Consider the following 56,822-nt stretch of genomic DNA (forward strand, 5'->3'; position numbering starts at 1 on the left):
AACCTCTAAATTCAAAATCGCAAGGCTTGAAATATTTTTGAACCAAATTTTGTGCCTTGACATTACCCAAGCGACTCACAACCCTTGAGTATTGATTATAAATTTCGGCTTTTTGGGCGTTTTTTTGTAAATTTAAGCTTAGTTATTAACTTTTAAAATTTATATTGTTATAAAAAAGGAAAATTATGTTAAAAGAGCTAGATTTATTATACCTTTGGCATCCTTGCACACAAATGAAAGACCACGAAAAAATCCCCCTAATCCCTATAAAAAAAGCACAAGGAGTATGGCTTTACGATTTTGATGATAAAGCTTATATAGACTGCATTAGCTCTTGGTGGGTGAATCTTTTTGGTCATTGTAATCCTGAAATTTCAAACGCCATAAAAACTCAACTTGAGTGCTTAGAACATGTGCTTTTAGCGGGTTTTAGCCACGAGGGTATTATTAGGCTTTCTCAAAGGCTTTGTGCTTTAAGTGGCTTTGATAAGTGCTTTTATGCAGATAATGGCTCCTCTATCATCGAAGCCGCTCTTAAAATGAGCTTTCATTATCATCTTAATAAGGGCAAGAAAAAGAATAAGTTTTTATCCCTTACAAATTCCTACCACGGCGAAACTTTAGGAGCTTTAAGCGTAGGTAATGTCAAGCTTTATAAGCAAACTTATAATCCATTATTTTTAGAAAATTTAAGCACAAAAGCCCCAAGCGGAGAAGATTATGAGGAGGCTTTAAAAGAGCTTAAAAGCACCCTAGAAAAACACGCAAATTCTCTTTGTGCTTTTATCGTAGAGCCTTTAGTGCAGTGTGCTGGAAATATGAATATGTATCATTTTGGCTTTTTAGACGAAGCGATTAAGCTTTGTCATCATTTTGATGTGCAGGTGATTTTCGATGAAATTGCCGTTGGTTTTGGTCGCACAGGAAAGCTTTTTGCTATGGATTATTGTAAGGAAAAGCCCGATTATCTCTGTCTTTCTAAGGGCATTACGGGGGGCTTTTTGCCTTTGGCTGTGGTTTTGGTAAAAGATGAAATTTATAATGCCTTTTACGCACCTTATGAGGATAATAAAGCCTTTTTACACTCGCACTCTTACACGGGTAATGCCCTTGCCACAGCAGCAGCTAATGAGGTTTTAAATATTTTTGAAACGCAAAATGTTTTAGAAAAAAACGCTAAATTAAGCCTTTTCATTAAGCAAGAATTTGAAAAACTTAAGGAATTTGATTTTTTAAAAAATTTTAGACAACAAGGTATGATTTACGCTTTTGACATCATTTCTCAAATTCCTAGAGCTGGACTTTTAGTCTATGAAAAAGCCTTACAAAAAAAGCTTTTGCTAAGACCGCTAGGAAATACCATTTATTTTATGCCACCTTATATCATTACAAAAGATGAAATTTCTTATGTTGTAGATAGTTTGATAGAAATTTTTAAGGAATTTAAAGCTTAAGAAAAGTTTCAACTTGACTTTTAAATTCCTTATTTTCTATATTTTTTGCATTAAAAAAAGAAAGATTAATGATAGGAATTTTTGCATAGCTTTTAATAAATTCATCTTGCAAAGGCTCTTTTTCCCCCATCATCGCCAAAAAAAGTATGGGAATTTGCCTCATTTTAAGCGCTTCTATACTTAGTAAAATGTGATTAATACTCCCAAGATAATAACGCCCCACTAAAATAGTCGGTTTTTGAAATTTTTGCATAAAATCTATCATCGCAAAATTTTCATCAAGAGGCGTGAAAAGCCCACCGGCTAATTCTATTAACAAATTTTCATTATTGGGAATTTGTAAAGAAAAAGCCTGATAATTTGCTTTTTCTTTTATCTTAGCTAAATGTGGTGAAGTGGGTGTTTGAAGTGTAAAGCCCTCTTTTAAAATGCGTGTTTTAGGGCTTAACTTAGCAATTAAATCACTATCTTTTGGAGTGCCAGCTTGTATGAGTTTAAAATAATCATAGTTTAAATTTGCACAAAAAGCCGCACTAAAATGCGTTTTCCCAGCGTCTGTATGAATCCCACTAATATAAATTTGCATTATGAAATCCACTTCAAGCCTACGCTTGAGGCTAAGATAAGTCCTAAGAAAAAAAGCTTCATTAAGCTTTTGCTTTCTTTAAAAAACACCACGCCCACTATCACGCCTCCAGCCGCTCCTATGCCTGTCCATATCGCATAAGCAGTTGCCATAGAAATTTCACGCATAGCCAAAGAAAGAAAGCCAAAGCTTAAAGAAAACTGCATTAAAATGGCAAGGAGGTAGATTTTCCGTTTTGTAAGGACAAGTTTTTTCATCGCTATCACGCCCAAAATTTCCATACACCCAGCTAAAAAAAGAAAAAACCAGCTCATTTTTTCTCCTCAAAATCTAGTCCCAAATCCTGCGAAAGTTCCTCCACTAAAGCTTCATCATTTTCTCTACTGACAAATTTAAGTCCCACCACGCCCAAAAGCAAGATGAAAATTAAAGAAATTTTAAGCAAAGAAAAAGGCTCATTGAAAAAGAGCATTTCAGCCAAAACCACTCCCGCTGTGCCTATACCTACAAACACCGCATAAGCCACGCTTACCTCAATCTTTTGCATAGCCACCACGGCACAGCAAAAGGAGATCAAAATCCCACAACCCGTTAAAACATACCAAATAAGCTCATTGGCATATTTTAAGCCACTCACCCAAAAGCACTCCACAAAACCGCCCAAAAGCACCAAACACCAAGCTAAATTAACACTGACTTCTTTTTTCAAATTCAAGCCTTTTGTAAAAATAAGGAGCGAATTTTAGCATAAAAAATTGATTTACTATACATTTATAATTTTAAATGAAAATTTTATGACTTTTAATTTTATCAAAAGGAGAAGTGATGAATTTGGTAAAAGGTGGCAAAAAAGCCTTGTTGGTAATGGCTAGCCTTGCGTTTTTAGCAAGTGCAAATCTTTATGCGAAAGATTTTAAGCCTGTCATTGTAATCCACGGAGGAACAAGCGGTTTAGGTCTTACAAAAGAGGAATTTGCTAAAAGAGAAGTGGTAATGAAAGAATCGCTTAAAGCTGGTCAAAAAATTCTTGAAGCTGGTGGAAGCTCAACCGATGCTGTAATTGCTGCAATTAAAGTAATGGAGGATAGCCCTGAATTTAATGCAGGTAAAGGAGCTGTATTTACCGCTGATGGCTATAACGAACTTGACGCTTCATTAATGGATGGGAAAACCTTAAATGCAGGTGCTATCGCTATGGCAAGAACGATTAAAAATCCTATCGAGGCGGCAAAAGTGGTTATGGAAAAAACGCCACATACCCTAATTGCCGGTGAAGGTGCGGATAAATTAGCCAAAGCAAATGGCTTAGAAATCGTCAAGCAAAAATATTTCTACACAGAACACCGCTATAAACAATTAAAAGAAGCACAAAAAAGCAAAGAAGTTTTACTCGATAGTGATAAGGCTAAGGCGCATTTAGGACTTAGCACAGAGCCTTATTTAGGAACAGTAGGAGCAATCGCCTTAGATAAAAATGGAAATTTAGCCGCTGGAACAAGCACAGGCGGAACGACAAATAAAATGACCGGACGCATAGGAGACTCCCCTATCATAGGAGCTGGAAATTATGCAAATAATGATTCTGTTGCTGTTTCTTGCACAGGGACGGGCGATATTTACATAAGAGTGGCAGCAGCACACGAAGTCGCAGCCCTTTACAAGCATAAAAAATTATCTATCCAAAAAGCAGCAGAAGAAACCATTAAAGAGGTAGCAGAACTTGGCGGAATTGGTGGCATTATCTCAATCGATAAAAATGGTAAAGTAGGATATGCTTGGACCAAAGATAAACTTGGAATGTATCACGGCGAAGCTAGAGTTGGTGAAGAGCCTAAAATCTTTTGGCCTGTGGCTAAATAATCAAAGTGCCTAAGCTTAGGCACTTCCTTCTTAAATACTTCTTTAAATAAAATTTGATAAAATGATAATTTAAACTTTCTATAAGAAAACTTAAGGGAAATACTAATGCTTAGCAAAGATGTCAATTTTTATTATAGACAAATTTTAGAAAAATATCCTAATTCTTATTTTACACAGGATTTAAATAAGGTTATTATTGGGATTGATTGTGAATATTTAGATGCTAATTCTATAACATTTAGCGAATTAAAAGCTAAATTTTATGAGTGTGCGGCAAGAGAAAAATTATGCGAATATGCGGGTTTTTTTGGGGTTTTGAGTGCAGATTTTATTCATTTGTTTGAAAATTTGCCCTCTTTAGAGCGTAAAAATTACGATTTCCCGCCCTTTTTATTTGCTAATGCTAAGGCTTATTTGCTCTATGAAAAAAACAGCAAAATGTTTTTTAAATTTGGAGAAAAAACTTATTTTGATTTCTTAGATGATCATTTTAAAATTCCTCCTAAAAACAAAGCTGAATTTAGCATTTTAAACGACTTAAAAGAAGAGAAAGAAAGCTATGAAGCTATGGTCGAAAAGGCTAAAGAATATCTTTTGAGTGGAGATATTTTTCAAGTCGTTTTAAGCAAACAACTTTGCATTAAACATAATCTTAAGCCTTTTGATTATTATGAGGCTTTAAGCCTTGAAAATCCTAGTGCTTATATGTTTTATTTCCCTACTCAATATGGCGTAGTTTTAGGCTCATCGCCTGAGCTTTTACTTAGCATTAAGCAAAAAGAAATTTTTACAGCACCCATAGCTGGAACAAGAAATTTAGACGCAAATAGCAATTTAGAGGCGTTAGAAAAAGATCTTTTAAGTGATGAAAAAGAATTGAGTGAGCATAGAATGCTTGTAGATTTAGCTAGAAATGACATCTCTAAATTTGGTAAAAATACTAGAGTTGAAAAACTTTATAATGTCCTAAAAAGCAAATATGTGATGCACATCGTTAGCGAGGTTTATGCTAATTTAAGAGAAGAAGCCAGCATTTTTGACGCTATTGGCGCACTTTTTCCAGCAGGGACTCTAAGCGGTGCACCTAAAATTCGTGCCTTAGAAATCATCAGTGAACTTGAAAATCTTAATCGTGGCGTTTATGGCGGTGCGGTAGGCTTTTTAAATTTTAATGAAAATGTCGTTTTAGCTCTTATCATACGCTCTGCCTTTTTCAAAGATGACAAAGCCTACATTTCAAGCGGTGCAGGTATAGTGCTAAAAAGCGAAGCAAAAAAAGAATATGATGAAATTTGTGCCAAAAGAAAAGCTTTACTAACGACATTTGAAAGGCTTGCAAAATGATACTTTTAATCGACAATTACGACTCTTTTGTTTATAATATTAAATTAATGCTTGAAAGGTTAAGTAATGATGAAATTAAGGTCGTTAGAAACGATAAAATAAGCCTTAGCGAAATCAAGACTTTAAATCCTTCTCATATCATTTTAAGTCCGGGTCCAAAACACCCAAAAGATAGCGGAATTTGCCTTGAAATTTTTAAAGCAAAACTAGAAATTCCTGTGCTTGGAATTTGTTTAGGGCATCAGGCTTTAGGACTTAGCTTTAATGCTAAAATTAAAAGACTTCAAAACATAGCTCACGCAAAAAGCTCCACACTTACTATACAAAAAGAAAGCATTTTGTTTAAAAATTTGCCAAAAAGCTTTAACATTATGCGTTATCACTCTTTAGAAGTTGTGGAACTTAGCGAGGATTTAGAAGCTCTGTCTTATAGTGAAGATGGAGTTTTGATGGCGATGAGGCATAAAAATTTGCCTTATTTTGGGATACAATTTCACCCAGAAAGCTATTTTAGTGAGTATGGTTTGCAAATTTTCTCTAATTTTCTCAATGAAAATAAAAAAGAAATAAAGCAAGATAAAAATTTAAATCAATACCTGCATAAACTCAGTGAAAATATCGCCTTAGAAAGTGAAGATTTTAAAAATATTTGCGAATTTATAATGAGTAAAGAATATGAGCCTTTGCAAATCGCCGCCCTACTCATACTCATCACAGAAAAATCACTCAATCAAAAGTCTTTAAGTGCTTTCGTGCAAAATATCTTGCGTTATTCTAAAACCTTTAGTGATGAAAGTGAGATGATAGATATTTGTGGCACTGGGGGCGATGGCTTTAAGAGCATTAATGTCTCGACGGCGGTAGCTTTTATCCTTGCGTCTTTGGGGGTAAAAGTCGCTAAACACGGCAACCGCGCAGTATCTAGCTCAAGTGGAAGTAGCGATGTTTTAGAAGCTTTACAAATTCCAATCCCCTCATCTTTAGAGGAGGGTTTAAAACTTTTAGAGGAAAAAAATCTTAACTTCTTTCACGCGCCATTTTTTCACCCCTTAGTAGGCGAACTAAGAGAAATTCGCTCTAAGCTAGGAGTAAGAACGGTGTTTAATGTCTTAGGTCCCTTGCTGCATCCAAATTTAAAGCTTAAATATCAGCTTATGGGAAATTATCACGCTCCAGTTCATAGGCTTTTGGCTGAAGTCTTAAAGTCTCTTGGAAGAAAACACGCCTTAGTGGTAAGGGGAAATGATGGAATGGATGAGCTTAGCATTTGCGATGAAAGTAAAATTATAGAATTAAAAGATAATGAAATTTATGAATATAATATTGCCCCCGAGCAATTTGGCTTTAAAAGGGCTTTTCATAGTGAAATTTTAGGCTCAAGCCCTGAAAATAATGCTAAAGATTTAGAGCTTATTTTAAGTGCAAAACTTAAAGGTGCAAAATTTGATATAGTCGTTTTAAATGCGATGTTTGCACTTTATACCGCTAATAAAGCAGCAAGTCCTTTGGAGGCTAAAGATATAATTTTAGAGGCTTTAAATTCGGGGCTTGTATATGAATTTTTTAAAGCTTATCAAAATGACAAAGCTTAAAATTTGCGGCATAAAAGACATTTTAAACGCTGAGCAAATCAGTGGCTTAGAACAGATTAATTATCTAGGTTTAATTTTTGCTCAAAGTGTGCGAAAGGTCGATGAGAAAACGGCGATAAAACTCTCTCAAATCATCCATAAAAATCATAAAAAAGTCGTGGGGGTTTTTGTCGATGAAAGCTTAGAATTTATCCTTAAAATAGCTCAAAATGCAGAGCTTGACGGCGTGCAAATTCACAGACACATCGCTCAAAAAGATTTCGAAATTTTGCAAAAAAATAAACTTTTCGTTTGGCAAGTCATTAGCGTAGGAGAAAATCTTCAAATGCCTAGTCAAATTTATGCAGATATGACTCTTTTTGACACTAAAGGTAAATTTAAGGGTGGAAATGGGATCAGTTTTGACTGGAATTTGCTAAAAGATTATAAACAAAAATTTGGCATAGCTGGAGGTATAGGAGTGCATAATATCCGCGAAGCTAAAGCTTTAAATCCCACTCTCATCGATGTTAATTCTAAGGTAGAAAATTCGCAAAGTTTAAAAGAACTTGCTAAAATTAAAGACTTAATTAAGGAGTTTCAAAAATGAAAAAAAGCTATTATGGAAATTATGGGGGGCAATTTTTACCAGAAAGTGCGATGTTTGCCCTAAATGAGCTTGAAAAAGCTTTTTTGAAATTTAGCAAGGATAAAGAATTTAAAAAAGAATTAAACGAGCTCTTAAAAAATTATGTTGGACGCCCAACTCCTCTTTATTACGCTAAGAATTTAAGCAAAATTTACGGACATAAAATTTATCTCAAAAGAGAAGATTTAAATCACACAGGCGCACATAAAATCAATAATGCCATAGCTCAAGCCTTGCTTGCTAAAAAAATGGGTAAGAAAAAAATCATAGCCGAAACAGGCGCCGGACAGCACGGACTAGCCACTGCTACTGCTGCGGCACTTTTGGGACTTGAGTGTGAAATTTTTATGGGTGCTGTCGATGTGCAAAGACAAGCTTTAAATGTCTATAAAATCGAACTTTTAGGTGCGAAAGTTAATGCCATTGAAAGCGGGCTTAAAACCTTAAAAGAAGCTACAACAGCGGCAATTCAACATTGGGTAAGTGATATAAAAAATTTATTTTATGTCGTAGGAAGTGCGGTTGGTCCTTATCCCTATCCTAAAATGGTAACGCATTTTCAAAGTGTCATAGGCAAAGAGTGCAAAATGCAGCTTAGAAAGCTTGGTAAAAAGGCTGATTATATCATCGCAGCAGTTGGTGGAGGTTCAAATGCAGCGGGAATTTTTAACGAATTTTTAAATGATAAAAGCGTCAAACTTATAGGCGTAGAGGCTGCGGGACTTGGCATTGATACGCCTTATCATGCTGCAACTTTAACTAAGGGAAAAACGGGCATTATTCACGGAATGAAAACTAAGGTTTTGCAAGATGAGTTGGGGAATATACTGCCCGTGCATAGCATTTCTGCGGGGCTTGATTATCCCGGAGTGGGACCTTTGCACGCACATTTGTTTGAAAGTAAAAGGGCTAAGTATGAGGCAATTAGCGATGATGAGTGTATAAGGGCTTTAAAACTACTTTGTAAGGAGGAAGGGATTATCCCCGCTATCGAAAGTTCGCACGCCTTAGCTTTTTTGGAAAAACTCTGCCCCACTCTAAAGAAAAAAAGTGTGATTATCGTTAATCTTTCTGGGCGTGGGGATAAAGATATGACAAGCATTAGAGCTTATAAAAAAGGAACAATTTATGGTTGATTTTAGAAAATTTTATAAAAACAAGGCAAATATTGCTTACATTGTGATGGGATATCCTAATTTAGATATGAGTGTGAAATTTATCAAGCGTTTAGATGAGTGTAATATCGATATTTTAGAAGTTGGTGTGCCTTATAGCGACCCCATAGCCGATGGAGAAATCATTGCAAACGCTGCTAACAAAGCTTTAGAAAATGGAACAACCATACATAAAATATTAGAAAAACTAGAAAAAATCGAAACTAACAAAGCCCTAGTTTTTATGGCGTATTATAACTTAATCTTTGCTTATGGATTAAAAGCCTTTGTAAAAGCGGCTAAAAAGGCTGGAATTTGTGGTTTAATCGTGCCTGAGTTAAGCTATGAAGAAAGCAGCGATTTAAAAAAAGAATGCGACAAAGAGGGCTTAGTTCTCATCACTTTCATCAGCCTTACAACACCAAAAGAACGCATAGCTAAACTTTGCAAAAATGCAAATGGCTTTATTTATCTTTTAGCAAGCATAGGACTAACGGGCGGAAAATCTTCTCGTAATGAACTTTTGGTGAATAAAATTGAAGAAATTAGAGCCTATACAAAACTGCCTATTTTTGTAGGTTTTGGCATAAAAAATTGTGAAGATGTTGAAAAAATTCACAAAATTAGCGATGGAGCTATTGTCGGCACAAGTATAGTTAATGAATTTCAAAATGAGAACATCGATGAAGTGATAAAAAATGTGAAAGAAATCTTTAAAAAATAACCTTTTAGTTAATTTTTACTTTTTTTATAATATAATGTAAATTTAAAGTTAGAATAAGGAGCTTAAATGTTAAAAATACTTGAATATTCCATTACTCATTTTTGTGAACATATTTTAAGACTACGCATAGAAAAGGGTGAAAATATCGGTGGTGAGCTTTATGGTGCTTCTATACCTATCGAAGGGACTAAGGGTAACGAGTATGATTTTTACCTCTTTTTTCCTAAGGAAGCCTTGAAAAAATTCGCCGATGTTTTAATAAGTGATTATAAATTTAAAGAAGACGATTGGTGCGATCTAACAAAAGAATGTGCAAATCAAATCATAGGTTATGCTAAAAATTTACTAAATGACGCTAAAGGTGAAGATGAATACAAGCTTGGCATACCAGAATATTTAGGTCGTATAGATTTTTCTACAATTAAGCTTGATGAGTCTTTGACTTACTCCATTGACAATTACAATTTTAGAATAGGCTTTAAAAAATATGAGTGATGAAGTAATCGAAGATATCCACGATGCGCATGGTCTTTTAAATTCCTATGAGGACATTTTAGATATCACGGTGGATTTTGTTAGTGAGCTAGGCACTACCAATATGAGCGTATCAGAGCTTTTAAAACTTGAGGTCGGTTCTGTAATAGACCTTGAAAAGCCTGCGGGGGAAAGCGTGGAGCTTTACATCAATAAGAGAATTTTTGGAAAAGGTGAAGTTATGGTCTATGAGAAAAATCTAGCCATAAGAATTAATGAAATCCTCGACTCCAAAACGGTCTTACAATACTTCAAAAAAGAAATTTAGTGAAAAAAATTTTTCTTTTACTTTTAATGACTATGCCTCTTTTTAGCGCTAAACTCATTAATTATAATATTTATGATAGAAATGACAGAGTTGATTTAATGCTTTCTTTTGATAGTGCTTATCAAGGTAAAATTTCCCAAAAAAAAGAGGGAGAATTTGCCCTTTTAAGCTTTGAAGGACTTGAAGCTAAAGAAGAGCTTAAAAGTTTAAATTCTAAACTCATCAATAAAATTCAAATTAGCTCTAAAAATAATGCAACTCACATTATGTTTCAAACAAAAGAAAAGCTAGACTTTAGCCTAAGCACAATCAATGACAAATTTGGACTTCGCATAAGAGCCTTACCTGAAGGTGCAAATCTTCCTTCACTTTCTCAACCCATTAAGCAAGAAGCGGATAAACAAAACGATTTAATGCCTAAACCCAAAGATATTGAAAGTTATGATTATACAAATTACATACTTGTTATGCTTGTTTTGGTGCTTTTACTTATAGTTTTATGGTGGCTTAAAAAAACAAATGTGAATTCAAAAAATTTTGGCGGAATTAAATTTCAAAGAAATATAGATAGAAATAATCAGCTTGTCGTTTTAGATTATGAAAATAAACGCTATGTTTTAATCATAGGAAATTCAAATCTTCTTTTAGAAAGCAAAGAAATACCGCAAGAAGAAGCAAAGGTCAATGAGGAAAATTTCAACTCTTTCTTTGAAAATAACAAAAGAAAAATTCAAAATATCATTTTAGAAAAGCAAAAGAAAGCTTAAGGAATTTGATTGATAACAAGAGTTAGAGAAATGGACTTTGATATTTTCTTAAGCTCTTCTTTGGCTAAATTTAATTCCTTATCCTCGTTATAAATATATAAAGTGCTACCTAATAATTTAAAAGAAACCTTATCTTCATAATTTAACGCTTTTGCTAAAGCCAGAAGAAAACTTAACCAAGTTATAATTTTAGTATTAGGTAAAAGTTGCCTCAAAGGATCATTGCTATAAGGATTTGATTTTTTGCCATTTAGTCTAATAATCGTAGCGATTAAAACTTTATCTTGGTGCGAAAATCCATAGCTTAATCCACCCAATATAAAATTCATAGCGTGTTCATTAGCAAAATAAAAATTTAAATATTCGCCTATATGAGAAAGCTTTGCGGCATTTATCAAAATGTTTCTATATCTTCTATTTAAATAATGCAAATCTTGCAAAACATCAAAAAGCTGTGAAGCAAAATGTGGAGTTTTATAATTTAAATCCTGCTTTAAAAATCGATCTTGCAAAGACTTTAGGCTAGGATTAAAATTAATAGGAAAAGTGTGATTTACCCTAAGCAAATCTTTTAAAAAAACTCCTTCGCGTATGCCAACTCCACTTGTAATAACCTGCTTACTTTTAAGCCTTTCTGCGATTTTAAGAAAAATCAAAGTACCCTCTTGAATAGTATCAAAACGCTCTTTTTTAATGCCAAAATTTGTTAAAGCCTGCGCGTCCGCATTGAGCATTTTTATAATATGCTGTTTTTCACTCTTAAAATCATAACGATAATCGTGCAAATTTTTTAAAGGATAAGAATTTTTTTGCATAATGGAATTGGAAATAGCTCTCAAGCTTCCACCTATGGCTATAAGATTATCATTGCAAAAATGCGTAGGAATTTGTTCTAAAATAGGCTTTAAAAACGCTTCAATATTGCCCAGCTTATTAGTATCGTAAAAAAGCTCCTTAAGTCTTACCGTGCCTATATCAAGAGAGATGTAATCTACAATTTTATTATCCTTAATCAAGCAAAGCTCACTTGATCCGCCACCTATGTCGAGTGTAGTAGCATTTTTAAAAGGGCTAAGTAAATTTAAAGCAGCCAAGCCTCCCAAATAGCTTTCACTCTTTCCATCGATACAGCGAATGTTTAATCCTAGCCTTTCCTTAATTCTTTGAATAAAATCCTTAGAATTTGGTGCATCTCTTAAGGCTGAAGTCCCCACAATAAAAATTTTCTTACACTTATGCTTATAAGCACACTCCTTAAAATATCTTAAGGCATCTTCAGCCCTTTGCATAGCTTCTTCTTGTAAAATTTTACCATTATTATAGGCATTTTCACCAAGTCTTACTTTTCTTTTAAATTCCGCAGCCGTATAAAAACCATAGCGTGAAGTTTTTTCAAATACTATCATTCTTATAGAATTTGAACCTAAATCCACAACAGCTGTTTTTTTTGCCATTTAATTTTCTCTATGACGACTTTTAAGACGAAGTTCTTCTATGGTTTCACTATTGTCAGGGTCTGGTATAATGCACTCATAAGGGCAGGCGACTATACAAGCAGGTTCGGAAAAATCATTCACACACTCAGAACAAAGATCGGGATCAATAACATAAATGGGGCTATTTTCACAAATAGCATCATCAGGACATTCTTCCCTACAAGCATCGCAACAAACACAATCTTTTGTGATTAAAAGAGACATTTTTACCTTTCACAATAAAATAATTTAACCTTATACAATAAGAAAACTTAAAGAAAATATAAACTAAAAAACAAAGGGGAAAATTTGCACCATAAGGTGCAAAAATTAAAATTTTTTAGGGAAGCAAAAACGATAGCCCCTACGACGAACCGTTTCTATGGTAGAGATATTAAGCGGCTTATCCATTTTTTGACGAATTTGATTAATAGCTACTTCAATAACATTTGGCGTTACAAGCTCAGGTTCCTCCCAAATCGCATCTAAGAGCTGCTCTTTAGAAACAATTTGATCAGAATGCCTTGCAAGATGTGTTAGCACCTCAAAAGGCTTACCTTTAAGCTCAATATCTTGCCCTTTATATGTAATTTTTTCTTCATCTGGGTCTATTGTCAAATCTTCTATTTTAATCACATTTGTTCCGCCAAGTCTTAGCCTTGCTTCAATTCTAGCTAAGAATATATCAAAATCAAAAGGTTTTTTGATAAAATCATCAGCACCCAATTTTAAAGCTTTTATTTCATTATCCTTATCTGCTTTTGAAGAAATAATAATCACAGGAGTGCGAGGAGACTTTTGTTTAACAAGACGAATAAGCTCCGCCCCATCACCATCAGCTAAGGTCCAGTTCGCCAAGACTAAATCATAATGTCTAATACCGATGAAGTATTCTCCATCCTTAAAATTCTCAGAAGAATCACTTTGATAGCCAAATTGAGCAAGGTTTTCCACTATGCTCTTGTTAAGACCTATATCATCTTCTATAATCAAAATTCTCATTTTTTATCCTTTATATTTAAGAAAATTTTAAAAAGTATAACACAATTTAAGTTAATATTTATTTTTTCATTACATTTTACTTAAATTTATGAGCCAAAATTTGAATTGTTTGTTGTTGATTTTGAACCACCACCAAAAAAGCCCGATTTTGTTCCAGCCTTACTAGCACCTGCTGTTCCAGCTTTATTAAAACTATTCATACTTCTTTGATAAGCACTTTGATTTGAAAAAGCTCCTCTTTGCTGATTTGCAAAATTTTGATTATTAAAAAGCTTTGAGCCTATCCAGCTACCCAAAATTGCTCCCGCCGCACTTGCTAACAATGTTTCTCCAAGACTTAAGCCTCCACTACTTATTTGAGCGTTATCTTTGGTTAAATTTGAAGTTCCCTCATCTATTTTCGCTGCCTCTTCCTTAATAAGAGCGTCCATTTCTTCTTTAGTTAAAACTCTTTCCGTTCCGTCAAGCTGCTGTAAAACAACTCTAGTTTCAGCACTTGGAAACTGCTCTTTGATTTTGTATTGATTAGGAGCTGTTTCCTCTATAATGACAAAAGCACCTTGTTGAGCGTTTTGTGTGCTTTCACTTGAAGTTTGAGTTGAATCATTGCAGCCAACCAAAGCCCCAGCAGCAACGGCTGTTAAACCACTTATCATACCGATTTTGAGGATTTTTTGAATTTTTGACATATTTTCCCTTTAAATTTAAAATCTAAAGGAATTTTAACGCAAAATAATAAATTAAGAGTTTAAAAAATGAAAAAGCCCTTACGGGCTTTAAGATTAAAGTCTTGATTCGTAGCGTCTTAGCATATAAAGTCTCTTAAGCATTTTTTTACGAGCTGAAATTTTTTGCTTTTTACGAATTTCAGTCATAGGCTCAAAAAACCTTCTTGCTCTCACTTCAGTTACAACAAGATTTCTATCAACTTGTTTTTTGAATTTGCGATACGCTTCATCAAAAGACTCGTTAGGATGCACCTTAATACCTGGCACGACCCTCACCACCTTTCTTCATAAAAATTTATGAGGCGAAATTATAATAAAATAAAGTAAATTTAACAAAAATGATATAAATAAAATTTTTATTTAAGAATTGTTTTTGTTTATTTGCATTACAATTAATAAAAACTAAACACAAGGAGTTCTTCTATGCAAGGACACATCACGCATTACACGCAAAAAAGATATATTTGGTATCTTATCACTACCATTATTATTTTTACCCTACCTTTTATAAGAATTAATGATAATCACTTTTTTCTACTAAGTTTTGACCACAAAAAGCTTCATTTGTTTTTTACCGCTTTTGATACTCAGGAATTTTATCTTATGCCCTTTGTACTTATTTTGCTTTTTTTAACTATCTTTTTTGTTACAACTTTAGCTGGTAGAATTTGGTGTGCGTGGAGTTGTCCGCAAACTATATTTCGTGTGATTTATAGAGATATTATTCAAACAAAACTTTTAAAAATTCGCAAAAATATCAATAATAAACAAAAAGAATATGAAGGGCAATTTTTTAAAAAATTCTTAGGCGTATTACTTTTTTACCTTATTTCTATCGTGGCTGTAAGTAATTTATTATGGTATTTTATACCACCTGAAGATTTTTTCATTTATATACAAAATCCAGAAGAACATTTGCTTTTGTTTGGAATTTTATTTTGTGCGTCTTTATTTTTGACCTTAGATATAACCTATCTAGCGGAAAAATTTTGCATTTATGTTTGTCCTTATGCAAGAATTCAATCTGTAATGTTTGACCGCGATACTATGCAAGTGATTTATGATGAAAAAAGAGGTGGTGTGATTTATGATGGGAAAACTAAGCTTTATAAAAAACCTCCACAAGGTGAGTGCATAGGCTGTGAAGCCTGTGTGAGTGTATGTCCTACGCACATTGACATTAGAGCTGGGATGCAGCTTGAGTGTATTAATTGTTTAGAATGTGCTGATGCTTGCTCTACTATACAAAGCAAATTTAATCGACCAAGTTTGATTAACTGGACAAGTGCGAAGGCTATGCAAACGCGTGAAAAAGTGAATTATTTTAGATTTAGAACCATAGCTTATGCTGGAGTTTTAACCATAGCTTTAATTGCACTTTTTGTTATGGGCTCTAGAAAAGAAAATATGCTCCTTAATATCAATAGAAGCACGGAGCTTTATAGTATCAAGCATAAAAATAATGTTTTGCAAATTACAAATGCTTATACCTTCTTATTTCAAAATACAGATAGTAAGCCACACGAATATTATTTTGAAGCTACTTTGGAGGGGGTGGAAAATGGAGTTAAAATTCTAAGACCAACCAAGCCCTTTAAACTAGAAGCTGGAGCAAAAGATAAGAAAATCATTGTCCTAGAAGCCCTTAAAGAATTAGCTAATGATAATCAAAAAGACACAATTTTTTCACTTAAAATCAAAGCCTACGCCCTTGATGACCCAAACATAGTCGTATATAGAGAAAGCATTTTTGTCTATCCAAAAAGCACTCTTTTAAAAGGAAAAAATGGTGAATAAAAGAAGCAAAGAGCCATCCGTAAAAGTTCTAGCAAGACAAGAAAAAATCAAAGCTGTCGCCCTTGAGCTTTTTCTTACCAAGGGCTACACGAAAACAAGCTTGAGTGATATTATTAAAATTTCTGGCGGGTCATATTCTAATATCTACACCGCTTATAAAAATAAAGAAGGCTTATTTTTTGAAATCTTAAATGATGTTTGCAAAAGACATTTTGAGCTTTTAAATTCTAAAATTAAGGAAAGTGAAAGCAAAAGACTTGAAGATATTCTTTATCATTTTGGCTTGACTTATGTGAAAATTTTTAATCAAAAACAAACCACAACTTTTGGCAAAATTATCTATTCCCAAGTTTATAATGAAGATAAAAATTTGGAAGAGTGGATTAAAAATAATGAGAGAAATTTCGCTCACAATATCCTTGTTTCTTGCTTTAAAAATCAAAAAGAAGACTATTTTAAAGCAAATGCGGAAAAGCTTGCAACTTTATTTTGCACAATGTTAAGAGAGCCATATCACACTCTAAACATACTCATTGACACTAAGGTTATGAGTAAAAAAGAACAAAAAGAACATGTGAATTTTGTAGTTGAGCTTTTTTTAAATGGGGTTAAAAGATAATTTTTCTCTTTTATTAACCAATTTTATATAAAATGGGGCTTTTGTAAAAAAGAGTAATATAAATTACTAAAAATAAATAATTTAAGGCGAATAAAATGAATCAATTTGGCAAAAAAACTCTCATATTTTTAAGCGTTGCTGTGCTTTTTAATGCTTGCTCTAAAGAGGAGGAGCAAAAAAGACAAATGCCCCCTCAACCCGTTAGCACCATAATAGCACAAAGTGAAAATATCCCTTTACATTTTAGTTACCCAGCACAACTTGTAAGCGATTATGATGCCTTTATCAAACCACAAGTTAGTGGGGTGATAATAGAAAAATTTTTCGAAGCTGGTCAAAAAGTAAAAAAGGGCGATAAGCTTTTTTTAATCGAGCCTGATAAATTTGAGGCAAATGTAAATATGGCTTATGGTAAAGCCTTAAATGCAAGAGCTAATTATGAAAATGCGAGCAAGGAATTTAAAAGAAATAAAATCTTAATCGAAAAAAAAGCCATTTCACAAAAAGAGTATGATACAAGTCTTGCAAATTATAATAGCTCTAAAGCAAATCTTACAAGTGCAAGAGCCGAGCTTCAAAACGCAAGGATAGATTTAGCCCATACCGAAGTTAAAGCTCCTTTTGATGGTATGGTAGGCGATGCTTTAATTAATATAGGCACTTATGTAAATGCTAGCTCCACAGAGCTTGTAAGGATTACAAATTTAAATCCTATCTATGCGGATTTTTACATTTCGGATACTGACAAATTAAAACTAAAACGCAATGTTGATAGCGGTAAATGGGAACTTGATAATCTAAAAGCTAGCTTCAAACTTAATGAAATTGATGTTGAGGGGAATTTAACCTTTATAGATTCTGTAATTGATGCAAAAAGCGGGAGTGTTAAGGCTAAAGCAGTATTTGATAATCAAAATGGCACTTTGCTTCCGGGAATTTTTACAACTATCACTTCAGAAGGTTTTATGCAAAAAGATGGTTTTAAAGTGCCTCAAATAGCCATTTTAAGGAATCAAGAAGAAGTTTATGTTTATACGCTTGTTAATGGCGAAGTTGTCAAAACACCCATTAAGGTCATTTATCAAACAAATGATTACGCCGTAGTTAGCAGTGGCTTAAAAAATGGCGACAAGATTATTATGAATAATTTTAAGAAGATAAGACCTGGTTCTAAAGTCAGCGAAATGGGGAGCAAATAATGTTTTCTAAATTTTTTATAGAAAGACCAGTTTTTGCTTCTGTTGTGGCAATTATCATCTCCTTAGCAGGAACGATAGCGCTTTATTCTTTACCTGTGGAGCAGTATCCAAACCTTACACCACCGACAGTTAGCGTTAGTGCGACTTACACAGGAGCAGACGCACAAACCATCTCAGAAAGTGTGGCTATACCCATAGAAGATGCCATTAATGGCGTTGAAAATATGATTTATTTAGAATCCACTTCTTCAGCTTCTGGACAAATGAGACTTACCGCCTATTTTGACATAGGCACAGATCCTAATCAAGCCACAGTTGATGTGAATAATAGAATTTCTTCCGCCACCGCAAAATTACCAGAAGCCGTTAAAAAACTAGGCGTTACGGTAAGAAAATCAAATTCAAGCATACTTGAAGCTGTGGCTATATATTCTACCGATGGTTCTATGAATGCTGTGGATATTTATAATTATATCACCTTAAATATTATCGATGACATTAAGAGAGTTCCAGGCGTAGGTGATGCCTTTGCCATAGGAAATAGAAACTATTCTATGCGTGTGTGGCTTGACCCAACTTTGCTTAATAAATATCAAATCACCGCGAAAGAAGTTTTAAGCGCCATAGAGGAACAAAACGCGCAATATGCCACAGGTAAAATAGGCGAAGAACCCGTAACGCAAAAATCGCCCTATGTCTATTCTATCACTATGCAAGGAAGACTAAAAAGCTCACAAGAATTTGGCGAAGTGATTTTAAGAGTTAATGAAGACGGCTCTTTTTTAAGACTTAAAGAAGTCGCAGACATAGAGCTAGGCTCTCAACAATATGTCGCGCAGGGGCGTTATGATGGCAATGACGCCGTGCCTATCATCATCAATCTTCAATCAGGAGCTAATAGCGTCAATACCGCAAAATTAGTCGGCGAAAAATTAGAGGAGCTTTCTAAAAACTTCCCCGCAGGCTTAGCCTACAATGTCCCTTATGATACAACGACCTTTGTGAAAGCTTCTATTTATGAGGTTTTAAAAACCTTTGCTGAGGCTTTGATTTTGGTTATTATCGTAATGTATCTTTTCTTAAAAAATTTCCGCTCCACTCTTATACCGATGATAGCAGTGCCTGTTTCACTTTTAGGCACCTTTGCGGGACTTTATTTACTAGGCTTTAGTGTCAATTTACTCACCCTTTTTGCTCTCGTTTTAGCCATAGGGATAGTCGTTGATGATGCCATTATCGTGGTGGAAAATGTCGATAGAATTTTACACGAAGATCCAAATATTTCAGTAAAAGACGCTGCCATTAAGGCTATGGAGGAAGTAGCCTCACCTGTTGTTTCTATTGTTTTGGTGCTTTGTGCTGTTTTTATCCCAGTGTCCTTCATCTCTGGCTTTGTGGGAGAAATTCAAAAGCAATTTGCCCTTACTCTAGCTATTTCTGTGGCTATTTCAGGCTTTGTTGCTCTTACCCTAACCCCCTCTTTATGTGCTTTATTTTTGAAAAGAAATAATGGAGAGCCTTTCGTCTTTGTGAAAAAATTTAACGACTTTTTCGACTGGTCGACTAAAATTTTCAGTGCTGGTGTAGCTTATATCTTAAAAAGAGTGATACGTTTTGTGATGATTTTTGGCATTATGCTCGGGGGGACTTATTATCTTTATCAAAGTGTGCCAAGCTCACTTGTGCCAACAGAAGATCAAGGCGTTATTATGTCTATCATTAATCTTCCAGCCGCCTCATCTTTACATAGAACCATAGATTTTATAGATAAAACTGCTAAAAATGATATTTTAGGACAAAACGGCATTAATTCAAGTATGGCTCTAATCGGCTTTGACCTTTTTACAAATTCCCCTAAAGAAAACGCTGGGGCTATGTTTATCCAGCTTGATGATTGGGCGGATAGAAATGTAAGCTCTTTTGAAATCGTTCAAAACCTTAATATCAAACACGCCTTTAACCCAGAAGCACAAACCTTTTTCCTAGACCCTCCGCCTATACCGGGACTTAGTATTACGGGTGGTTTTGAGATGTATGCACAAAATAGAAGCGGTAAAAGCTATGATGAAATTCAAGCTGATGTTGATAAATTAGTCGCTGCAGCAAATCAAAGGGCAGAATTAACAGGAGTTAGAACAACACTTGATACAAGATATCCGCAATTTAAACTTGAAATTGATAGAGATAAATTAAAATATTACAAACTTAATATGCAAGATGTTTTTGCTACGGTTAGTTCGACCATAGGGACTTATTATGTTAATGACTTTTCCTTGCTTGGTAAAAATTTCCAAGTTAATGTCCGTGCAAAGGGCGATTTTAGAAACACAGGGGAAGCTTTAAAAAACATCTATGTTAAATCAAGCGATGGGCAAATGGTCGCTCTTGATTCTATACTTACGCTTAAAAGTAGTGCGGGTCCTGATGATGTTAAGCGTTTTAATCTCTTCCCAGCCGCACAAATTCAAGGCTCTCCAGCTCCAGGATACAGCTCAGGACAAGCTATGGCTGTGATGGAGGAGCTTACTAAAGAATTTTTAGGAGAGGAATATACCCTCGCTTGGTCGGGCACTTCTTACCAAGAAGCTACAAATTCTAACACAGGCTCAATAGCCTTTGTTTTGGGTATGATTTTCGTCTTTTTAATCCTAGCCGCACAATATGAAAGATGGCTTATGCCTTTGGCGGTTATCACCGCTGTGCCTTTTGCTCTTTTTGGCTCTTTGCTTTTTATATGGTTAAGGGATTTTTATAACGATGTATATTTTCAAACGGGTCTTTTACTACTTATAGGACTTTCTGCTAAAAATGCTATCTTAATCGTAGAATTTGCTATGGAAGAGCATCTTAAAAAGGGAAAAAGTATATTTGACGCTTCTGTGGAGGCAGCAAAATTAAGATTTCGTCCTATTGTGATGACTTCTTTGGCTTTCACTTTGGGAATTTTGCCTTTAGTGATTTCAAGTGGTGCAGGAAGTGCCGCAAGACACGCTCTTGGCACCGGACTTATCGGTGGTATGATAGCTGCTTCTACCTTAGCGATTTTCTTTGTGCCTTTGTTTTTCTATCTTTTAGAAAGCTTTAACGCTTGGCTTGATAAGAAAAGGAGGAAGGTAAATGCGTAGTTTAATATTTATTTTAACTGCATTTTTGCTAGGGGCTTGCTCTTTAAAGCCTAGTCTTAAAGTCGGCGAGGCAAATTTCACAAGTATGGATAATAATATAAGCATTGAAAAAAACTGGTGGAAAGATTTTAATGATAGCAATTTAAATCTTTTAGTCGAAAAAGCCTTAAAAAATAATGCTGATTTGAAAATCGCCTATATCAATTTAGAACAAGCCGCCGCTCAGCTTGGCATAGATAGAAGCGACCTACTTCCAAAACTTGATGCTAGTGCAAATGCAAACAGAGCCAAAAGCTCCATTAACGCACCTAACAATAAAACAGGAGCTTTTAGCTATAACAATAGTTTTGATATGGGGCTTAATCTAAGCTATGAGGTGGATTTATGGGGAAAATACCGCGATAATTATAATGCTTCTTATGAGAATTTAAAGGCAAGTGAATTTGACTATGTGGCGGCTAGACTTTCCATTATCTCAAATGTGGTGCAGATGTATTTTAATAGTGCAAATGCTTATGAAGCTATGCAAATTTACAAAGAAACTATGGAGGCTTACACTCAAACTTATGAACTTAAGCGTTCTTTATATGAAATAGGTGCCATAGGAGAATACGAACTAGCCCAGTCAAAAGCCGAGCTAGAAAGCGTTAAAGCCCAATACATTAACGCCATTGACACTAAAGAAAATTATTTAAAAGCCTTAAAAATTTTAACAGCAAGTGATTTAGACGATGTGCTTTATAAGGAGGAAAACTACCAAAAATTTACACATTTTGCCAAATCTTTACCTGAAGGAATTTCAAGCACTATTTTACTACAACGCCCAGATATTAACGCTGCTTTAAGTCGCCTTACTCAGCAAAATTATCTAGTCGGTGTAGCAAGAAGTGCTTTTTTACCAAGTCTTTCTTTAACGGGACTTTTAGGCTTTGAGAGTGGAGATTTAGACACTCTTGTAAAGGACGGCAGCAAGGCTTGGAGTGTGGGTGGGAAATTTTTAATGCCTATTTTTCACTGGGGCGAAATTTATCAAAGCGTTAATTTAGCTAAACTTAGCAAGGATAAAGCTTTTATAACTTATGAAAATACTCTTAAAACAGCCTTTGCGGAAGTGCGTTATGCCCTTTCTCAAAGAAAAACAAGTCTGCAAAATTATGAAAATTATAAAGCCTTACTTGAAGCACAGGAAAAAATTTACACCCTCGCTAGTATTCGCTATGAAAATGGAAGCATACCATTAATAGAATATTTAGATGCTAGAAGAAATTTACTAAGTGCTAAAATTTCTTACGCTAATGCAACTTATCTTATGGCAAATTCCATAGTTGATGTGATTAAAGCTTTTGGCGGTGGATTTGAAGCAAATGCAAATTTAAGTCAAGAAATAGAAGAAAACGCAAAGGAACTTGATATGTCTTTTAGGGAATAAAACTCCCTAAAATCAATCCTTTAAATCCTTAGCAGGGTGAATTTCATAAGCCTTAAAAAGTGGTGGCAAAAGCTTTCTCATCGCATAATCAAAATGATAAAAACGCTTATAAATCTCCTCAGCATTTAACTCATTTTTCTTAGAAAAATCAAAGGCGTCTATATTTTCTTTTTTGCTAAGATTAGCGTCAAAATATTGAAAAAACTCCTCTCTTTTGGCGAAAAAATCCTTAAGATTTGTAACGATTTGTTCTTTTTCCATTGTGTCTCCTTAGTATTTAATGATGAAAAAATTTATAGCATTTTTACACTCAAAAAACAAGAAAATTTAACTTTTATTTAGTAAAAAATTGTTAAAGTTACGATTTTTATATCCAAATGTAGGTAAAATAATGAATTTCTTTCAAAATTTAGCACTTAAATACTCACATATTATGATGCAAAAAGCTCTTAAAAAGAATCTTAAAGTCGAACTTTTAAAAGAACCTCAAGCAAAAATCGCCAAAGAAAAATCCTATATGCTTTACGCTCACATACCATTTTGCCATACTTTTTGCCCCTATTGTAGCTTTCATAAATATTATTATGATGAAAATTTAGCTAAAAATTATTTTCAAAGCTTAAGAGAAGAACTTCAAATCATCAAAGATAAAGGTTTTAATTTTAATGCTATGTATGTGGGAGGCGGCACAACGCTTATTAACGAAGAGGAGCTTTTAAGGACACTAGAGCTTTGCAAAAAGCTTTTTGATATTAAAGAAATTTCTTGTGAGAGCGACCCAAATCACATAGATCCCAAAAAGCTTACAATGTTTAAAGGCTTAATTGATAGGCTAAGCTGTGGAATACAAAGCTTTGATGATGAAACCTTAAAAAAGGTCGCGAGGTATCATAAATTTGGCTCTAGCGAAGTTTTACAAGAAAAAATTGCAAAGGCTTTAGGGATCTTGCCTATTTTTAGCATAGATTTAATTTTCAATCTCCCCACACAAAGCAAAGAGCAACTTTTAAATGACCTTAATATCGCTAAAAAATTATCCCCTCAGCAAATCACAACCTATCCTTTAATGAAGTCAAATTTGACAAAAGATAATATAGCAAAATCCTTAGGCGTGAGTTTTAAAGATAATGAATTTGAATTTTATCAAATCATTTGCGAATTTTTTAAGGATTATACGCAAAATAATGCTTGGAGTTTCTCCTTAGAAAAAAATAAACTCAATGATGAATATGTTAGCTCACATCACGAGTATTTAGGCGTTGGCAGTGGGGCTTTTAGCTTTTTAGATGGTGAGCTTTTAATTAATGCTTTTAATCTTAACACCTACACCACTCTCATCAAAGAAAAGCAAAATGCCAATATAGCCAAAGCACATTTTAACCCAAAAGAAAGACTTAAATATGTCTTTTTAACCGAAATTTTTTCAGGCAGTCTTGAACTTACTCACTTTAATCGCACCTTAAAATGCGACTTAGAAAAAGAGCTTTTCATCGAGCTTAAGGCGCTTAAAATGTGTGGAGCAATTAAAAAAGAGGGCGATATTTTAAAATCTTGTGAATTTGGAAAATATCTTTTTATGGTTTTAATGAAAGATTTTTACGCGGGTATGGATTTAGTTAGGGCTGTCTTTAGAGATGATGCTAGGCTTAAAAATAAAAATTTCATTGATATTATGCGTGAAAATGTCGATCCTCTCAACGCACAAAATATGGAATTTAAAGCCTAAAAGGCTTTAAAAAGGACGCACGACCATCATTAAAGCGATGATGATAAATAAAAGTGTTGGAATTTCATTATAAATTCTAAAATATCTTCCGCTCTTTGTCGAAGTGCCATTTGTCAAGGCTTTAAGGCAGAAAAAATTATGAATATGGTAAAAAATAAGCAAGGTCGCACAAGTTAATTTCGCGTGCATAAAACCAGAGCCTATCATCAAAACTTCCTTATGTGCGTGAAGCATTAAACTTCCACTAATAATAGCCACAATCATAGCCGGAGTGCTAATCGTCCAAAAAAGCTTTCTTTCTTGCACCTTCACTACACTTACAAAACCTTCATTATTTCTATTTTCTGCGTGATACACAAAAAGTCGCGGCAAATAAAAAAGCCCCGCCATCCACGAAACAAAACTTAAATAATGCACAAATTTAATCCACGCATAATATTCATTAATCCACTCTGTCATTTTTACCTCTCTTTAAAAAAATTTCCTTAATTAAAATCAAAGCAACGCTAAGATTTATCATTACATCAGCTACATTAAATATAGCAAATTCAAAGCCCTTATGCCAAAAAAACATATCCACAACTCCGCCGTGTATAAAGCGATCAAGTAAATTTGAACACCCCGCACCAAGCATTAAGCCAAAAGCTATGATATGCTCTTTTAAAAATTCTTTTTGCCAAAAAAGATAGCCAAAAAGAATTAGCAAAATCGCCAAGTGTAAATATTTTAAATAATGCTCAAAAAAACTTAGCATAGAAAAGGCAACGCCTGTATTTAAAGCAAAAGTAAGGTCTAAATACTCACTTTGATAGCGCATACCTCTTAAGGTTAAAATTTTTACAATTTGGTCAAGAACAAAAACTAAAGCAAAAAAGCTCCAAAAAATTTTATAATCTTTAATCATTTAAAGCTTTCCTAAAAAAAGCCTCCACGCCTCTCATCTCTTTTTCCAAAAGCTTACTATCCTTTGCCTCTAAAAGTAAGCGAATTAAATTTTCCGTGCCAGAATAGCGAAAAAGACTATTAATGCCCTTTTTATCAAGCTCTGCTTTAAGCTCTTTTAAGCCCTTAAGTTTAGCTAAATCTTTCTTTTGAGAAATTTTAAGATTGTGTAAAAGTTGCGGATAAGGCTTGATTTGTCCTAAAACTGCACTTGCGCTTTTTTTCTTTGAAAGCATTAGAGCAGAAAACTGAAGTGCGGCGATAAGCCCATCGCCTGTCTTAGCATAATCACTAAAGATAATATGCCCACTTTGTTCCCCACCAAAATTCCCCCCACAAGCCTTAAGCTTTTCAAGCACAAATTTATCGCCAACATTGCAGGTTTCAAGCTCGATTTTATTTTTATTTAAAAATTCCCTCAAAGCCCCATTACTCATAATGGTCGCTACAACTTTAGATTTTAATTTACCCTGCTCTTTAAGATGCAAGGCTAAAACGCCTAACAGACTATCTCCATTTGCCACAACGCCCTTTTCATCGACTACGACAAGCCTATCCGCATCGCCATCAAACGCAAAGCCGACATCAGCACGAAGCTTTTTAACCTCCTCTGCCAAATTCGTAGGGTGCAGTGCGCCACAATTATCATTAATATTAAGCCCATTAGGATTATCACTCATCACAATGACTTCTGCACCAAGCTCCTTAAAAATGGTCGGTGCAACCTTATAAGCCGCTCCGTGTGCGACATCAAGCACGACTCTTAAAGATTTTAAGGTCAAATCTTTAGGAAAAGAATTTTTAATGCTCACAATATAACGCCCTATCACATCATCAATTCTCTTTGCTCTGCCGATTTGCTCCATCGTAACCTTAGAGCTTTCAAGCAATTTATCGTCAAAATAAATTTGCTCGATTTTTTCCTCTATCTCTTCGCTGAGTTTATTGCCGTGCGAGTCAAAAAATTTAATACCATTATCAAAATAAGGATTATGAGAAGCTGAAATCATAATCCCCGCATCACAACGCATATCTTCGGTTAAAAAAGCAATAGCAGGGGTTGGCATAGGTCCTATTTGTATGACATTATAGCCTATGGAAGTAAGCCCTGAAACTATGGCATTTTCTATCATATAGCCACTTTTTCTTGTGTCTTTACCGACTAAAATATTATTTGTAATCGCCTTATCTTTAAAATAAATTCCAGCCGCCATAGCTAAACGCATTGCTAAAAAGCTGTCTAAAAATTCTCCCGCCTTACCACGAACTCCGTCTGTTCCAAAAAGTTTCATTTTTAGCCCTTGTTAAAATTTAAAAGGATTGTAGCCTAAGATAGCAAATCGATTTTATAAGAATACTCTATAAAACGCTAATTTAGAAATTACTCCATCCTCCTTTAAATCTCTACTATACTCACCCTTTAACGCTATAAACTCCTTCGCATCAATTCCTTATCCTTGAACTCCTAAACAACATATTCTCATTAGACTAAGAATATGTTGTTTACGCCCTCTTTTTTAGTTTTACAAAATGATATTCTTCATTGCGTAATTTCTTTTCCATTCGCCTCTTTTTCTTGACAAATTTTATCATAAAGCCTAAAGAAAGGATAATAAATTAAGGCATCAAGAATAATCAATAGCACAGAAAGCACTGCTGCACTAACGCTCCCTCCTGACGCTATGTAAGCACCTATGGGAGCGGGGGTAGTCCAAGGCACTAAAATAACCATCGCAGGAACTAGCTCAAGAGAATGTGCAAAATAAGCTAAGGCACCATTGACAAGGGGAGCTAAAAGCAAAGGAACTAAAAAGATGGGATTGAGTAAAATAGGCAAGCCATAGATAATAGGCTCTGCTATGGAAAAACATACTGGCACAATGCCTACTCTACCGATATTCTTACAAAGTTTAGATTTTGAAAACAACACAAGTAAAATACATAAGGAAATAAGCCCTCCACTTCCTCCGTGCGTTACATAAAAGTCCCAAAAACCATTGGTAATTACAAAAGGTAAAGGCTCTCCTGCTTGAAATGCCTTTAAGTTTTCTCCTAAATTGACAAGCAAAAAGGGTGTCCAAAGCTGTATAAAAATTAACGCTCCATTGATTCCAAAAAACCATAAAAGGTGAATAAGAGCAGTTAATATTAAAAGCGTGTATAAGGAATCACTAGCTTGAACCACAGGGGCTAAAAATTGTTCAAAAACAACTGGAACAGAGGCTTGAAAATAATGTTCTATCAGCAACGCAAAAGGATAGATAGTTAGCAAAACGGCTAATATAGGAATAAGAGTGTTGAAACTCTGGGCAACTGCTACTGGAATTTCTTTTGGCATTTTAATGCTTAAGTTGCACCTCAAAATAAAACGCTTAAGCTCCGTAACATAAAAGGCAATGAAAATAGCGACAAACAAGCCCTTACCCCCAAAATAAGTGATATCAGCACTTGAATTTTGATAAGGCATACAAAGAAGCAGAAAAGCCATCATAGAAAGCACTGCGGTATGTAAAGGCGTTATTTTATATTCTTTAGCAAGATAAAAACTAATACTCGCACAAGCAAAAAGAGAAATTGCATTAAAACTCATTTGAAAAACGCGCCATAAAGGCTCAGACAACTCTTTTGCTAAAGCCAACCAAGCTTGTCCAAAACCACTTGTAGTATCTTCAGGATAAGGTGGAATCAACAATATCATCATAAAAGAACCTATAATCAAAAAAGGTAAAAGCACAATAAAACCATTTTTAATGGCAACAATATGCGGTTGATTTTCAAAACGAAATGCTAAAGGCTTAACCTTTTCCAACATAAAAGTGTTGAGTGTGTCAAAAATTTTCATCAAAATCCTTTTGTGTAAGTTTCAATACTTTTGGAGTGAGAGTGAAAGCTTTAAAAATTCCACGATAACAAAAAACCCTCTCCTGCGTAAAATCCGCTTTAAGCTCTAACTCAAAACCTCTTAACCCAAAGCTTAAGGCAAAGCTAATGCCTCCCCTTAAACGCAAATGTGCCAATTTTCCGCTACCAAGTTCTTCAAAATAGCAAGGTAAAATTTCAATATAATCCAAGTGGCTCTGTATAAAAAGCTCCATTAAAGCAGCACTAATCCCTAATGAAGCATCAATTTGAAAAGGAGGATGTGCAAGAAGAAAATTCTTATATAAACCACCCCCTTTGACAAAATCAATCTCTTTGTTGTGCTTAAGATGATGGAAGGGACTTGGAGTATTTTTAGCATTTTTACAAAGTTTTTTTAACAAGATTTTAACTTTTTTAACATCTTTAAGTCTTGCATAAATAGCGATTTTCCAAACTAAAGACCAACCAGTGCCTTCTATACCTCTATTTTGCAAACTTTTTATTGCAGCCCTTAAAAGTCGTTCATCTTTATAAAATAAATTTCCAGGATACAAATCATAAAGCTGAGATAAATGTCGATGCTTAGGTTCAAAATCCAACAAATCTGCTGCATACCATTCTGCAATTTCACCTTTTTTATTGATTTGATGGGAGGCTAAATTTTCAAAAATCTCTTGGATTTCTTTATAATTAGAATGCTGTTTAGACAATCCATTAAGTGTGCGACTAAAAAGCTCTTTAAGTAAAGAAATGTCTAAAGCAGAACTTTTGCTTAAAGCGGCTCTTTGCCCTGTTTTTAAATCTTTAAAGGAGTTTTCGGGTGAGCTTGAAGGCAGAGTATGGTATTTGCCATCAATCTTCATTACAATATCCACATAAAAAAGAGAGCAAGGAAGCAAAAGAGCTTGTATCCTTTCTTTAAGATTAGAAAGAGGATTAAAATCTAAATAATGCTGAAGCGTTAAAACCAACCAAGCTGAACCTAAGCACCAAAGTGTATGTTGTGCCCCATTTCCCGTAGGATAAGCGTGGCGGTATAAATCACTGTTGTGATGTAAGCACCAACCTCTAGCCCCATAAAGCTCTTTTGCAACTAAAGCACCTGTAACACTAAGTTCTTCACACAAACATAGCAAAGGCTCTATGCTATCATCTCGCCCTAAAAAGGGGGCTATCCAATAATTCATTTGCAAGTTAATATTTGTCGTGTAATTACTCGACCAAGCACTCATTATGCTATCGCACCAAATTCCTTGTAAATTTGAAGGTTGGAATTTGTTTGAACTAGCACAATGTAAATAGATTCCATAGTGGAATAATAAGGCAATTTTATCTTGTAAATTCAATTCTTTTTGTGAAGAGAAACGATTTTTGCCTTGATTAAATTTCAAAAAAAGAGGAAGAGATTTTACCCTTTCACTCTCTTTGCTAAAACTTTTTTTAAAAAGGCTAAATAAGCTTCGTCCATCACTAATTGGCTTAGAATCAAAGCCTAAAAAACCTGAAACAATATTTAAGGATAGCTTAAGTATAGTGGTATTCTTAAAATTTAAAGCCACACTTTTAGCTTCAAGCTCCCCATCTACTTGCTGAATTTTAACTCCCCCTAAAAATCCTATCCCCTCCCCTTCTTCAAAAATAATTGCCTCCTCTTCTCTATAAGGAGAAGCATAGGAAGGACATTTACCATAAGCTACAAAATAGCCTTCTTTATAAAAACTCGTCATAAGCAACTCCCCTTCAAAAGAAAGGCTAAAATCTATACCCTTTGAAGCACTAAGCTCCAACTCTAAGCCATTTTCCCTCATAATACTTACAAGAGAAACTGCATTTTTACCTAACATAAAGTGTTCTTGATGGGTAGATTTTAACAAATCAAGCTCCCTATAATAAGTTCCCAAATCCCCAACAAAATCAAAACGCAATACGCCAAAAGGCATAAAACTACCAGAAAATCCCCCTTGCAACCACTCGTCAGCAAAAGCGTTTGCCAAGGAATATTTCTCTTGTAAAATCAGTTTTTTAACCTCTGCAAGCTTTTCTTTAAAAAGCTTACCATATCTACTTTCCTTACCCCTATACGCATAAAGACCATCTTTAATAAACCCCATAGGTGCTAACATTTCATCGCTAGGATTTTCATAAATCAATGGCTTGCCAGAATAAAGCGTAGATTCATTAAGCCCATAAACTCCTAATCCATAAGCCATAACGCCCAAGCGTCCATTGCCTAAAGGCAAAGCCTCATTAAAATTTTTTGCAGGTTTTGTAAAATAAATATGCATTGACTTGCCTTAAAAATAATTTTATTTTAAAAGGTATCATAAAAATTACACATCTTTGAAATGAATTATTAATTTTATCTTCAATAAATAAAATAAATGTTACAATAATACACAAAACTATTTATGTGTTACAATAATATACAATTTATACCTAAGATTTTTAATTATTCCAAACTGGAATTTTAATCCACAAAATATCATTTCTTAGATACTCAAAACTGCAAAAAACCTATAATAACTAATCTTTAGAGGCTTATTTATATTATGGTAAGTTTACTAAAATAAACAATGTCTTAGGCTATAAAATTATTATTTCTCATTAATAGAAATCAATTTTTATTATTTAAAGACTTTGTTTTCATTAAATTGTTGTATATAAAAACATTTCTTCTTCAATGGGTCCGTATTAACTTCAATCATTCATATTTTAGATTTTACTCCTAAGTTTAGCCTTTAAATCCACATGTTAAAGATTATATTCTTTCCATAAATTCTCCACATTCATCTTTCTTGCTATCTTCACATATTTTTAATAGTTTCATTACAAAGCCACTAATAAGGCTGATAAATTTCGCCCTTTTCTTTTTTATTGTCTAGCAATTTGTTAGCAACTTCCCAAAATTTAGAATGAATATCGCACTTATGTTTTACATACAGGCATTCTCATCTCAATTTTTAATTAACAAAAAAGCTTATTTTTTAATTTTCGGTCAAAAAATTTAAATTTTGTTTATTTTATTTCGTAAAAATTACAAATATTTTGAAAGCAAATAAAGGACAAAATGGAAAATTTAACTATTTATGCCTTAGCTTATCTTTTGGGCTCTGTGCCTTTTGGATTAATTTTAGCTAGGGTTTTTGCTAAGGTCGATATTAAAAATCAAGGCTCAAAAAGCATAGGTGCAACCAATGTTTTAAGAGTTGTCAAAGAAGCAAATCCAAATTTAGCCAAAAAGCTCGCCATAGCAACGATAATACTCGATTTTGCTAAGGCTTTTATCCCTCTTATGGTGCTGAAATTTTTAAATTATGATTTAAATTTGCTTTGGAGTGTAGCGGTTTTGACGATATTTGGGCACTGCTTTTCACCTTATCTTTTTTTTGAAGGCGGAAAGGGTATAGCCACTGGGGCTGGAGCTATGGCTGTGCTTTTACCCTTAGAAGTTTTGAGTGCTTTTATAGCGTGGTTCATCATAGGAAAAGTTTTTAAAATCTCTTCTTTAGCCTCGCTTATGGGACTTTTAGCCTTTATCACCACTTCTTTTGTGTTTAATTATAATATGCCCGTTATCGATACTCACGCACCTGTGTTTATCATCGCCTTTATCATACTTTACAAACACTTGCCTAATATCAAAAGATTGCTTTTTAAAGAAGAATGCAAAGTCATATAAAAATCAAGCTTAAATTTAAGTGTATCATAGGAATTTTACCCAAAGAGCGTGTCGAAAAACAAAAAATCATCGTTAAAATTAAGGCTAAAAGCGATGATTTTTTAGACTATGCTAAAGTCGCAAAATGTGTTAAAGCAAACTACAAAAAGCAAAAATTTCAAACCATAGAAGATTCTTTAAATTTTATGGGTGCTAATTTAAAAGAACTTTTTCCTCAAATTTTTTATTTAAAAATCACAACTTTTAAACCAAAAATTCTCAAAAATGCTAAAGTTGGTGCTAGTAGGCAGTTTATTTTGACAAATTTAGGGGGTAAAAATGTATGAAAAAAAAGATTTAAAAGCCTTGAAAATCGCTCAAAAGGCGAGAGAATTTAATGATGGCGAGTTACTTAACGAAGCCTTTGTTTCGCAGCTTATAAACACTCCACTTCCCTCACTTAGCCTAAAAGAAAAAGAGGATTTAATGCAAATTTTAAACGCCCTCATTTCAAGCAAGGAAGCTGCTCTTTTAAGCAAGTAGCTCCCACTCAAGCCTAAAAGCACTTCCTTCACCCTCTTTTGACTCGCAACTTATCAAAATGTCATTTTCCTCACAAATTTTCTTTACCAAAGAAAGCCCTATACCAAAACCTCCTTGATCTTCATTAAACCTCGCATAACGCTCAAAAATATGTGCCAAATTTTCTTTAGAAATTCCACAGCCACTATCTTTAATGACAAGGGAATTTTCTTTAAGGATAATGGCGATTTCTCCGCCTTTTTTATTATATTTTATCGCATTGCTTAAAAGATTATCGATGAGTTTAGAAATTTGATTTTTATTTGCAAAAAAAAGAGAGTGTGTATTTAAATCAAGCTTCAAACAAAGCTTTTTTTGCTCGAAAAATAATCTAAAATACTCCACTCTCTCCTTTATCAAAACGCTCAAATCAAAGCTTTCTTTTTCATTTGAAAGCGTATGGGAAAAATTATAAAAAACCAAATCAGAATAAATTTGATGCAAGGTTTTAGCCGCCAATTTAATGCGTAAAAATTTGGCACTTTGTTCCAAATTCTGTCTTTCAAGCTGCTCTATACTCATTAAAATCACACTTAAAGGCGTATTGATTTCGTGCGTAGAATCTTTAATGAAACGATTAAGCGTTTCTATTTTTTCCTCCATAGGCTTAAGAGAAATTTTAACTAAAATATAAGCGATCAAAGCTAAAATTCCAAAAGCAAGTAATGCAAAACTCAAAACTTTCAATTTAATCAAAAGCAAATCCCTACTCACATCTTCGCCTTGTATAAGAATTTTAAGCCCCTCATCATTTTCCACATGCCCCTTAGTTTGTCCTAAATAATACTCACTTAAGCTCATCGGTGCCATAAAAAATACCCTACCCTCACTCACTCCCCTACCCTTAAGTCTAATCTTTGCTTGAGTATAATTAAGGTCTAAATTATTAAAAAAAGCCCTTTCTTTATCAAAAATGGCAAATTGAACTCTCGCACTTTTAGCGATATTTGCAGCATTTTCTTCTAAAGGAACGAAGCGATTATTTGCGATATTAACAACTATGGTGCGGCGTATTTCTCTTAAATTCTCACCTTTTATAAGGATTAAATCCTCATAAAGTTTTTCATACCAAATGCTAAAAAAAATGGTTAAAAAAACGCCAGTGGTTGTAAGATAGATGAGTAAAATTTGCCATATTACTTTTTTAGCCATAGCGGTAGCCTCTGCCTCGCTGATTAATAATTTTATCCTTACCTAAAATTTTACGCAAATTTTTCACATAAGCTCTAAGACTAAGCTCACTAGGCTCTTCATCATATTCCCAAAGTTTATCAAAAATTTCTTCCACACTTAAAAAATGATTTTTATTTTGCAAAAGTAAGGTCAAAAGTTTAATTTCCTTACTTGGCAGGGCTAAGACTTTGTCATCTTTATATAAAATTTGATTTTTAAGACTAAATTTAAGTCCCTCTCCTAAATCCTCGTAATTTTCATTTTTATGAAAAAAGGAGCGTTTAAGTAAAGCTTCTACGCGCAAAGAAAGTTCAGCCAACTCAAAAGGCTTTTTAATATAATCATCACAACCCACGCTAAAGCCCTGTTTTAAATCATCTGTGGTATTTAAAGAGGTCATAAAAATGCAAGGAGTTTGCTTATTTGCCCCTCTTAATTCTTTAAGTAAAGAAAAGCCATCGCCCAAAGGCACTTTGACATCTAAAATCCAAAGATCATAATTTCTCTCATAAGCTAAATCAAGCGCCTCTTTAGCATTATCACAAAGCGTGATTTTATAACCCTCATCACTCAAATGCTCTTCTATAATCTCACCCAAACTCAAATCATCTTCTAAAATCAAAATCCTAGCCGCCACAATTTTCCTTTCAAAAAAGCTTATTTTAGCAAAAAATAGAAAGCATTTTAAATTCATTTTTATTTAAATAAATTTATAATCTTACAAATTTATTTAAAGGAGTCGTTATGCTTCCAAAATGGGACGATAGCTTTAGCGTTCATAACGCCAAAATAGACAAACAGCACAAAAAACTTTTTGAATTAGCTGCTAAAGTCGAAATGGTATCGGATAAAGCCGTAAGTAAAAACGATGTCAAAGATTTACTTGCGGAATTTTTCAATTATATGAAGGATCATTTTAACGATGAGGAAAAATATATGCAACTTATCAACTACCCAGAACTTGAGGCACATCGCAAAATTCATAAAGAAATTATCCAAACAATGATTAATCTCATTAAGGACATTAAATCCACAAACGATCTTAAAGAAAAGCTTTATATAGTCGCTAAAAAATGGCTTTTGGAGCATATCTTGTATGAAGATATGAAAGTGCAAAAATGGCGAAGTGCAGGTATAAGTGATGATGGTGGCGGTGAAGTAAGCTTTGAGTTAAGCGAAGATGAAGATGCGGACAAGGAGCAAATTTATCTTTATATCTGCGACTGCGAGGGTAAAATTCACGATGTGCCTTATGCGATTCATCAAAAAATGGAACTTCAAGGCAAAAAATTCATTTGTAAAAACTGCAAACAAGCAATTCGTTTCCATAAAATACAATCTTAAGAAAGGATAAAAATGAAAACTAAAATGACAAATTACTCTCTTAAACTCTCTCCTACACTTAAAGAAAGGCTAGACGCTTTAAGTAAAAATCTCTCCAAACCAAAGTCAGCCATAGTGCGTGAGGCTATCGAGGCTTATTTAAATGAAATCGAAGACTTTTCTAGTGCCGTCAATGCTTTGGAGGAATTAAAGGACGGAGATTACAAAAAAGCAAGCAAAAAAATCGATAAGCTAGTAAAAAATCTCAAAGAAACAGAAAAAGAAGAGGAAATGGTCGATTTTGACTTTGCTGTAAAAGCCTTAGAGGAATTAAAGGACGGAGATTACAAAAAAGCAAGCAAAGAAATCGATAAAATCGTCAAAAACCTTAAAAATACAAAATAAGCTACCTGAAGGTAGCTTCATCATCTTCATTTAATAAACATAAGGCTAAAAATGATTACACAGCAAAATTTAAAAGAAGTGTTAGAGATTTTGGGATTTGAAGCTCTCTCTGCGGGGGTGGGGGAATCTAAAAAGCTTAATTCTAAACACACAAATATCTACACAAAGACCATAAACTCTTACATAATGCAAGTAGATTTTGCCAAGCAAAAGCTCATTTACCCGCAAGGCATAAAAATCAATGACACCACGACTTCAAACTTCTCTCACCCTGAAAATTTTGTCGTCTTTGAATGCGTGCATAGACTGCTAGAAAAGGGCTATAAAGCAGAGTCTTTAGAGCTAGAGCCAAAGTGGCAGCTAGGCAGAGAAGCAAAAAGTGGCAAAGCCGATATTTTAGTGCGTGATAATAAAAATGCCCCCTATCTCATCATAGAGTGCAAAACCGCAGGGGAAACTAGCAAAAGCGAATTTAGCAAAGAATGGGAGAGAATGCAAAATAATGGCGGACAGCTTTTTAGCTATTTTCAGCAAGAAAAAGCTACAAAATTCCTATGCCTTTACACCAGCGATTTAGAAGCAGAATCTAAAAGCATAAAATATCAAAATTACATTATCCAAGCCTTTGATAATGATGAATACTTACAAGAAAACGGGCTAGAAAAATCCTACAAAAAAGCAAGCAATAACACCGAGCTTTTTACAGTGTGGAAAGAAAGCTATGAGCGTCAATCTTTCACGCAAGGCATTTTTGAAAATGATGTGAATGCTTATAAAATTTTAGAGCTAACCCCCACTTTTTCTAATCTACAAGAGCTAAAAGAAAAGGATAAACACCACGAGTTTGCTAAGATTTTACGCAAACATAATATTTCAGGCAAAGAAAATGCCTTTGATAAACTTGTAAATATCTTTCTTTGTAAAATCTATGATGAAAGCTTTAATAAAAACAATCTCAAATTTGGCTATTTTGGCGTTATGGCAGATAGCTATGCGAGTATGCAAGATAGGCTAATGCTCCTTTACAAAGAAGCGATGAGTGAGTTTTTAGGCGAAGAAATTACCTTTGTCTCTAATGATGATATAGAAAAAGCCTTTAAAAAACTCCACGCAACAGATTTAAAAGCACAAATACAAAAGCATATCAAAGAGCTTAAATTCTACTCCAACAACGACTTTGCCTTTTTAGAAGTGCATAATAAAGAGCTTTTCTTACAAAACGCCCTAGTGCTAAAAGAAATCATCGAGCTTTTTGCCCCCTACAAACTCACGCAAAATTCCACCAATCAATTCTTAGGCAATCTTTTTGAGCTTTTTTTACAAAAGGGTATGAAGCAAGATGAAGGGCAGTTTTTCACCCCGATTCAAATTTGTGAGTTTATTATGTATGCCTTACCGCTAGATTCTATGCTAAGTTCTAAGCCTTTAAAAGTGCTTGACTTTGCTTGTGGGGCTGGGCATTTTCTAAACACTTATGCAAATGAGCTTAAACGCTACGCCACGCAGGATTTACAAGAGCATTACAAACAAATTTATGGCATTGAGAAAGAATACCGCTTAAGTAAAGTGGCAAAAGTCTCTTCTGCAATGTATGGACAAAATGAAATCAATATCCTTTACGCAGACGCCCTTGCCACACACGAGCTAGAAAATCCCAAAACAGACAGCGGAAATAAGCAAAAGCCCCAAATCAATAACCACAGCTTTGATTTACTTATCGCTAATCCCCCTTATTCTGTCAAGGGCTTTTTAGAGACCTTAAGTGCTAAATCCAAAAAAACCTACACGCTTTTTACTAATGAGATAAATATAGAGACAAACAACGCTATTGAATGCTTTTTCATAGAGAGGGCAAATCAGCTTTTAAGAGACAATGCCAAAGCCGCCATTATCCTACCAAGCTCTATTTTAAACAAAGATGGCATTTATAAAAGCACAAGAGAGATATTGCTTATCAATTTTGACTTCATCGCTATCGTGGAGCTAGGCAGCGGGACTTTTGGAGCGACAGGCACAAATACCATTATTTTATTCTTACGCAAAAAGGAAAATTTCACACCAGAAAACGCAACCATTTCGCAAGATTATAGCAATATCAAAAACTACATAGAAAGCGGACATTTATCACAAAATGAGCCTTATAAAGACTACACAAACGCCTTTAATGCGTATTGTGATTTTAGGGGCTTTGATAAAGGGGAGTATGAGAGCTTTTTAAATGGAAGTTTAGAATCTTATCCATTTGGGTGGGTGCAGGGCGTAGGGGTGCAAAATAGTAAAAACGCTAAAAGCACAACACAGCTTTTAGAGCTAGATACCTTTAAAGAATACCACGCCGCCTTTAAAGAAACAAGCGAGTATAAAAAGCTGCTAGATTCTAAAGCCTATAAAGATTCTAAAGACAAAGACACCTTAGCATACAACGCCTTTTTAGCCTACGCAAGAGCGATAGAAAAAGATAAATTACTCTATTTCTCTCTAGCTCTCAATCAAGCCCCTATCATCATCAAAGCCCCAAGTGATAACAAAGAGCAGAAAAAATTCTTAGGCTATGAGTGGAGTAATCGCAAAGGCGATGAAGGCTTAAAAGAGCTACATAGCCCCTACCTTAGCCCCCTTTTTGAAAGGGATAATCCGCATAATCCAAACAAACTAGCCTACCTTATCCGCCAAGCGTTTGTATCTACCGATATGGGTGAGGTGCGGGGTTTAGGGCGCGAAAAAGCATCTCAAATAGAATCTAATCCTATCCCGCAAGACTTAAGCCCCTATGCTTTTAAAGCAAAACTCATAGATATGCTAGACTTTAGCAAAGTGGATTTTAATAAGGCGATAAGTCTAAATCCTACAAATTCACAAGGCGAGGGCAAAACACAAAATCCTTTTGAAAATTCTAAATTTGAGTTGGTGAAAATTGGCGAAATCATTTTAGAAAATCCAAAATCTAAAATCCAAGTGAGAGAGGCAAAAGAGAATACAACAGGAATTTATCCATTTTACACAAGCGGGACAAATATTTATCGCTATGATGAATCTTTAATAAGTGGCGAAAATATTTATTTATCCACAGGCGGCAATGCTATCGTGCAATTTTATAATGGCGAAAGTGCATATTCTACCGACACTTATGTAATAAAAGCAAATGCTAAAATGCTTACCAAATTTCTTTTTTACATTTTACAAATGCAACAAAACTACATTAACACATTTTTATTTAAAGGCACAGGATTAAAGCATTTACAAAAACAAGATTTTAAAAATCTAAAAATCCCCTTGCCACCTTTAGAGATTCAAAAGCAAATCGTAGCAGAGTGTGAAAAAATAGAAGAGCAGTATAACACCATAAGAATGAGTATAGAAAAATACCAAGAGTTAATTCGTGCGATTTTAGTCAAATGCGGCATTATTGCAAATACTGATGAATCTATCGGGGGGGCAACTAGCCGCTTAATTGCTTCCTTGCTAGATTCTATCCAAGAGCTAGAATCTAAGCTAGATTTTGATAACAATAACACCTTAGATTTTAAAACCCTTTTAGCTTCACTCCCCACCCCACCAGCACAGGGCTGGGATACAAAAAAATTACAAGAAATCGCAAATATTTCAAGGGGAGCATCGCCTAGACCTATCAATGAATTTTTAACGCAAGATTCTAATGGGGTTAATTGGATTAAAATCGGCGATGTGGCAGACAATGCAAAATATATCACACAAACAAAAGAAAAAATTACTCCACAAGGAGCAGAAAAATCAAAATTTGTTAAGGTTGGGGATTTTATTTTGTCAAACTCAATGAGTATAGGCAGACCTTATATCTTAAAAATAGATGGTTGCATACACGATGGTTGGTTGCTTTTATCAAATATAGATAGGACAATTAGCAAGGAATTTTTATATTATGCTTTAATCTCAAGCGACACGCAAAAACAATTTAAAGAAAAAGCTAGTGGAATGGTAGTGGAAAACCTAAAGATTGATTTAGTCAAAAGTGTAAAAATCCCCCTCCCGCCCCTTGAAGCACAGGAAAAAATCGTAAGTGCTATTGAAAGAATAGAACTTACAATAAATGTCGCAAAAGAACGAAAAGAAACATTTCAAAGCAAAATTTCAAGCTATATTCAGAATGCTTTGTGTTAATTTATCGTCCCTGCTAGAAAGTAAGAAGATAAATTTACTTCATCTTACTTTCCTCAAAAATTCCAAGCCCAAATCAGGAAAATCCGTAAAAACTCCATCAGCCCCAGCCTTAAATAAAATAGCATCAAAAAGCTCATCAGCAGACTTAGCCCAGCTTGGAAGTGCGTCCGCTCTAACGGTGTAAGGATGCACCTTTATATTATACTTATGAGCGTTTTTAACAAAGTCATTTGGCACAATTTTATGATTTTTAAGCTCCCTTTCATCAAAGAGTAAAACATAGGTTGGTCCTAAGCCATCGACAATTTTTGAAATTTCAGCATAATTTTTAATATTTAGAAGATAAGAAAAATCATAATTTTGCCATTTGCCATTTTTAAATTCAAAAGTTTCCTCCCACTCATTTAAGCCTATAAGCCCAACAAGTTTAATATCCATACCCATTTGTGGTAATAACTCCTTTTTCACACGCACTAAATCCGGATAATCAAAGCTTTGAAAATAGACTTTAGAATCTTTATCTGTGTAGCCATATTTTTTAAGCACTTCTAAGGTAAGTTTTGAAATGTCCTTACCTTCTTGCTTGTGAAACCAAGGGCGTTTTGTTTCTACATAAATACCTACATTTTTATTAAGTGTTTTGTTAAGTCCTTGAATAAGCTCTATTTCTTCCTCAAGAGTGTTAATTGTAAAATCTGCCTTTTTAGTTGGGAAGCGTTTAGGATAAACATTAACACTATCATTTTCCCCTTTAAAACCCTCACTCATTTTTAAGCTTTTAAGCTCATCTAAAGTAAAGTCAATCACATAATAATGTCCATCTTTACGCTTTCTATCTGGGAATTTTTGTGCCACATCACTTGTTTTATCCAAATATAAATCGTGAATCACAACTAGGCGATCATCTTTACTTAAAACCACATCTTGCTCAATATAAGGCACACCTTGTGCAAAGGCTAAAACTTTACTCTCAAGTGTATGTTCTGGTAGATACGCGCTAGCACCTCTGTGTGCGATGATAAGCTTATCGCTTGCGAATAGATTAAGTCCTAAAAATATTAGGACAAAAGTAAATTTTTTCATTTTTTCTCCTTTAATAATCGCTAAAAATCGTTAAATTATCCAATTATTTAGCCTTTAAAAATTCCTCAACTTCTAGCAAAATTACCTCATTATCATCAGGCACAAAAGGCTCTCTACTTGCTGAAAAAGGGAAATTATTATCATTTGCTACAACAATATGTTTCTCATCTACAATATCCACATTTTCGATAGTAAAGAAAGGAAAGACAAATTTATTATTAACTAAAGGCTTTTTGGCAATTTTATTTGTATCATTAATATTCATAAGATCAATATAGGCAATTTTTTGCGCTACGCCTTTTTCATCGTCAAGCTTAATTTTGTAAATCCTTTTAAATTTGGCAGGATTTTTAAAGCAAAATTTTGTTTCTTGATTTTTACAAGCCTTATCCATAGTGCCTTCGGTGTCATCGCGTTCTATGATTAAGCCATATTTTTCATCTATCATATTAAAATCACCAATAGAGTGTGCATTACTTTCTAGCGTGTATGTGTAGCTTTTATCCGTAAATTTTCTAGCCTTAATGTCAAATTCTAAAATTCTTAAGAAATTTTTACCACCCTTATTTTCATATTTGCCATTTTTAAACACCGCATATTCTAACATAGGATAAAGCTTGGTTTTATCCTTAGAGCTAGCCATAGCTTCAAAGCCTTTAGAACGCTTGATGTTAGCTTTGTTTTCTTGGATATCTGGATTTGAAAGTTGTAAATTTGGATGATCGGGTGATAAAAGCGATTCTTTATTGAGATTTACATCAAACACTTCTTTTAAAGTGCCTTTTTCATCAAATTCTAATAAAAAAGGACCAAATTCATCACCTACCCAAAAACTCTTATCTATAATTTGAAAACTTTCAGGGTCTATATCAGCTCCTGTTAAATACCTACTTTTAGTGCTTTCAAGATTTATAAGATAAGGAAATTTTTTATTTTTATCATTAAAGAAAATAGTTTTAAGATGCTTATAAGAGCCTTTTTTGAAATCAAATTCATAATTGTGAATAAAGGTCATAGAATCTGGTGAATTTTTCTTAGTCCCTAAGCCATTATCGCTTAAAAGCCAAAAGTTATTATCATTTATAAATTTAATCCCGCTATGTCCTTGCAAAGCCTGTTTTTTAAAGGGGATTTTAAAGGCATTAGGCATTTCTTCTTCTGTGTAATTTGCATTAAATGTGCCCAAGTTTTCATTTCTTGTTGTGCGTAAAAACTTCCCCGTGCTTTGCAGAAACTCTGGTGCATCTTTAGGTGCATCAATAAAATTTTCCGCTGGGATAACGATGTGTCCTGCTAAATTTGCCTCATACTCATTTGCAGCAAATAAAACGCTACATAAACATAAAGAACCTACAATTTTTTTCATTTTTATCCTTTTTATTTATTTAACTTTTTGTCAAAATGCTTGAAATTTAAAAATTTTCCAACATTTTGCAATCAGCTTTTGAGGATTATAAATTATTCTTGTGTGTAAAACATATGAAGCGCGTAAAATCTCTGTAAAATTTCCAAATTTTAAACCAATTAAGCAAGAAAGTCCATTTAAAATAAAATATAATGCGATATTTTTTATATTTTATAAAATTTTCTTGACTTTTTTCGTATTTTTCACTAGAATCACATTTTTGATTTGTTCCGGATTAGCTCAGCGGTAGAGTAGTCGGCTGTTAACCGATTGGTCGTAGGTTCGAATCCTACATCCGGAGCCACTTTTAAGATCCCCACTCCCACCAAACACAGAGCATATTTTCAGAGCCTTATCTAAGATTAAGCAATATTAACTTCAAAAATTACTTAAGAAATTAAATTTTCATACTCTTTGGCGATGTAAATTTGCCCCCTATATTCTATCACGGGGCGTTTTATAAGACTTGGAGTCTCTAAAATCATCTTCTTTAATTCTTCTTTGGCTAAAGCGTTCATTTTTTCTTTATTAAGATTTAATTTTCTAGCACTTGTGCCCGAGAGATTTAGAAGATCTTTAATTTCTCTTTTTTCAAGCCAAGAATTTAAAATGTCTTCATCGATTTTTTTAATATCCAAAAACTCAAATTCTACACCCTTAGCTTTTAAAAATTCCATAGCCTTTTTAACGCTACCACAATTTTTAATGCCATAAAGTTTCAATTTCTTGCCCTTTTAAGCAAATCCGCTATCAAAAAAGCAAGCTCTAAGGCTTGATCGGCGTTAAGTCTTGGATCGCACTGAGTTTCGTAGCGATTTTGTAAATTTTGTGCCGTTACATTACTAGCACCTCCCGTGCATTCAGTAACATCTTGCCCAGTCATCTCCAAATGCACTCCACCCGGATACACTCCCTCACTTATAGCCACTTCAAAGAAATAACGCACTTCTTGCATAATTTTATCAAATTCACGCGTTTTAAAATCCCCCACTTTCACCGTATTTCCGTGCATAGGATCAATGCTATAAATTAAATTTAACCCCTCTTTTTTTAATTCCTTAAAGATACTTGGTAAATTTGAGGCAATTTTATCCGCACCCATACGAACAATAATATTAAGCCTTCCCTCTTCATTATTAGGATTAAGTTTATTTGAAAGATTTATAATATCCTGTGCTTTAGCATTTGGACCGATTTTAACGCCTAAAGGATTTTTCACACCACTTAAAAAATGTACATGTGCCCCATCAATTTCGCGTGTTCTTTCGCCTATCCAAAGCATATGCGCTGAACAATCATAAAAATCTCCGCTTAAACTATCCACACGCGTCAAAGCCTCTTCATAAGGTAAAAGCAAAGCCTCATGAGAAGTATAAAGCGAAACTTCTCTTAAATTTGGAGTATTATTTGCATTAATACCGCAAGCCTCCATAAAGGCTAAAGCGCTAGAAATTTTTTCACTTAAATCCTCATATTGCTTATGCAACTCACTCTTTTTCACAAAACCTAAATTCCAACGCTGAACCTCACGCAAATCAGCCAAACCACCCTTAGCAAAACCTCTTAATAAATTAAGTGTCGTCGCACTTTGATAATAGGCTTCTAACATACGCTTAGGATCGGCAATTCTTGCTTTTTCACTAAACTCAAAGCCGTTAATAATATCTCCACGGTAACTTGGCAAACTCACGCCATTAAGCTCTTCATAATCTGCGCTTCTAGGTTTAGCAAACTGCCCAGCTATACGCCCTATTTTCACCACAGGACAACCACCAGCAAAGGTCAAAACAATCGCCATTTGAAGAAGAATTTTAAACATATCGCGTATATTATTTGCACCGAAATTTTCAAAACTCTCCGCACAATCGCCACCTTGAAGCAAAAAAGCTTCTTTCTTGGCAACCTTAGCCAAGGATTTTTTAAGCTGTCTAACCTCTCCTGCAAAAACAAGGGGTGGTAATTTTTCAAGTCTTTCAAGATTTTCTTTTAAGGTATTTTCACAAGGATAAACCGGATGTTGTTTAATGGGATAGGCTCTCCAAGAATCTCTCCTCCATTGCATTGCAAACTCACTTTAGATAAATAAAAGAGCCATAGAATAGCTCTTTGTAGAAATTATTTTTTAAGCTCTTTAATACGAGCAGCCTTACCGCGTCTATCTCTAAGATAAAAAAGTCTTGCACGACGAACGCGACCGCGTCTTAAAACGCTAATGCTTTCTAAACTTTCACTATAAATAGGAAAAATTCTTTCAACGCCCACATTATTTGCACCGATTTTACGCACCATAAAAGTTTCACTCACTCCACTTCCTCTTCTAGCAATGCAAACTCCTTCAAAATTTTGAATTCTAGTTTTATCGCCTTCTTTGATGCGGATAGCAAGTTTTAAAGTGTCCCCAGCACGAAAATCTGGCACATTTTTACCCTCAATTTGTTTAGCCTCAAACTGCTCTATATATTTGTTTTTCATCGTATTTCCTTAAATTCTGCGTTCATGCTCCAAAAATAAATCGGGACGAAAAAATTTTGTCTTGCAAGACGCTAAAGTGTTTTTTAAAGCCGCAATTTTAGCGTGATTACCCTTTAAAAACACTGAATTAGCATAAAATTTTTTCAAATTTTTCTCAAAAATTAGAGGTTTAGCAAAAGAAGGAGCTTCTAAAAGATGATTTTCAAAACTTTCTTCTTCTAAACTTTGTGAATTTCCAAGCACTCCATTAACATTGCGTAAAATCGCATCACAAAGACAAAGAGCAGGAAGCTCTCCTCCCGTCAAGATAAAATCTCCCACACTAAAAAGCTCATTTGCAAATTCCTCTACCACACGCTCATCTATACCCTCATAACGACCGCAAACAAAAACCAAATTTGACTTTTGACTAAGGCGTTTAGCATCTTTTTGATTAAAATTTTTTGCACTTGGGCTAAGAAATATAAAATGAGAATTGCTCTCTTTTTGACGAATTTGCTCCAAGCACTCAAAAAGTGGAGCTACTTGCATTAAAAGTCCTGCTCCACCACCGATTTTATAATCATCAACTTTTTTATACTTATTTTTGCTAAAGGCTCTAGGATTTTGAAAATCAAGGCTAAAAATGTCCTTATTTAATGCTCTAGCAAGGATGGAATCTTTAAAATAAAATTCTAACAAATGAGGAAATAAAGAAACAAAAGTGATTTTCATGAATTTTCTAAAATATAAAAAGCTTCATTAGAGCATAAAATTTGCTTTTTTTCTATATCAATTTGCAAAATATATTTATCAATATAAGGAATAAAAAAAATCTTAGAAAAACCTTGAGCCGTCAATCTCTCATCGCTTTTAATCTCAAACAAATATCCCCCTCCACTTTCCAAAATATCTTGAACTTGACCTAAAATAATTTGCCCATCTCTTACTTTACAGCCTATAATATCAAAATAAAAAAACTCATCTTTTTTTAATTTGCAAAGCTCTCTTGTTTTTTCTATACTTTGATAAAGCTCCAAATTAACAAGCTCCTTAGCTTTCTCAAGACTTTCGTAGGTGTAAAATAAAACACTTTGACGATTTTTATCATAATCTTTAATAACAAGTTCTCTTTTATTTTTGGTAAAAAAAGTGAGATTTTTTTGAAACTGAGAAGGAAAGTCGCTAAGATTATGCAATTTTAAATAGCCCCTTAGTCCTACACTTCGACCTATCTTAGCGACTAAAACAAATTTACTCAAGGGCTTTTACCGTAACACGATAAGAAATATTCTCCTTACTTTTGCAAGCTGAAATGACCGTTTTAATCGCATTAATCATTTTACCATTTTTACCTATAAGCTTACCCGTATCGTTTTTATCTGTAAAAAGAAAAATTTCGACAAAATTTTCTTCTATTTCCACCCTTTGCGTATCAATTCTTTCAGGATAATCAGCAATAAGTTTGGCATATTCTTTTAAAAAATCTTCAACCATAATTATTTACTTGTAATAGAAGCGACCTTATCGCTAAGTTTAGCACCCACACTCTTCCAATAAGCTAAACGCTCCGCATCAAATTTAATAACTTCAGGTTCAACCATAGGATTATAATAACCTACACTCTCTATCCAACCACCATCACGGCGTTTTCTACTATCAGTTACCACTATACGATAAAAAGGTCTTTTCGTTCTTCCCATTCTTGTAAGTCTAATCACTGTCATTGTGTCTCCTTAAAAATTAAAAATCAATTATAGATACTAAAATTAGTATTTATAAGTGAAATTTAAAACTGCCTGCGTGCTTGATTCATCATAGTCATCAAACTATCCATTCCTTTTTTGCCTGAAAATTTCTTTGCTAATTTAGCCGCATTGCTAAATTGCTTTAAAAATCGATTAACCTCCACTTGTGAAAGTCCAGCACCACTTGCTATACGGCGTTTTCTAGCATTATTTAAAAGACTAGGATTTTCCCTTTCTTTTGGAGTCATAGAGGAAATCATCGCTTTGATATGTAAAATTTCCTTAGAATTATCTAAGTCTAAATCTTTCACACTAGAAGCCACATTAGAAAGTCCCGGTATCATACCAATGAGTGATTTCATACTGCCTAATTTTTTAACACTTTCCATTTGAGTAAGAAAATCATTAAAATTAAAATCGCCTTTCTTAATTTTTTGATTTAATTTTTTTGCTTCCTTTTCGTCAATAATCGCCGCAGTTTTTTCTGCCAAAGTTGCCAAATCGCCCTCACCCATAATGCGACCAACGATCCTATCTGGGATAAAAATCTCCAAATCTGCGACTTTTTCACCCACACCTATAAATCTTAATGGAATATTTACCTGCCTTGCTATGCCAAGTGCCACACCACCTTTAGTATCTGCGTCAAATTTAGATAAAATCACTCCGCTAAGTCCTAAAGCCTCATTAAAGCTTGATGCAGTCTTGACTCCATCTTGACCGCTCATCGCATCAGCGACATAAAAAATTTCATCAGGATTTAAGCTAGTTTTAACTTCCTTTAATTCGCTCATCAAAGCTTCATCAATAGCCAAACGCCCAGCAGTATCGACAAGTAAAACATCAAACAAACCACTCTTAGCCTTTTGCAAAGCTTCTCTTGCAACTTTGATAGGGTTCGTTTCGTTTTCTATGTAAAAAAGTTCAATTTCATTAGCCTCACAAAGCTGCCTTAATTGCTCAACAGCCGCCAAGCGTTGCAAATCGCATGCTGCAACGAGGACTTTTTTATTGCGAAGTTTAAGGTAATTTGCTAATTTTATCGTGCTTGTCGTTTTACCGCCACCTTGCAAACCAACCATTAAAACGATTGTTGGAGGCTTTGAGGAAAATACAAAACCTTGATTTTTACCGCTAATGCTTAAAATTTCTTCTAAATTTTTCTTAATAGCCTCTAAAAACTGCTTTTGTCCTATGCCATTTTTCTTAACATCATCTTCAATTAGGCTTAATAATTCTTTGGTAACTTTATGATGAACATCAGCTTTTAGAAGGGATTTTTTAAGGGTTTCTAAAGCATTTTTTAAGGCTTTTTCATCATCGACAAAACGAAGCTTATTTACAGCACCTTTAAAAGACTCGCTGACAAGTTCAAACACCCCTAAAACCTTTCCTTAATAAAATAAAATCGAAATTATACAAAATTTTTGCTTAAATGGCTTTAAAACTCCAAATTTTTTAGCTCAAAACCAAATTTTGCGAAACTTTCATCTAAATTAGCCTTAAACTCATAGTGTAAAATTTTAAGCTCGTAGCTATGCAAATACATTCTATCTGCTGCTATTTTCCCATACTTTTCATCACCTATAATGGGATGTTTAACAAAAGCAGTATGCACTCTTATTTGATGTGTTCTGCCCGTTTGAATACAAATTTTTGCTAGAGTTTTTTTACCCTGTATCATTAAAGGATTTATAATGCTTAAAGCACTTTGCCCCTCTTTTGCAATTTTGCTAAAGGCGCCATTTTTACCCTTGAGTGTGCGTATAGGCTCATCGACTACAAGCTCCTCAGCCAAAACGCCATCAAGCACAGCTATATAGCTTTTATAAACCCTTTGCTTCCTAAATTCCTCTATACAAAGCTTTTTAAAATCTTCATTTTTACAAAGCAAAATAAGCCCACTTGTTTCTTTATCCAATCTATTCAAAAGTTTAGCCTTAAATTCACTCTCTAACTCCTCGCTAATGTAAGAATAAGGCTTATTTATTGCTAAAATTTTCTCATCTTCAAACAAAATTTGAGGCTTTTTCATCTTAAGCAAATTAAATTTCGTTCCCTCTTTCATCAAAGCCCTAGCAAGGACAATTTTTTTTCCGCGAGAAAAAACCAAGCCCTTATCTATCAAATCCTTAGCTTCTCTATTTGAAATATTTTCTTGCAAAGCAAGTAATTTATAAGCTTTTTCTTGCATTAAGCCCTTCCTCTATCGCATTTTCTATTATGCTTAAGTCTTTATTTTGCGAGATTCTAGCTTTTTTATTTAAATGATGTATCATAGAATTAAGACTTGTCAAATCCTCACAAAAATTGACATTTTCAACTTCTGCAAATAAATTTTCTTGATTATGGATAAAAATACCTGTAATGAGAACATTATTAAAACTTGCCACCTCAATGGGATTATGCCCCCCAATCCCCTCGACAAAAGAACCACCAAGCACGACCACATCACTAATGGCATAAAAATTAATTAATTCTCCCAAAACATCGAGCAATAAAATTTGTCCCTTAAAATCTTCCCATTTTTTTAAATTTGAAAATTTTTCATAAACATAGTGTTGCAATAAATTTTCGACCTCCAAAAAACGCTCTGGGTGTCTTGGAGCGATGATGAGTTTTTCATCTTTTTGCAAACAAATGGCTTTTAATAAAAGCTCTTCTTCGTTTTGATGTGTGCTAGCAAAAATAATAAGTCTTTCTTTTAATTTAGCATAATGCTTACTAGGCTTAATTTCCAAATTTGCTTTAATGTTCTTAAAAATTTTCACATTTTTAGCGCCTAATTGCTCAAGTCTTTGCTTATCTTTCGCGCTTTGAGCAAAAACCTCGTCAATGTAAAAAAAAATCAAGCGGTAAAAAAAAGCGAAACGCAAATAAGCCTTATAAGAATGATTTGAAATTCTAGCGTTAATCAAAAGCACCCTAGCACCTCTTAATTTCGCCATAAAAACAAGCATTAGCCAGTATTCAGCTTCAAAAATAACTAAAACTTCACAACGCTTAAACCAAAAGGGTAGCCAATTTTCAAAAGCTAAAAAATTCACTTTTTTACAAAATTTTTTAGCTTCTTCAAAACCTGTTTGAGTAATGACGCTTATTCTAGAATCAAATTTTTTACTTAAAATCCCCACACTCCTAACCTCTCCCAAAGAACAAGCGTGAAAATGCACTCTAGCTTTTTGGCAAGAATTTTTATAAAGAAAAAACCTCGCCTTTAAGCTTTTTTTATATTTTGTTTTAAAAAATGAAAGAAAAAATAAAGGGACAGCACCTATAAAAAATGCCACCCAAGTGAGAAAATAGTAGGCAATTATCAATTCTTTTTCGCTTCTTCAAGCTCTTTATATAAAATTCTACCACAATGCGGACAAGTTACTATTTCTTCGCCCTTTATCACAGCCAAATAAGTCTTATCATAAATCTTCATAAAGCATCCATAACAAGCTTGCTTTTTAACAGGCACAACAGCAGTATTTTTCGCCCATTTGCGAATTTTTTCATAAAAGCCAAGCACCTTTTGATTCATCTCGCCTACAAGCTTTGTTTTTTTATTATAAATTATCATTCTTTCTTTTTCAAGGCTTGAAATTTGCACATCAATTTCCTTTTTAATTCCCTCCAAATCCGCTTCTTCTTTGGTTCTACTTTCTAACAATTCCTTCTTAAAATGCTCTTTATTTTCTAAAATTTTATCAAGTCGCACAATCTCACCATTAGCCGCATCAAGCTGCTCTTTAGCGATATCTTCCTCTATTTTAAGGGCATTCGCTTCTTTTTCTGTCTTAACTGCACCACTTTTTTTACCAAGCTCCTTAATCTTGGCTGAAAATTCCGCTATATGAGCATTATTTTGTGCTTTTTGCGCTTCAATATCCTTAATCTCCTTATCAGTAGCTACAAGTTCCTCGTTCATCTTAGCTATCCTAGCTTCAGCATCTTTTAAAGTTTTGCTTACGCTACTAATTTTAGGCTCGAAACTATCAATTTCTTGGTCTATTTGCGATAAATGAACTAATTGCTCTAAATATTTATTCATTAAATTTTCCTTAAAAGTATTGAAATGGATTTTTTGAAACTGACATTATAACCTTTAGCGGCAAATTTTGCAAGTATTTCGCTAGGCTTTCGTTAAAATAACGCTCACTTTCATAATGTCCAAGCTCAATCAAGCTTAAATGATTATTTAAAGCCTCAAAAGCTTGATGATACTTAAAATCTCCGCTTAAAAAACAATCCGCTTTTACATTAGGGATTAAATCACCCCCACTACCAGTGCAAATGGCAATTTTCTCAAGTTTTTCCTTGCCACTAAAGCTCATTTTAAGATTTGTTAAATTAAGTCTTTTTTTTACTCTTTCACAAAGCTCATAAAAGTTCAAATTGACATCGACATAAATTAAAAAATCTTCTTGTAAAAATTTTTCAAAACCCAAAATTTCCTTAACAAAATACACATTAAGGTGGCTTAAATCGTAATTTGTGTGCAAAGAAATGAGAGCGATATTTTTCTTAATCATTTCTTTAAGCAAATTTTTAGGATAAGCCATTTCACTTAAATTACGCAAAGGTTTAAAAATTAAAGGATGATGAGTGATAAAAAGCGAATTTTCCTCCGCATTTTTAATCAAATTTTCATCTACATCAAGACTAAGATAAAGCTTGGAAATATCATCATCTAAATTTCCTAGTAAAAGTCCGCTATTATCCCAGCTAGCCTGCTTTTCAAAAGGGCTAAGCTCATTTAAAAAAGCATAAATTTCACTCAGTTTCATTTAAATTTTTCTTATAAATTTCAGCACAGTGCTTAGAAAGTTCGCGAATTTTAAGCATATAATCTTGTCTTTTTGCTACAGAAATTGCTCCCCTTGCGTCAAGAAGATTAAAGGTGTGAGCCGCCAACATACAATAATCATACGCAGGTAGAGCCAAACCCTGCTCTAGCGTGTTTTTACACTCATTATAAGCATTTTGAAATTGCGAATTTAAAAGCTCTATACTGCTTATTTCAAAATTATATTTGCTATACTCATACTCACTTTGCTTATGCACATCGGCGTATTTGATGAGCTGCCCATTAAATTCACTCCATACTATATCATAGACATTTTCAACATTTTGCAAATACATCGCAAGGCGTTCAAGCCCGTAGGTTATCTCCGCACTTACCAAATCCACAGCAATGCCACCAACTTGCTGAAAATAAGTAAATTGCGTAACTTCCATACCATCAAGCCAAACTTCCCAGCCAAGTCCCCACGCCCCTAAACTTGGACTTTCCCAATTATCCTCCACAAAGCGTATGTCGTGGCTTTTTAAATCAAAACCTAAATTTTCAAGGCTTTTTAAATAAAGCTCTTGGATATTATCAGGGCTTGGTTTGATTAAAACTTGAAACTGATAATAAGCACCTAAGCGGTTAGGATTTTCTCCATAACGCCCATCTGTTGGTCTTCTACTTGGTGCGACATAAGCACAAGCCCAAGGCTTTTTACCTAAGCTTCTTAAAAAAGTCGCAGGATGAAAAGTCCCAGCTCCCGCTGGCATATCATAAGGCTGCATAATCGCACAGCCATTTTCCTGCCAAAAATTTTGTAAATTTAGTATCATTTGCGAAAAAGTCATTGTGGTTTTTCCTCTTCTTTAGCCTTGTCGCCATAAATTTCTATGGTTTTATTCCACATTAATTTATATTTTCTTTTCATAAATTCCGCATCTTCTCTTGCGTGTTTTAATTCTTCATTTAAGGTTTCTATAGTTTTTCTATCTGCGTCATAAAGCTCTTGCATAGAATAAAGCGCATCTCTTAAGAATTTATTTTCATTTTTTAAGGCTTCTAAAGTCTCATCTTTAGCGTCTAAAACCTTTTCGTGCAAATTTAAAATTGTGCCTATGGTTTTTTCTACAAAACTCTCTCCCGCTAAAGTCATAGAATTAACCATAGAATTTTGATTTGCTCCGCTTGGCACGACACTAAAAGTGCCTTGATTTGCTTCAATATAAATTTTGTCATCCTCTTCTTTAAAATTTAAAGAACCATTTGCCATCATCCCTTTTACAACATCTTCATTTAAATGCACAAGTTTGCAAAATTCGTCTAATTCTAAATAAGTTTGCATTTATAAAATCACCTCTACGCTTTTAGAATCTTTAATGAGCTTTTCTTCCTTCGCCCTACGCTCTTCTTTGAGAGCCTTAGCTAAATCCTCGTCCCCAATCGCCAAAATTTGAACTGCCAAATAAGCCGCATTCATCGCTCCCGCCTTACCTATGGCTAAAGTTCCTACAGGAATTCCACTTGGCATTTGCACGGTAGAAAATAAAGAGTCCATACTTGCCAAATTTCCCCCACTCATCGGTACTCCCAAAACAGGCTTGGTTGTATAAGCTGCCACCGCCCCTGCTAAGTGTGCTGCCATACCCGCAGCCGCAATGAAAACTTGAGCTCCCTTTTGCTCCGCTTCTTTAATGTATTCTTTAGTTCTTTTTGGACTTCTATGAGCTGAAGTGATGATAAGCTCATATTTAACATTAAAGCCCTCAAGCACTTTCGCCGCCTCGCTCATTATCTCATAATCACTCTTGCTTCCCATTAATATCGCTACAAATTTCATACAATTTCCTTTCTTAAGAAACTAAACTCTGGCACTAAATTTGGCATTTTAATGGCATTTTCATTACCGCTGTGAATTTCTGCGTATTCTTTATTATTTTGACTGAACATTTTTTTAAATTCGACAAAAAATTTGCCCTCTTTTTCATAAACCTTTCCAAGCTCGTTTTCACAAACCTCTATCTTAGAATTTAAAGGACTTAAAATCTCATAAGACTCATTTAAGACAACTTTCCCTTTACACTTAAAAAATTCACCATTTTCCACAAAACCCTGCACCTGATGTGTCCCCTCCTCTATGCTTGTAAGGTGATTTTGTGTATCAACTTTTTCTAAAGGACGCGAGATAAGATAGCCATCTGTAAAACCGCGGTTTTTAAGTGTATGAATTTCTTTTTCATATTTTAAGGCATCAAATTCTCCCCTTAAAACATCTTCGATTGCCATTTTATAAGTGCGTGTAGTAAGTGCGACATAATACTCACTTTTTGTGCGTCCCTCTATCTTAAAAGCACTAATGCAATCTTCCTTCATAATTTTTTCGATATAAGAGCATAAATTTAAATCCTTAGAATTAAAAATATGCGTTCCATTTTCATCTTCTTCTAAGCGAAATAAAACGCCGTTTTCTTTATTTTTAGCAAAAAGCTCGTAAGAAAAACGACAATCATTCGCACAAGAGCCACGATTACTCATTCTACCGCTTTGCACAGAGCTAATTAAACATCGTCCAGAATATGCAAAACACATTGAGCCATGCACAAAGGCTTCTAATTCTATATCGCAATTTTGCTTTAAAAGTTTCGCATCATTTAAACCAAGCTCTCTAGCGATAACTACGCGTTTTGCACCCATTTGCTTATAAACTTTAGCGTCTAAATAATTTAAAACATTAGCCTGTGTGGAGATATGCAGAGGAATTTCTGGGGCTAATTCTCTTACCAAAGCCATAGCCCCTACACTTGCCACAATAAAAGCATTAGGACGCATAGCTTTAAGCTTTAAAATATGCCTTTTAAGCCCCTCAATTTGTCCGCTTAAATGGAAGCCATTAAGCGTTACATAAATTTTCTTACCTTTTGCGTGCGTGTAATTAATCGCTTCTTCAAAACTTTCATAATCAAATTCACGCGCCGTTCTTGAACGCAAGGAAAAATTATTAACTCCAGCATAAACCGCATCAGCTCCATAAGCAAGAGCGATTTTAAGTTTCGTAAAATTTCCAGCTGGAGCAACAATTTCAGGTATTATCATTTCTGCCCTAAAGACGCTATTAATGCCTCTATATCATCGTTACTTACCACATCTGCAGTGCTATCGCCATCGATATGAACAGCCGAACTTACGCGCTTTTTGTCATCAATTTTACCCTCAAATAAAGAACTCATATAGCGACTTAACGCGCGCATTACATTAATGACTCTTTCGATTTTTTGCCTATGGATATCTTGATACTGCATAGCATCCATAGCCATCATCACTTCATCTTGTCCGCTTTGCAAATTTTCACCCATTTCTTTAGTTTTTTCTTTAATATCTTTATTGATTTTCAAAGCTTCGTTAAAACTCTCGACATTAGGAAAACGCTCGGCTAGTTTTGTAAAAATATCGATATTTTTATCAAAAACATGATTTAAATCACTCAACAAAGTCTCAGAATCTGCGAAAAAATTACTAATACTTTCAAGCTTATCCATCATTTCAGTGGCTTTTTCTTCGCTATCTTTTGTAACATCATCAAGCTGATGAACGACCTTATGCTCGGCATTTGGTGGAGGTGGTGGCCAAAGTATGTTAGGATTTGGCTGATACTCGGTAGATTTCATATTTTCAACTATAGCTCCATTTTCACTAATTTCGCTCTCTTCAGTCACACTAGGCTCTTCGCTCGAATTTGGCGAATCAATATCAACATCGCCATTCATTAAGGCATCAAGTTCTTCTTGAGTCATTTTTTTCCTTAATATTAAAATTATTTTGAAATTATAATGCAAATAAATTAAAACTAAAAGACAAAAAATGAAATTTTTATGCAAAAATAAAATTTTCAAATTCATAAAAAAAATTATCTTAATTAAAACTGAATTAAAAATTTTATGATACAATTTTGCAATTCAATTTTAATTAAGGAGAAAATATGGGCAAATTTGTCAATAATATCGAGGAATTTTTTACTTACTGCAAAGAAAATGAAGTCGCGTTTGTGGATTTTCGCTTTACCGATATAATAGGGGTTTGGCATCACATCACTTATAATTTTCACTCTATCAGCGAAGAAACTTTTGAGCTAGGAATTCCATTTGATGGAAGTTCGCTAAAGGGTTGGCAGCCTGTGGATAAATCGGATATGATCTTAAAACCTGACGCTCCAAGTGCCTTTTTAGACCCATTTACAGCAGATCAGACCATTATCGTTTTTTGTGATGTTTATGACATTTATAAGGGGCAAATGTATGAAAAATGTCCGCGTTCCATAGCCAAAAAAGCACTTAATTATTTACAAGAAAGTGGTGTAGCTGATATGGCTTATTTTGGACCTGAAAATGAATTTTTTATCTTTGATAGTGTCAAAATCGTAGATAATGCAAACTGCTCCAAATATGAAGTTGATACTGAGGAGGGTGAGTGGAACGATAATAAAGAATTTGTCGATAGCTACAATACAGGACATCGTCCAAGAAATAAGGGCGGATATTTTCCAGTCGCACCTATTGACTCTTTAGTTGATATTAGAGCGGAAATGGTGCAAACTCTAGAAAAAGTAGGCATTAAAACTTTTGTGCATCATCACGAAGTCGCACAGGGACAAGCTGAAATAGGCGTTCATTTTGGCACTTTAGTCGAAGCAGCTGACAATGTGCAAATTTACAAATATATCGTTAAAATGGTCGCCCATCTTAATGGTAAAACCGCCACTTTTATGCCAAAACCCCTTTATGGCGATAATGGCAGTGGTATGCATGTGCATATGAGCCTATGGAAAAATGGCGTGAATTTGTTTTATGATAAAGAAGGATACGGCGGACTTAGCCAAGATGCTATCCATTACATAGGAGGAATTCTCAAAAATGCAAGAAGTGTTGCCGCTTTTACAAATCCTAGCTCAAATTCCTACAAAAGGATAGTTCCGGGCTTTGAAGCGCCTTGCATTTTAACCTATTCTTGTCAAAACAGAAGTGCAAGTTGTCGTATCCCCTATGGTATGGGGAAAAATTCTGCACGCGTTGAAATTCGCTTCCCAGATAGCACGGCAAATCCTTATCTAGCTTTCGTTTCGCTTTTGATGGCGGGACTTGATGGGATTAAAAATAAGCATATCCCAGTGGGTCCTATGGAGGAGAATTTGTTCGATTTAACTCTAGATGAAGTGCGTGAAAAAGGTATAGAACAACTTCCTCACACTTTAAGAGGAAGTCTAGAAGCACTTATCCGCTACAATAGCTTTTTAAAACCTGTGATGAGTGATCTTTTTATTGATGATTATCAACATCTTAAATTTGCCACTCAAGTATGGCCTGTGGAAGCACGCCCTACGGCTTATGAATTTAAAACCTGCTATTCTTGTTAAAATTCAATCCCACAAAAGTGGGATTATAAAATCCTTAAAACAAATATCATAGAAAAACTTGAAATTTATAGAAATTCCTTTTTGCAAAGTGCGAGGTATTTTTTAGGATTACTCTCACGCATTAATGCCTCTCTCATACAGACTCCAGCGATATTAATATTTTTAAAAAACTTGATATTCTCAGCATTAATCCCACCTATAGCATAAAGTGGTATAGAGCTAAAGCTCAACAAATCTTTCAAAAGCTCTATTCCATAAGGCTTTAAATTTGGCTTACAAGAACTTTTGAAAATATGTCCCACAAAGGCGTGATTTACCTTATAATTAATCGCTTCCAAAAGCTCCTCTTTGCTATGAACGGAAGTGCCTAAAATGTGAAAATATTTTGCTATATTGGACTCTTTTCTAAGTAAGGCTAAGGGGGCTTGAAAATACTTATGCTCTAGCTTTAAGGTGGGTGTTAAATAGCCGTGTAAAAAACAAGTGATTTTATATTTAGTGCAAATTTTTAAAACTTCTTTAGCCAAATCATAGTATTCATACTCACTTAAATCTTTCTCCCTTAGCACAAAAGCGTCTATCTTAGCCTTTGCAAGTTTTTCAACCTGTCTTAGAAAATCATCTTGCACCAAAACTCTATCGCTGATAGCGATGATTTTTCTAACCCACATAAATACTATCACTCATCACGGGCTGAAGTCCCAAATTTCTAAGCTTTTCTAAAATTTCCTCTACGCTTCTACCATCGCTGATTTCAAATTGCTCATCGCCCTTTTTTTCACCAGAATGCTCCCCTATCCCCACGCTAACTCCCGCACTCATCTTACTCACACCAAGTTTAACAGCCTCATCTCTAAAGCC

Annotated in this window: 58 protein-coding genes, 1 tRNA gene and 3 pseudogenes (1 of these 62 running past the window's edge); 24 read left to right on the forward strand and 38 right to left on the reverse strand. The window is 34.2% G+C overall.

What is annotated here, in order from left to right; genetic code table 11:
• Positions 1-127: pseudogene (locus tag NYG92_RS03830) on the reverse strand (hydrogenase formation protein HypD); the annotation flags it as partial.
• A 58-nt stretch (positions 128-185) separates the two neighbouring features.
• Between NYG92_RS03830 and NYG92_RS03835 the strand changes: the two are divergent.
• The gene (locus NYG92_RS03835) at positions 186-1,454 is read left to right on the forward strand and encodes an adenosylmethionine--8-amino-7-oxononanoate transaminase (RefSeq protein WP_289233586.1); all 1,269 of its coding nucleotides are present in this window, start codon (positions 186-188) and stop codon (positions 1,452-1,454) included.
• Here the strand turns inward: NYG92_RS03835 and NYG92_RS03840 are convergent.
• The 3 genes and pseudogenes from NYG92_RS03840 to NYG92_RS03850 all read right to left on the reverse strand — a co-directional run.
• On the reverse strand, positions 1,444-2,040 hold the full coding sequence (locus tag NYG92_RS03840; protein WP_289233587.1) for a dethiobiotin synthase: 597 nt from the start codon (positions 2,038-2,040) through the stop codon (positions 1,444-1,446). The two genes, NYG92_RS03835 and NYG92_RS03840, sit on opposite strands and share 11 nt — an antisense overlap.
• Positions 2,040-2,354 carry a DMT family transporter gene (locus NYG92_RS03845; RefSeq protein ID WP_004277372.1) on the reverse strand — a complete coding sequence of 105 codons (315 nt, stop codon included), beginning with the start codon at positions 2,352-2,354 and terminating at the stop codon, positions 2,040-2,042. Before NYG92_RS03845 ends, NYG92_RS03840 begins: the two co-directional genes overlap by 1 nt.
• Positions 2,355-2,416: 62 nt before the next feature.
• Positions 2,417-2,749: pseudogene (locus NYG92_RS03850) on the reverse strand (DMT family transporter); the annotation flags it as partial.
• Between the two features lie 116 nt (positions 2,750-2,865).
• On the opposite strand from NYG92_RS03850, the gene NYG92_RS03855 reads away from it, so the two are divergent.
• From NYG92_RS03855 to NYG92_RS03895, 9 genes are all read left to right on the forward strand, one after another.
• Positions 2,866-3,900, forward strand: a complete 1,035-nt coding sequence (locus NYG92_RS03855) for an isoaspartyl peptidase/L-asparaginase family protein (protein WP_270960456.1) — start codon at positions 2,866-2,868, stop codon at positions 3,898-3,900.
• 105 nt (positions 3,901-4,005) lie between these two features.
• Positions 4,006-5,244 (forward strand): anthranilate synthase component I family protein, encoded by a 1,239-nt coding sequence (locus NYG92_RS03860; protein ID WP_289233588.1) that lies wholly within the window; start codon positions 4,006-4,008, stop codon positions 5,242-5,244.
• Positions 5,241-6,836, forward strand: a complete 1,596-nt coding sequence (gene trpD, locus NYG92_RS03865; protein ID WP_289233589.1) for an anthranilate phosphoribosyltransferase — start codon at positions 5,241-5,243, stop codon at positions 6,834-6,836. The genes NYG92_RS03860 and trpD overlap by 4 nt, the downstream gene beginning before the upstream one ends.
• The gene (locus NYG92_RS03870; RefSeq protein WP_289233651.1) at positions 6,823-7,425 is read left to right on the forward strand and encodes a phosphoribosylanthranilate isomerase; all 603 of its coding nucleotides are present in this window, start codon (positions 6,823-6,825) and stop codon (positions 7,423-7,425) included. Before trpD ends, NYG92_RS03870 begins: the two co-directional genes overlap by 14 nt.
• Positions 7,422-8,600 carry a tryptophan synthase subunit beta gene (gene trpB / locus NYG92_RS03875; protein WP_289233590.1) on the forward strand — a complete coding sequence of 393 codons (1,179 nt, stop codon included), beginning with the start codon at positions 7,422-7,424 and terminating at the stop codon, positions 8,598-8,600. Before NYG92_RS03870 ends, trpB begins: the two co-directional genes overlap by 4 nt.
• Entirely contained in the window at positions 8,593-9,342 is a 750-nt protein-coding gene (trpA, locus tag NYG92_RS03880) for a tryptophan synthase subunit alpha (protein ID WP_289233591.1), read from the forward strand. The genes trpB and trpA overlap by 8 nt, the downstream gene beginning before the upstream one ends.
• A gap of 66 nt (positions 9,343-9,408) precedes the next feature.
• Positions 9,409-9,837 (forward strand): hypothetical protein, encoded by a 429-nt coding sequence (locus NYG92_RS03885; RefSeq protein ID WP_270960451.1) that lies wholly within the window; start codon positions 9,409-9,411, stop codon positions 9,835-9,837.
• Positions 9,830-10,144 carry a flagellar motor switch protein FliN gene (gene fliN, locus NYG92_RS03890; protein WP_270976686.1) on the forward strand — a complete coding sequence of 105 codons (315 nt, stop codon included), beginning with the start codon at positions 9,830-9,832 and terminating at the stop codon, positions 10,142-10,144. Before NYG92_RS03885 ends, fliN begins: the two co-directional genes overlap by 8 nt.
• Before the next feature lie 26 nt (positions 10,145-10,170).
• Positions 10,171-10,911: a hypothetical protein gene (locus NYG92_RS03895; RefSeq protein WP_289233652.1), complete on the forward strand. Its 741-nt coding sequence runs from the start codon at positions 10,171-10,173 to the stop codon at positions 10,909-10,911.
• Here NYG92_RS03895 and NYG92_RS03900 read toward each other — a convergent pair.
• The 5 genes from NYG92_RS03900 to rpsU all read right to left on the reverse strand — a co-directional run bounded on the left by NYG92_RS03900 (position 10,908) and on the right by rpsU (position 14,383).
• On the reverse strand, positions 10,908-12,365 hold the full coding sequence (locus tag NYG92_RS03900; RefSeq protein WP_289233592.1) for a Ppx/GppA phosphatase family protein: 1,458 nt from the start codon (positions 12,363-12,365) through the stop codon (positions 10,908-10,910). The genes NYG92_RS03895 and NYG92_RS03900 overlap by 4 nt on opposite strands.
• The gene (locus NYG92_RS03905) at positions 12,366-12,611 is read right to left on the reverse strand and encodes a YfhL family 4Fe-4S dicluster ferredoxin (RefSeq protein ID WP_004277384.1); all 246 of its coding nucleotides are present in this window, start codon (positions 12,609-12,611) and stop codon (positions 12,366-12,368) included.
• A gap of 105 nt (positions 12,612-12,716) precedes the next feature.
• On the reverse strand, positions 12,717-13,388 hold the full coding sequence (hsrA, locus tag NYG92_RS03910; RefSeq protein ID WP_289233593.1) for a homeostatic response regulator transcription factor HsrA: 672 nt from the start codon (positions 13,386-13,388) through the stop codon (positions 12,717-12,719).
• 86 nt (positions 13,389-13,474) lie between these two features.
• Positions 13,475-14,077, reverse strand: coding sequence for a UPF0323 family lipoprotein (locus tag NYG92_RS03915; RefSeq protein WP_257433811.1), 603 nt, complete (start codon positions 14,075-14,077; stop codon positions 13,475-13,477).
• Between the two features lie 93 nt (positions 14,078-14,170).
• Positions 14,171-14,383, reverse strand: a complete 213-nt coding sequence (rpsU, locus tag NYG92_RS03920) for a 30S ribosomal protein S21 (protein ID WP_002780697.1) — start codon at positions 14,381-14,383, stop codon at positions 14,171-14,173.
• A 156-nt stretch (positions 14,384-14,539) separates the two neighbouring features.
• Here rpsU and ccoG point away from each other — a divergent pair, with 156 nt between their 5' ends.
• The 5 genes from ccoG to NYG92_RS03945 all read left to right on the forward strand — a co-directional run bounded on the left by ccoG (position 14,540) and on the right by NYG92_RS03945 (position 22,285).
• Positions 14,540-15,913 (forward strand): cytochrome c oxidase accessory protein CcoG, encoded by a 1,374-nt coding sequence (gene ccoG / locus NYG92_RS03925; protein ID WP_270966152.1) that lies wholly within the window; start codon positions 14,540-14,542, stop codon positions 15,911-15,913.
• On the forward strand, positions 15,903-16,532 hold the full coding sequence (locus NYG92_RS03930; RefSeq protein ID WP_289233594.1) for a TetR/AcrR family transcriptional regulator: 630 nt from the start codon (positions 15,903-15,905) through the stop codon (positions 16,530-16,532). The genes ccoG and NYG92_RS03930 overlap by 11 nt, the downstream gene beginning before the upstream one ends.
• Positions 16,533-16,627: 95 nt before the next feature.
• A complete protein-coding gene (locus NYG92_RS03935) occupies positions 16,628-17,731 on the forward strand; it encodes an efflux RND transporter periplasmic adaptor subunit (RefSeq protein WP_027303728.1) in 1,104 nt (367 codons plus the stop codon).
• Positions 17,731-20,856, forward strand: coding sequence for an efflux RND transporter permease subunit (locus tag NYG92_RS03940; protein ID WP_289233595.1), 3,126 nt, complete (start codon positions 17,731-17,733; stop codon positions 20,854-20,856). Before NYG92_RS03935 ends, NYG92_RS03940 begins: the two co-directional genes overlap by 1 nt.
• Positions 20,849-22,285 (forward strand): efflux transporter outer membrane subunit, encoded by a 1,437-nt coding sequence (locus NYG92_RS03945; RefSeq protein ID WP_289233596.1) that lies wholly within the window; start codon positions 20,849-20,851, stop codon positions 22,283-22,285. Before NYG92_RS03940 ends, NYG92_RS03945 begins: the two co-directional genes overlap by 8 nt.
• A gap of 12 nt (positions 22,286-22,297) precedes the next feature.
• On the opposite strand, the gene cmeU is transcribed toward NYG92_RS03945, so the two are convergent.
• A complete protein-coding gene (cmeU, locus tag NYG92_RS03950) occupies positions 22,298-22,546 on the reverse strand; it encodes a CmeU family protein (protein WP_270971754.1) in 249 nt (82 codons plus the stop codon).
• A 130-nt stretch (positions 22,547-22,676) separates the two neighbouring features.
• Here cmeU and NYG92_RS03955 point away from each other — a divergent pair, with 130 nt between their 5' ends.
• Positions 22,677-24,011 (forward strand): coproporphyrinogen III oxidase family protein, encoded by a 1,335-nt coding sequence (locus NYG92_RS03955; protein ID WP_270966148.1) that lies wholly within the window; start codon positions 22,677-22,679, stop codon positions 24,009-24,011.
• Positions 24,012-24,017: 6 nt separating this feature from the next.
• Here NYG92_RS03955 and hemJ read toward each other — a convergent pair whose 3' ends face one another.
• From hemJ to NYG92_RS03980, 5 genes are all read right to left on the reverse strand, one after another.
• A complete protein-coding gene (gene hemJ / locus NYG92_RS03960; protein WP_289233597.1) occupies positions 24,018-24,470 on the reverse strand; it encodes a protoporphyrinogen oxidase HemJ in 453 nt (150 codons plus the stop codon).
• Positions 24,454-24,915: a signal peptidase II gene (lspA, locus tag NYG92_RS03965; RefSeq protein WP_257405577.1), complete on the reverse strand. Its 462-nt coding sequence runs from the start codon at positions 24,913-24,915 to the stop codon at positions 24,454-24,456. The genes hemJ and lspA overlap by 17 nt, the downstream gene beginning before the upstream one ends.
• Entirely contained in the window at positions 24,908-26,245 is a 1,338-nt protein-coding gene (gene glmM / locus NYG92_RS03970; RefSeq protein WP_289233598.1) for a phosphoglucosamine mutase, read from the reverse strand. The genes lspA and glmM overlap by 8 nt, the downstream gene beginning before the upstream one ends.
• A gap of 248 nt (positions 26,246-26,493) precedes the next feature.
• Complete coding sequence (locus NYG92_RS03975; RefSeq protein WP_027303735.1) at positions 26,494-27,795, reverse strand: PTS sugar transporter subunit IIC; 1,302 nt, start codon at positions 27,793-27,795, stop codon at positions 26,494-26,496.
• Complete coding sequence (locus NYG92_RS03980; protein WP_289233599.1) at positions 27,782-30,100, reverse strand: glycosyl hydrolase family 95 catalytic domain-containing protein; 2,319 nt, start codon at positions 30,098-30,100, stop codon at positions 27,782-27,784. Before NYG92_RS03980 ends, NYG92_RS03975 begins: the two co-directional genes overlap by 14 nt.
• 782 nt (positions 30,101-30,882) lie before the next feature.
• Between NYG92_RS03980 and plsY the strand changes: the two genes are divergently transcribed.
• The 3 genes from plsY to NYG92_RS03995 are packed head-to-tail and all read left to right on the forward strand — an operon-like array spanning position 30,883 to position 32,016.
• Positions 30,883-31,494 (forward strand): glycerol-3-phosphate 1-O-acyltransferase PlsY, encoded by a 612-nt coding sequence (gene plsY, locus NYG92_RS03985; RefSeq protein ID WP_270976700.1) that lies wholly within the window; start codon positions 30,883-30,885, stop codon positions 31,492-31,494.
• On the forward strand, positions 31,479-31,820 hold the full coding sequence (locus NYG92_RS03990; RefSeq protein ID WP_027303738.1) for a dihydroneopterin aldolase: 342 nt from the start codon (positions 31,479-31,481) through the stop codon (positions 31,818-31,820). Before plsY ends, NYG92_RS03990 begins: the two co-directional genes overlap by 16 nt.
• The gene (locus tag NYG92_RS03995; protein WP_004277402.1) at positions 31,813-32,016 is read left to right on the forward strand and encodes a hypothetical protein; all 204 of its coding nucleotides are present in this window, start codon (positions 31,813-31,815) and stop codon (positions 32,014-32,016) included. Before NYG92_RS03990 ends, NYG92_RS03995 begins: the two co-directional genes overlap by 8 nt.
• Here NYG92_RS03995 and NYG92_RS04000 read toward each other — a convergent pair.
• The gene (locus NYG92_RS04000; RefSeq protein ID WP_270971757.1) at positions 32,005-33,207 is read right to left on the reverse strand and encodes a sensor histidine kinase; all 1,203 of its coding nucleotides are present in this window, start codon (positions 33,205-33,207) and stop codon (positions 32,005-32,007) included. The two genes, NYG92_RS03995 and NYG92_RS04000, sit on opposite strands and share 12 nt — an antisense overlap.
• Complete coding sequence (dccR, locus tag NYG92_RS04005; RefSeq protein ID WP_027303741.1) at positions 33,200-33,865, reverse strand: two-component system response regulator DccR; 666 nt, start codon at positions 33,863-33,865, stop codon at positions 33,200-33,202. The genes NYG92_RS04000 and dccR overlap by 8 nt, the downstream gene beginning before the upstream one ends.
• 107 nt (positions 33,866-33,972) lie before the next feature.
• Here dccR and NYG92_RS04010 point away from each other — a divergent pair, with 107 nt between their 5' ends.
• The 3 genes and pseudogenes from NYG92_RS04010 (at position 33,973) to NYG92_RS04020 (ending at position 39,093) form a co-directional block, all read left to right on the forward strand.
• Complete coding sequence (locus tag NYG92_RS04010; protein ID WP_270976701.1) at positions 33,973-34,572, forward strand: bacteriohemerythrin; 600 nt, start codon at positions 33,973-33,975, stop codon at positions 34,570-34,572.
• A 12-nt stretch (positions 34,573-34,584) separates the two neighbouring features.
• Positions 34,585-34,830 (forward strand): annotated as a pseudogene (locus tag NYG92_RS04015) (ribbon-helix-helix protein, CopG family); the annotation flags it as partial.
• A 177-nt stretch (positions 34,831-35,007) separates the two neighbouring features.
• Positions 35,008-39,093, forward strand: a complete 4,086-nt coding sequence (locus tag NYG92_RS04020) for a restriction endonuclease subunit S (RefSeq protein WP_289233600.1) — start codon at positions 35,008-35,010, stop codon at positions 39,091-39,093.
• A gap of 39 nt (positions 39,094-39,132) precedes the next feature.
• Here NYG92_RS04020 and glpQ read toward each other — a convergent pair whose 3' ends face one another.
• Both glpQ and NYG92_RS04030 read right to left on the reverse strand, forming a co-directional pair.
• Complete coding sequence (gene glpQ, locus NYG92_RS04025; protein WP_289233601.1) at positions 39,133-40,176, reverse strand: glycerophosphodiester phosphodiesterase; 1,044 nt, start codon at positions 40,174-40,176, stop codon at positions 39,133-39,135.
• Positions 40,177-40,219: 43 nt separating this feature from the next.
• Positions 40,220-41,542: an esterase-like activity of phytase family protein gene (locus NYG92_RS04030; RefSeq protein WP_289233602.1), complete on the reverse strand. Its 1,323-nt coding sequence runs from the start codon at positions 41,540-41,542 to the stop codon at positions 40,220-40,222.
• Positions 41,543-41,810: 268 nt separating this feature from the next.
• Between NYG92_RS04030 and NYG92_RS04035 the strand changes: the two genes are divergently transcribed.
• Positions 41,811-41,885 (forward strand) — tRNA-Asn (locus NYG92_RS04035).
• Between the two features lie 85 nt (positions 41,886-41,970).
• Here the strand turns inward: NYG92_RS04035 and NYG92_RS04040 are convergent.
• The 17 genes from NYG92_RS04040 to NYG92_RS04120 form a co-directional block, all read right to left on the reverse strand.
• Positions 41,971-42,303 (reverse strand): Spx/MgsR family RNA polymerase-binding regulatory protein, encoded by a 333-nt coding sequence (locus NYG92_RS04040; protein ID WP_270976709.1) that lies wholly within the window; start codon positions 42,301-42,303, stop codon positions 41,971-41,973.
• Positions 42,300-43,643, reverse strand: coding sequence for a class II 3-deoxy-7-phosphoheptulonate synthase (locus NYG92_RS04045; protein ID WP_027303745.1), 1,344 nt, complete (start codon positions 43,641-43,643; stop codon positions 42,300-42,302). Before NYG92_RS04045 ends, NYG92_RS04040 begins: the two co-directional genes overlap by 4 nt.
• A 53-nt stretch (positions 43,644-43,696) precedes the next feature.
• Complete coding sequence (rplS, locus tag NYG92_RS04050) at positions 43,697-44,053, reverse strand: 50S ribosomal protein L19 (RefSeq protein ID WP_004277412.1); 357 nt, start codon at positions 44,051-44,053, stop codon at positions 43,697-43,699.
• 9 nt (positions 44,054-44,062) lie between these two features.
• Entirely contained in the window at positions 44,063-44,767 is a 705-nt protein-coding gene (gene trmD / locus NYG92_RS04055; protein WP_004277413.1) for a tRNA (guanosine(37)-N1)-methyltransferase TrmD, read from the reverse strand.
• Positions 44,764-45,294 (reverse strand): ribosome maturation factor RimM, encoded by a 531-nt coding sequence (gene rimM / locus NYG92_RS04060; RefSeq protein WP_270966138.1) that lies wholly within the window; start codon positions 45,292-45,294, stop codon positions 44,764-44,766. Before rimM ends, trmD begins: the two co-directional genes overlap by 4 nt.
• Positions 45,287-45,529 carry a KH domain-containing protein gene (locus NYG92_RS04065; protein ID WP_004277415.1) on the reverse strand — a complete coding sequence of 81 codons (243 nt, stop codon included), beginning with the start codon at positions 45,527-45,529 and terminating at the stop codon, positions 45,287-45,289. The genes rimM and NYG92_RS04065 overlap by 8 nt, the downstream gene beginning before the upstream one ends.
• A gap of 2 nt (positions 45,530-45,531) precedes the next feature.
• The gene (gene rpsP, locus NYG92_RS04070; protein WP_270976711.1) at positions 45,532-45,759 is read right to left on the reverse strand and encodes a 30S ribosomal protein S16; all 228 of its coding nucleotides are present in this window, start codon (positions 45,757-45,759) and stop codon (positions 45,532-45,534) included.
• Positions 45,760-45,821: 62 nt separating this feature from the next.
• A complete protein-coding gene (gene ffh, locus NYG92_RS04075) occupies positions 45,822-47,159 on the reverse strand; it encodes a signal recognition particle protein (RefSeq protein ID WP_270971763.1) in 1,338 nt (445 codons plus the stop codon).
• Positions 47,160-47,221: 62 nt separating this feature from the next.
• Positions 47,222-47,974: a pseudouridine synthase family protein gene (locus NYG92_RS04080; RefSeq protein ID WP_289233603.1), complete on the reverse strand. Its 753-nt coding sequence runs from the start codon at positions 47,972-47,974 to the stop codon at positions 47,222-47,224.
• Positions 47,955-49,100 (reverse strand): lipid IV(A) 3-deoxy-D-manno-octulosonic acid transferase, encoded by a 1,146-nt coding sequence (waaA, locus tag NYG92_RS04085; protein WP_270976715.1) that lies wholly within the window; start codon positions 49,098-49,100, stop codon positions 47,955-47,957. The genes NYG92_RS04080 and waaA overlap by 20 nt, the downstream gene beginning before the upstream one ends.
• Entirely contained in the window at positions 49,097-49,819 is a 723-nt protein-coding gene (locus NYG92_RS04090; RefSeq protein WP_289233604.1) for a zinc ribbon domain-containing protein, read from the reverse strand. The genes waaA and NYG92_RS04090 overlap by 4 nt, the downstream gene beginning before the upstream one ends.
• A 10-nt stretch (positions 49,820-49,829) precedes the next feature.
• The gene (locus tag NYG92_RS04095; protein WP_289233605.1) at positions 49,830-50,555 is read right to left on the reverse strand and encodes a Nif3-like dinuclear metal center hexameric protein; all 726 of its coding nucleotides are present in this window, start codon (positions 50,553-50,555) and stop codon (positions 49,830-49,832) included.
• The gene (gene glyQ / locus NYG92_RS04100) at positions 50,542-51,405 is read right to left on the reverse strand and encodes a glycine--tRNA ligase subunit alpha (RefSeq protein ID WP_289233606.1); all 864 of its coding nucleotides are present in this window, start codon (positions 51,403-51,405) and stop codon (positions 50,542-50,544) included. Before glyQ ends, NYG92_RS04095 begins: the two co-directional genes overlap by 14 nt.
• Positions 51,402-51,899 (reverse strand): DUF3972 domain-containing protein, encoded by a 498-nt coding sequence (locus NYG92_RS04105; RefSeq protein WP_082200123.1) that lies wholly within the window; start codon positions 51,897-51,899, stop codon positions 51,402-51,404. The genes glyQ and NYG92_RS04105 overlap by 4 nt, the downstream gene beginning before the upstream one ends.
• Complete coding sequence (gene purE, locus NYG92_RS04110; protein WP_082200124.1) at positions 51,900-52,394, reverse strand: 5-(carboxyamino)imidazole ribonucleotide mutase; 495 nt, start codon at positions 52,392-52,394, stop codon at positions 51,900-51,902.
• Positions 52,391-53,647 carry a peptidase U32 family protein gene (locus NYG92_RS04115; RefSeq protein WP_289233607.1) on the reverse strand — a complete coding sequence of 419 codons (1,257 nt, stop codon included), beginning with the start codon at positions 53,645-53,647 and terminating at the stop codon, positions 52,391-52,393. The genes purE and NYG92_RS04115 overlap by 4 nt, the downstream gene beginning before the upstream one ends.
• Positions 53,644-54,345 (reverse strand): chemotaxis protein, encoded by a 702-nt coding sequence (locus tag NYG92_RS04120; RefSeq protein ID WP_270976723.1) that lies wholly within the window; start codon positions 54,343-54,345, stop codon positions 53,644-53,646. Before NYG92_RS04120 ends, NYG92_RS04115 begins: the two co-directional genes overlap by 4 nt.
• Positions 54,346-54,530: 185 nt before the next feature.
• Here NYG92_RS04120 and glnA point away from each other — a divergent pair, with 185 nt between their 5' ends.
• Complete coding sequence (glnA, locus tag NYG92_RS04125; RefSeq protein WP_289233608.1) at positions 54,531-55,961, forward strand: type I glutamate--ammonia ligase; 1,431 nt, start codon at positions 54,531-54,533, stop codon at positions 55,959-55,961.
• 65 nt (positions 55,962-56,026) lie between these two features.
• Here glnA and NYG92_RS04130 read toward each other — a convergent pair whose 3' ends face one another.
• Both NYG92_RS04130 and thiH read right to left on the reverse strand, forming a co-directional pair.
• The gene (locus tag NYG92_RS04130) at positions 56,027-56,632 is read right to left on the reverse strand and encodes a thiamine phosphate synthase (RefSeq protein ID WP_004277426.1); all 606 of its coding nucleotides are present in this window, start codon (positions 56,630-56,632) and stop codon (positions 56,027-56,029) included.
• Positions 56,622-56,822 carry the end of a 2-iminoacetate synthase ThiH gene (gene thiH, locus NYG92_RS04135; RefSeq protein ID WP_289233609.1) on the reverse strand. 936 nt of this gene lie beyond the right edge of the window, so only the last 201 of its 1,137 coding nucleotides appear in the window; the start codon falls outside the window, past its right edge; the stop codon is at positions 56,622-56,624. The genes NYG92_RS04130 and thiH overlap by 11 nt, the downstream gene beginning before the upstream one ends.

The sequence above is a fragment of the Campylobacter felis genome, assembly GCF_030250085.1.
Taxonomy (GTDB): domain Bacteria; phylum Campylobacterota; class Campylobacteria; order Campylobacterales; family Campylobacteraceae; genus Campylobacter_D; species Campylobacter_D upsaliensis.

What these genes read in the sequence shown, in the direction of transcription:
- NYG92_RS03975 (WP_027303735.1), bottom strand. Translation starts at nt 27,795, where the DNA reads ATGAAAATTTTTGACACACTCAACACTTTTATGTTGGAAAAGGTTAAG.
- NYG92_RS04030 (WP_289233602.1), bottom strand. Translation starts at nt 41,542, where the DNA reads ATGAAAAAAATTGTAGGTTCTTTATGTTTATGTAGCGTTTTATTTGCT.
- rplS (WP_004277412.1), bottom strand. Translation starts at nt 44,053, where the DNA reads ATGAAAAACAAATATATAGAGCAGTTTGAGGCTAAACAAATTGAGGGT.
- NYG92_RS03905 (WP_004277384.1), bottom strand. Translation starts at nt 12,611, where the DNA reads ATGTCTCTTTTAATCACAAAAGATTGTGTTTGTTGCGATGCTTGTAGG.
- NYG92_RS04115 (WP_289233607.1), bottom strand. Translation starts at nt 53,647, where the DNA reads ATGATAATACCTGAAATTGTTGCTCCAGCTGGAAATTTTACGAAACTT.
- trpB (WP_289233590.1), top strand. Translation starts at nt 7,422, where the DNA reads ATGAAAAAAAGCTATTATGGAAATTATGGGGGGCAATTTTTACCAGAA.
- NYG92_RS03900 (WP_289233592.1), bottom strand. Translation starts at nt 12,365, where the DNA reads ATGGCAAAAAAAACAGCTGTTGTGGATTTAGGTTCAAATTCTATAAGA.
- NYG92_RS04020 (WP_289233600.1), top strand. Translation starts at nt 35,008, where the DNA reads ATGATTACACAGCAAAATTTAAAAGAAGTGTTAGAGATTTTGGGATTT.
- glmM (WP_289233598.1), bottom strand. Translation starts at nt 26,245, where the DNA reads ATGAAACTTTTTGGAACAGACGGAGTTCGTGGTAAGGCGGGAGAATTT.
- NYG92_RS04045 (WP_027303745.1), bottom strand. Translation starts at nt 43,643, where the DNA reads ATGCAATGGAGGAGAGATTCTTGGAGAGCCTATCCCATTAAACAACAT.
- NYG92_RS03940 (WP_289233595.1), top strand. Translation starts at nt 17,731, where the DNA reads ATGTTTTCTAAATTTTTTATAGAAAGACCAGTTTTTGCTTCTGTTGTG.
- NYG92_RS03870 (WP_289233651.1), top strand. Translation starts at nt 6,823, where the DNA reads ATGACAAAGCTTAAAATTTGCGGCATAAAAGACATTTTAAACGCTGAG.
- NYG92_RS04010 (WP_270976701.1), top strand. Translation starts at nt 33,973, where the DNA reads ATGCTTCCAAAATGGGACGATAGCTTTAGCGTTCATAACGCCAAAATA.
- NYG92_RS03935 (WP_027303728.1), top strand. Translation starts at nt 16,628, where the DNA reads ATGAATCAATTTGGCAAAAAAACTCTCATATTTTTAAGCGTTGCTGTG.
- plsY (WP_270976700.1), top strand. Translation starts at nt 30,883, where the DNA reads ATGGAAAATTTAACTATTTATGCCTTAGCTTATCTTTTGGGCTCTGTG.
- trmD (WP_004277413.1), bottom strand. Translation starts at nt 44,767, where the DNA reads ATGAAAATCACTTTTGTTTCTTTATTTCCTCATTTGTTAGAATTTTAT.
- NYG92_RS04090 (WP_289233604.1), bottom strand. Translation starts at nt 49,819, where the DNA reads ATGAATAAATATTTAGAGCAATTAGTTCATTTATCGCAAATAGACCAA.
- hsrA (WP_289233593.1), bottom strand. Translation starts at nt 13,388, where the DNA reads ATGAGAATTTTGATTATAGAAGATGATATAGGTCTTAACAAGAGCATA.
- NYG92_RS04120 (WP_270976723.1), bottom strand. Translation starts at nt 54,345, where the DNA reads ATGACTCAAGAAGAACTTGATGCCTTAATGAATGGCGATGTTGATATT.
- ccoG (WP_270966152.1), top strand. Translation starts at nt 14,540, where the DNA reads ATGCAAGGACACATCACGCATTACACGCAAAAAAGATATATTTGGTAT.
- NYG92_RS03995 (WP_004277402.1), top strand. Translation starts at nt 31,813, where the DNA reads ATGTATGAAAAAAAAGATTTAAAAGCCTTGAAAATCGCTCAAAAGGCG.
- fliN (WP_270976686.1), top strand. Translation starts at nt 9,830, where the DNA reads ATGAGTGATGAAGTAATCGAAGATATCCACGATGCGCATGGTCTTTTA.
- NYG92_RS04095 (WP_289233605.1), bottom strand. Translation starts at nt 50,555, where the DNA reads ATGAAACTGAGTGAAATTTATGCTTTTTTAAATGAGCTTAGCCCTTTT.
- NYG92_RS03860 (WP_289233588.1), top strand. Translation starts at nt 4,006, where the DNA reads ATGCTTAGCAAAGATGTCAATTTTTATTATAGACAAATTTTAGAAAAA.
- rpsP (WP_270976711.1), bottom strand. Translation starts at nt 45,759, where the DNA reads ATGACAGTGATTAGACTTACAAGAATGGGAAGAACGAAAAGACCTTTT.
- glyQ (WP_289233606.1), bottom strand. Translation starts at nt 51,405, where the DNA reads ATGACTTTTTCGCAAATGATACTAAATTTACAAAATTTTTGGCAGGAA.
- NYG92_RS03845 (WP_004277372.1), bottom strand. Translation starts at nt 2,354, where the DNA reads ATGAGCTGGTTTTTTCTTTTTTTAGCTGGGTGTATGGAAATTTTGGGC.
- trpD (WP_289233589.1), top strand. Translation starts at nt 5,241, where the DNA reads ATGATACTTTTAATCGACAATTACGACTCTTTTGTTTATAATATTAAA.
- NYG92_RS04080 (WP_289233603.1), bottom strand. Translation starts at nt 47,974, where the DNA reads ATGCAAGAAAAAGCTTATAAATTACTTGCTTTGCAAGAAAATATTTCA.
- NYG92_RS03990 (WP_027303738.1), top strand. Translation starts at nt 31,479, where the DNA reads ATGCAAAGTCATATAAAAATCAAGCTTAAATTTAAGTGTATCATAGGA.
- hemJ (WP_289233597.1), bottom strand. Translation starts at nt 24,470, where the DNA reads ATGACAGAGTGGATTAATGAATATTATGCGTGGATTAAATTTGTGCAT.
- NYG92_RS03895 (WP_289233652.1), top strand. Translation starts at nt 10,171, where the DNA reads ATGACTATGCCTCTTTTTAGCGCTAAACTCATTAATTATAATATTTAT.
- NYG92_RS03980 (WP_289233599.1), bottom strand. Translation starts at nt 30,100, where the DNA reads ATGCATATTTATTTTACAAAACCTGCAAAAAATTTTAATGAGGCTTTG.
- NYG92_RS03945 (WP_289233596.1), top strand. Translation starts at nt 20,849, where the DNA reads ATGCGTAGTTTAATATTTATTTTAACTGCATTTTTGCTAGGGGCTTGC.
- NYG92_RS03840 (WP_289233587.1), bottom strand. Translation starts at nt 2,040, where the DNA reads ATGCAAATTTATATTAGTGGGATTCATACAGACGCTGGGAAAACGCAT.
- NYG92_RS04000 (WP_270971757.1), bottom strand. Translation starts at nt 33,207, where the DNA reads ATGGCTAAAAAAGTAATATGGCAAATTTTACTCATCTATCTTACAACC.
- lspA (WP_257405577.1), bottom strand. Translation starts at nt 24,915, where the DNA reads ATGATTAAAGATTATAAAATTTTTTGGAGCTTTTTTGCTTTAGTTTTT.
- glnA (WP_289233608.1), top strand. Translation starts at nt 54,531, where the DNA reads ATGGGCAAATTTGTCAATAATATCGAGGAATTTTTTACTTACTGCAAA.
- NYG92_RS03885 (WP_270960451.1), top strand. Translation starts at nt 9,409, where the DNA reads ATGTTAAAAATACTTGAATATTCCATTACTCATTTTTGTGAACATATT.
- NYG92_RS04105 (WP_082200123.1), bottom strand. Translation starts at nt 51,899, where the DNA reads ATGCAAACTTATTTAGAATTAGACGAATTTTGCAAACTTGTGCATTTA.
- NYG92_RS03835 (WP_289233586.1), top strand. Translation starts at nt 186, where the DNA reads ATGTTAAAAGAGCTAGATTTATTATACCTTTGGCATCCTTGCACACAA.
- NYG92_RS03855 (WP_270960456.1), top strand. Translation starts at nt 2,866, where the DNA reads ATGAATTTGGTAAAAGGTGGCAAAAAAGCCTTGTTGGTAATGGCTAGC.
- NYG92_RS04065 (WP_004277415.1), bottom strand. Translation starts at nt 45,529, where the DNA reads ATGGTTGAAGATTTTTTAAAAGAATATGCCAAACTTATTGCTGATTAT.
- NYG92_RS03930 (WP_289233594.1), top strand. Translation starts at nt 15,903, where the DNA reads ATGGTGAATAAAAGAAGCAAAGAGCCATCCGTAAAAGTTCTAGCAAGA.
- NYG92_RS03915 (WP_257433811.1), bottom strand. Translation starts at nt 14,077, where the DNA reads ATGTCAAAAATTCAAAAAATCCTCAAAATCGGTATGATAAGTGGTTTA.
- NYG92_RS03955 (WP_270966148.1), top strand. Translation starts at nt 22,677, where the DNA reads ATGAATTTCTTTCAAAATTTAGCACTTAAATACTCACATATTATGATG.
- trpA (WP_289233591.1), top strand. Translation starts at nt 8,593, where the DNA reads ATGGTTGATTTTAGAAAATTTTATAAAAACAAGGCAAATATTGCTTAC.
- purE (WP_082200124.1), bottom strand. Translation starts at nt 52,394, where the DNA reads ATGAAATTTGTAGCGATATTAATGGGAAGCAAGAGTGATTATGAGATA.
- NYG92_RS04130 (WP_004277426.1), bottom strand. Translation starts at nt 56,632, where the DNA reads ATGTGGGTTAGAAAAATCATCGCTATCAGCGATAGAGTTTTGGTGCAA.
- cmeU (WP_270971754.1), bottom strand. Translation starts at nt 22,546, where the DNA reads ATGGAAAAAGAACAAATCGTTACAAATCTTAAGGATTTTTTCGCCAAA.
- glpQ (WP_289233601.1), bottom strand. Translation starts at nt 40,176, where the DNA reads ATGAAAAAATTTACTTTTGTCCTAATATTTTTAGGACTTAATCTATTC.